Here is a 57671-nt window from a genome sequence, read left to right as displayed (position 1 = left end):
TTTATACCAGATAATGCTTAGTAGAAATTCAACGATGAAGGAGAATTGAAAATGTCAGAAGTATTGACTCAAGAAAAAGAGGCTACAGGCACAGAGAAAACAGAATTACTTGATCAATTATTAAAACCTGAAGTTCAAGAATCGCTCACTGCTTTAGTCGAGCAACTACCAAAGTTAACAGAGGCTGTAAATCTCTTAACAAAAACGTATGATTTAGCTCAATTAGTGGCTACGGACGATGTCCTAAAAAATGATACAGTAAGTGCTATCAAAGAAATTTCTGAACCTGTTATCGGCTCAGTTAAAAACATTGCAGCAACGGCTATCGAAGCTAAAGACCGTGCAGAAGCTTCAAATGAAGTGATCGGTCTATTTGGTGTTTTAAAATTATTGAAAGATCCAGAAGCACAAAAAATGTTGCGCTTTGTTAGCGCATTTCTAGAAGTACAAGCTGAACGTAAAGCTTAATCATAAGTACCCTTTTATTACTTAGTAAGGACGGAGGATAAATCATGTCAAAAAAAATCGTCATCTTAGGTGCAGGTTATGGTGGATTATTAACTGCTCTAACATTACGTAAATATGCAAGTAAAGAAGAAGCGCAAATTACAGTGGTGAATAAATACCCTACTCACCAACTCATTACGGAATTACACCGCCTTGCGGGAGGTACAACGACCGAACAAGCAATCTCTTTCCCGTTAACAAAACTTTTCAAAAATAAAGATGTAAACGTGGTAATAAGCGAAGTGACATCTTTCTCAGTAGACAATAAAGAAGTTCACCTAGCGGATGGTTCTGTATTGGATTACGACAACTTAGTCGTTGCGCTTGGTAGTCAAACTGGTTACTTTGGAATCCCAGGTCTTGAGGAAAACAGTTTTGTATTAAAATCAGTTGAAGATGCAAACCGCATTTACCAACACATTGAAAGTAAAATCGCCGCTTATGCACAATCTAAGAATCTAGCAGATGCAACAATTGTTATTGGAGGTGGTGGTTTAACGGGTGTTGAACTAGTTGGTGAAATCGTAGACCACTTCCCTGAAGTAGCTAGAAAATATGGTGTTGACTTTAATGACCTAGACATCAAATTAGTTGAAGCAGGTCCTAAAATCTTACCAGTACTTCCCGATAACTTAATCGAGCGTGCAACTGAAAGTTTAGCTAAACGTGGAGTTGATTTCTTAACTGGTCTACCTGTTACAGGCGTTGAAGGAAATAAAATTTCACTTAAAGACGGTTCTACCATCGAAGCGAACACTTTTGTCTGGACAGGTGGAGTTGCGGCTCTTCCAATCGTTCAAGAATCTGGTCTTGAATGTGATCGTGGTAAAGCAGTCATTGACGAATTTTTACGTTCTAAATCACATCCAGAAGTATTTGTGGTTGGTGACGCGTCTGTATCACTTCCAGCTGATGGAGGTCGCCCATTATATGCGCCTACTGCTCAAAATGCTTGGCAAATGGGTGAAACTTGTGGCTTTAACCTGTTCGCTACTCTTAAAGGTCAAAAGCTTGAAGAATTTAACCCAATCAACTCGGGTACGCTTGCTAGTCTTGGCCGTAAAGACGGCGTAGCATCTGTTGGCGGAAACAATATTCCTTTAAAAGGTCTTCCAGCAACATTAATGAAAGAAGCAAGTCATGTTCGTTACTTATCTCATATCAAAGCCCTTTACGGCTTAGCCTATTAAGATTTAAGTTAATAACCTTAGAAAGCCAATTTTCCTATCTTTGAAAATTGGCTTTCTTTTGTCTATTCCTTACTCTTTTCTATGGTCTGTGGCTAGGAGTGAAACCCTAGACAAGGAAGAAATTTCTTCGTTATTTTCATTTGTTTTTGAAAAAATATGAATGTATAAGTAATGCGACGATACATTCTGGCTGATGTCCTTGTACGTCGATAACATGTACATTACTTAAGATATGGTTCCGTTTTAAGATTCCGATTGTCTCTTCATCAAGGGTTAATGTTATGTTTGATGTTATCGTCGTTGCAGAAGATATATACGTTTTGTCATGAAAACTAAACTGAATGGCTTCTTTTAATTTTGCAGTATTTGTAAAATTGATTTGTGTGCTTGCCTTACCAATTTGTTCTCCGTTTTTATAAATCTTCCACTGATCTTGTTGGGAAAACCATTTTTCACGAAACCAATGCACAGTATAAAGTTCATGATCAATTTGAATTTCTAAGCATAAGTACCAGCTAAAACTAAAAATATCACTTAAAGCATATTGCCATTTGTGAGGAAAGTAACGTTGTACATACCCTCTCTTCTCTTTCCCTTTGAAAAGTGGTTTTTTAATCGATAATGACTTTTGTATATTATAAAATGACCACTCTTCAATATCTTTAGGTTGAAAAGAACGCTCTTTATCTGCGAGTCGTTTACTTATCAAAAAAATGGCAAGAGATGCGACAGGAAGTAGAAATATCATTGCAAACATTAGTGGTTCAAATGCATCAAAGACTATATAACGAGCAAGTGCTGTTAATAACAATAAAACAAAGAGTAACATTAATTCAATCATCTTTTCACCTCTATTCAATTACGATTAGATTCCTATAAAAGTTTCATATTTCAGTATTGCTGTCATATTTAAATAATTGCATCTTCTATCATACCAAGTAATTGGTAAGACATAATGGGTTCGGTTCTCTATCGACCATTTTGGAAACTTACGCATAAAATAGTACATTATTTCGAACATTGTTATCGGACTAATTGAGTCCTTATTGCTTGAAGTGCAAATCCTTAATCATTCCATCAAAAAACCTAAACACAAATTTGCGTTTAGGTTTTCATTCTTGCACAGTAAACCTGTCCCTAAGTCCCTACCGTTTTTATTTTATAGGTGTCTCTCCCCGCTTCTTTTGCGTCATAGAGAGCAATGTCAGCTGTTTTTAATATAGAGGAAATGGAAGTTTCATCTTTAGGTACGATTCCAATCCCAATACTTGTTGTTAAATGGAATGTTTTATCCCCAATGGACCAAGGTTCGTGTATAGTCTTCTGTATATTTTCAACAATATTCCCTAGTTCGTCTTCTTGGGTATCAGGTAATACAATGACAAATTCATCTCCACCTAGACGTGCAATAAAATCGATATTCCGGAGATTTTTTCTGATTCTATTCCCAAATTCTATGATGACAGTATCTCCAGCATCATGTCCCATTTCATCGTTTATTGTTTTAAAATGATCGAGATCCATCATTCCAACGACAAGTCCATTTATTTTGTCATTTACGTAATCATCTACGGATTTTTTCAAGAAATCTTTTAAATACCTTCGATTCGGCAAATTCGTCATCGAATCATGGAATGCAAGATGCTTCAGTTCAGATTCATAATCCATTTGTGATTGAATATCGCTAGATACACAAACTGTATAAATGAATTCATCGTCTTCATTAAAGACAGGGGTTGCCTTCATATCAAACCACATCCACCCGTTAACCGCATGCTTTTTTCTTATATGAATTCTTCCAGACTTGTCCTTATGAATCGCATGTAAAATCGTTTCCTCTAAAAGAGATTTATCTTCAGGATGAATATTGTGGGTAAAATGTTTACCTAGTAATTCTTCTTGCTCATAGCCTAATAAATGTTTATGTGATGGTGAAGCATCAACTATAAAACCATGTGTATCCAGGATTGTGATCAAGTCCTGTGATTTTTCAGTAATAATTTTAAGACGTTGTTTTGTGTCCATATATTTTCGTGTGATGTAGATGAGGTTTGTGATATCCTTCATCATCGAAAAAATCCCAACCACTTGGTTATTTACAATAATCGGGGTGAATTTCACAACAAGCTCGATTTGCTCACCTGTTTTCTTGTTCATTATTAACGAAAAATCTAATGATTCACCTTCTATAGCTTTCTTAAAGTTCGCTTGCAATAATTCAACATTTTTCCGATCGAATAAAGCAGATAAATCAGAATATGCAATTTCATCCATGCTATAGCCTGTTAAATCTTCAACCTTATCATTACCTTCTATGATTTCACCATCTATATTAAATGTGATAATCGCATCCGAATTATTCTTGTAAAGTGAACTGTACTTCTGATTGCTCTCATTTACCTTTTTCCAATATTCCCGTAGTTCGAGTTCTCCCCATTTTTTCTCCGTAATATCATGAACAAGTGCAATAACATGTGTACATTGATTAGTACCCCTATCTATTAGTGGGGTTAATGTCGTTTCGGAATAATACTTCTCCCCAAATAACGAGTTATATGAATCTGTATATTTTATACTTTCTGCTTTTGAAACGGCTAGTCTATATTGTTCATTAAGGAAATCCGCTCTTTCTCTCGGATAAACTTCAGAGATAGATTTTCCGATTATATCTCCAGTAAAACCTGTTTTCTCCATCGCTGTATGGTTCAGAAATTCATAATAGAACTCAGAATTTTCGTCCACTTTTACAATAAATAATGGTTCTTTAATACCTTCCATTAGCACTTGATTGAAAAATTGATTTTGTAGTTCCTGCATTCGTCATCTCCATTTTGTTGGTATCGTTTGTTCATTTTCGCAACCTACCTAGGTTAGCGCCTTTGTATTTTTGAAAGATAGCTACTAGGATTTTCGTCAATAAAATCCCCATCATTAAACTGCGGATTTTGCTTCATTTGTAAAATGATTTTATTTAATACTGATGCCAATTCATCACGATGAGATTCTTCCATTTTAAACTCTACACCATATTCAAATATATCTTGTTCTTTCTCATCATATCGAACGATCGTTCCATTTAAAATCATTTCTTTACCCAAAAGGGTTGTCTTAAAATTATACAAAATATCGGTATGTGGCTTAAGCTTCAAATGGCTTACAAAACGCAACCCACCCAATCCAATGTCCAAAACCATCACATCCGTTGTGCCAAGGGTAACAGCTTTTCCGTTAAAGGATACGATTGTCATTTCGGTATGTAACGGAAAAAAAGGAAAGCTCACTCGATAATATTTACGACGATTCATTGGAGCCCTGGACTTATTGTTCGCCGGCTTTATCTGATTCATTTTAAAAAGTTCAGTCATCCTTTTGGCGGAAACCGCTTTGCTATAATAGTAGCCTTGGATCAAATCACATCCCAATGATTGCAGGACACTAAATTGTTCCTCGTTTTCTACCCCTTCTGCAACGACCGTTTTATTTAGCCCCTTTGTAAGCTCAATAATCGATTTTACGATAATTTTATCCTCTACATTTTTATGAATGTGTTGAATAAAGGACCGATCAATTTTAATGATATCAGAAGGCAGTTTCTTCAAAGGCTGTTTTCTAAAAGATTGTTGCTTTTTGGATAAAAATTGTAATGTTTGAATTTTCCGATATAATGTAATTGTAGCCAATAAAACAATAATATCGGGGGATTAAATTTGAACGCTCAACTAATAGAAAGAAAGAAAAAACGAAACAAAGCTCTAATGTATGCTTTTATTGGAATTGCTTTATTCTTAGGTGTGATTGGATACGGGGTATATTGGGCATTTTTTGATATGAATAGATTACCTACTGGAGAATACCTTACAGAGGAAACATCTCCTGATGGTACTTACACGCTAAAGGCATACCTCACTGACGGCGGTGCTACTGTCTCGTATTCTATACGAGGAGAACTTGTACTTAATAAACAAAATAAAAAGACAAAAAATATCTACTGGAACTATCGAGAAGAAACGGCAGATATTGAATGGATAGATAATGACACAGTGGTCATTAACGGACATACTCTCAATGTACCGAAAGACAAATTCGACTTTAGAAATCAGTAAAATAAATCGACCTCTTCCTTGAGGTCTTTTTTATGCTCTTCTTAACATCTCAACAGTTGTAATAACAGAATTTCGACAAGCTGAAATAAGCATTTGCTCCACTCGTTTTTCAAATGCTAAACTCTTCCCTAATTCAAGCCAACGGAACCAGTAGAGATAGTTATCTAAGTATTTAGTCGCAACACCTTGGAACCGTTCCATCCAATCTTTTAGACGATGGTGAAAATTATTAACGTGTTGAATATGATATATCCCTTTCTTCACTCGTTCTTTTCGACGTTCATTCACTGTTTCGTGTTGTAGTTTCTTCACTTTTGCAAACTTCTTGTAGTTGGTAGCTGTATCGGTGCATAGTAAAGCAGACGGGTGAATGTATTCGCCAATAACAGCATCGATTTCCTCAGCCTTCACACGCCCTGTTCCAGCTTTACGAGCAATTACACTTCCGTTCCTGTCTTGTGCTACAACAACGGCAATTTTGAGATTAGAAATCCCTGGCTTTTCGTCTTTTTCTCCACGTTTTTTCGCCTTTCTGTGAGGAATATCTCGACCTTTCATTGACTCACGAAAGAATGTCTCGTCACTTTCAACGATGCCTTGCAATTGATTAAATCCGTTACTTCCTAATGCATTCAAAATTTTATGTCTCCAATAAAATGCAGTGGATAGGTGAATCTTTAATCGTTCAGCGATTTTTGGCAGGGTATATCCTTCGACCATCATTTCGATGTATTTTACCCACTTCTCAGGATAACGAGAACCTGAAAACGGTGTATTAGTCATATCATTGAAAGATTTTCCGCAATCGTTGCACAGATAGCGTTGTCTTGAACGATATTTACCATTTCGTTTTACTGATGTGCTACCGCAATGAACACAACCTAATCCTGATGCAAAACGTGTTTCACGGATGCTATTTAATAACTCGGTAATTTTATTAGGTTCGTCAGGAAATAAATCTTCCTTCATAGCATTAAATAGCTTTAATTTCTCTGATTCTGATAGTTCACCGAACTCTTTATAGATGTCTTTCCACATAGTTGAATGCCTCCTGAAACCGTATTATATCAACGTTCTACTAATATGGTCAAGAAAGCAACAATCTATACGAAAACAGCCTCTTCAAATAATGGATGGAAGAATAACCCGTCCCGAAATCGTCTAACGATAGTGAAATGCCCATCGCTTTTATTTGCTCAATTTGATCCTGAACAACACTTGTTTCTTGTAACAAGGTACCTTCTGTGAGCTCAATTTCCAGATGCTTTGAATTGATATGATACCTATTAATTGTCGTTTTTAACGTACTAATTAATGAGCTTTTTAAAAAGTCCTTAGCTGATAAATTAAATGAAACCGTGTTAAATTGAATGCCTCGTTTTTCCCATTGACCAACTTGCTTACATACCGTATCAATAACAAATTCTGAGAGTTCACGGTGAAAATTACTTTCTTCGGCAATCGTGATAAATTCCATCGGTGAAACTTCTCCCCAAAGTGGGTGTTTCCAACGGATAAGTGCCTCTGCACTCGTTGCTTTTTGCGACTTAACATCCACTTTTGGTTGGTATTCGATATACAATTCACCATTCTTAATCGCACTCTGTAAATCTGTCTCTAATTGAAAGGTTTTAAACGATTCAATATTCATATTTGCAGCATATAATTGATAGTTTGCTACACCATGCTTTTTCGCTCGTTTTAATGCGGTGTTTGCATTTTTTATAAGCTCAACCTTATTTTCTCCGTCATCCGGATAAATACTAATTCCAATGCTAGCTGTAATTCGAATCGAATAATCCTGAATTTGAAGAGGAGCTTGAATAATATCAATAATCTCTTTCGCATGACTCATGTACTCTTCATTCTTCATTGAGCATTCTACAACAGCGTACCATTCATCCCCTTGAGAACGGAAAAGGAAAACACCTTTATTTAGGTATTTTTCAAGTTTAGTAGATAATTGCTTAGAAGCTTCGTCCGCTATTTTAAATCCTAATGTATTATTAATACGGCTAAACCCATCTAAATTCACACAAAACAAAGCAAATCTTTCTCTCTTAGTTTTGTATCTTTCAATGACCTCTTGTATATGATTACTTCCATTTAAAAAGTTTGGTAGATTCGTCAGTTCATCGTGAGTGGTGATAAAATTTATTTTCTGTTCTAGTTGCAAAGCGTTGGTGCAATCTTCTATTACACCTACAATTTTTTCAATATTCCCTTCCTCGTCATCAACGGCGACTGTCGTTTCATTAATCCATTTAACCGTACCAGTTGGGGTTATAATTCGGTACGTATGTGTATTTTTACCTTCTTTGGTTAATCTCCCATAGATTGCTGAAAAATCTAAGGTTCCCTCTTTATACCAAAGAGATTTCCAATAGTCGATTGTTAATTCTTCTTTTGTAATTTCCAAGATTTCTTCTATTCTTCTAGAAACATAAACAATTTCTCTCTTTTTAAGATCAACTGTAAATAAAGCCAAACCTAATTGGTTCGAAATAACTCGATAATAATCGAGCCTTTCATTTTCATTAAATGTTATTGCGATGTCCTCTACAAATGTTTCCATACTGCTAGTTGAAAGACTTTCATAATAAGCATCAATTACCTTTTTTCTCTTTAAATCAACTTCATGGTGTTTTTTTCGTAGTCGATCGAATAATTTCATTTTTTCCACCCCCAGGAAAATCTAGAAGTTCTTCTTTTCTGATTAAATTTCGTTGGTTTCATTCAAATTTCATTTATAATAAAAAAGAAACTCCACCGAAAAACGGGAGTTTCCTTTTCTCTCCATCATTTCGGTAACCCGACTACCATAGCATGAGTGCTTTAGGCTCGTGGCTTTGCGTCCCTATCTTTTGATAGGTTTGCCTTTATCGATGTAATACTTATTGACTATATGTATTACTTTAGTACTAACTAATAATATTAGAAAAATATTATATATTCAACAGCTTTTGACAAAATACCATTTAAATGCAAAATGACTCTCTATTCTTCTTAGAATACCCCAAATAATTTCCAGTATCTGAGCTTTTTATCACATTGTTTTGATAATTTATGAAAATCTTAAGGGAGGCAGGATTAGGGGTAGGTTGAGTAGAAGAGCCCGCCCTAGAAAATCTAACGCTTACAACGCTAGGTGTCGAGCGAGCAAGAATCTCAGGAGTTTTTAGCTTAGTTTAGCACCTATTTGCATTCATCCCATCAGTATGGAAATCCTGCTGAATTTGATTAAATTAACACGCCTGTTACTTCAAGTGGAGTTAAAGCATTTGTGTGATTTACAAATATAAACGCATCATAACGTTCAGAGATGACCGATTGAACATAGTTCCCATAATGTTCATATTGTGGATAATAGACAACGCCAATCGCGCGATGACCAATTGAGTTATCAAATAAATATCTGTTTTTATCCGTAAAAATTAGGAGTTTATCGTAATTTCCCGCTTTATAAAGTAGGTCTTCCCAACTTCCTGTAGTTGCGGGAGGTGTATTCATTTTTTGAAAGTTTACACCCCACTCAATAGCTGCAATAACCGTACCATGATGTGTACCGAAACCAACAATATATACGTTTTCAGAACCGACCTGCTCCCTCAAAAGTTGTCCGACATTTACAAGTCCTTCATTCGCCATATCTGTTGCACGTGCATCCCCAACATGTGTGTTGTGTTCCCAGATGATTCCTTTGGATTGTTGGTGATAAAAGGAATCTATTTTATGGATCACCTCAACCATGTGACGGTCTCTGATATTCCATGATTCATTGTCCTTCGTTATCATTGTTGTATAGTAGTTTTCAGCATTAGCCGTGATAAGTGCGTTTACCTCTACGTTTAAACTACTTTCTTCTGAATCATGATAGGTATGTTTGTTTACACTTATTTCCGATAATAGTTTTGTGACTTCTTCATGACAGCCTTCGGAATAAAACGTAGATGACAATGCATACTTTTCTGCTTCACGATTAAAGGGTTCAAAACACGCGAACGCCTTTCTCGCGACCTCGAGATCAGGAGAGTTGCGTTTTTCTAAATACTTTAGAATTTCATCCATGGATTCCCATAAACTATAGATGTCAATTCCATAAAAGCCAACCTTTTTTTCACTCGTTTTATCGTGATTATATTCTTTTAGCCATTCAATTAAGTCAATGATTTCTTCATTTGCCCACATCCATGTTGGCCAACGTTTAAATGTCAAAAGGACATCACGAGCATTGTTATATTTAGCTGAATACCCTTTGATATAGCGATTGACCTCTTGGCATGCTGGCCAATCACCTTCCACAGCTATAAAAGTAAAATCTTTTTCAACAATTAATTTTTTGGTAAGTTCCTTTCGAATTTGGTAGAACTCAGACGTACCATGTGAGGATTCCCCCAACAAAATGAATTTCTCATTTTTAATAGAAGTAACAAGTTGTTCTAGGTCCTCCTTCAGATTTCTAATTGGAATAGAATGTTGTTGTATCGCTTGTATCATTTTATCTACCATATGAACCCCTCAGTTTTTGTATTCTGCATTATACGAATTCTCACCCGAATGAACAGAAAGAAGAGTATCCGCATATCCAACCAATCGGTTTACAAGCTCATCAGCAATTGCATAAACAAGGTGATGAAGTGACGAATGATGTAAAGCAGGGTCATCAAATATGATGGTGGTATTTATGAAGATTTCCTGTGTATCTAATAAGTTATAGTGAATAATCACCTTACCAGCCGCACCACCGGTAGTCGGATCTTGATAGCTCGGTAAAAAAACATACCATTCCTCTGCAGAAGGAGATCGAAAATTTTTGGTAAAGGTCAAACCTTTCATTTCTTCCTCTATTTGTATCCTCATTTGAGGATCCATAACGTCAAAGATCTTATTTTCCATAATGAATCTTACTCCGCTGGATTAGCATCAACAGCTATCTCATACGCATCTAGTACCATGTCACGTTCGGATGAATCGTTAATTCCTGTTAAAAACTGACCATCCTCCGTATTCTCCACTAGCATGACAATTGTGTGGTCTTGATCCTGTTCAGAGCGTAACAATGCATATGTTTTGTCCTTCATATCAAATAAGGCTTCAATAGAAAACTCTTTTTCATCCCCATTCTCATCCAAAACCACAATTTTATCCCGATACACATCACTATTCATGAACACACCTCCTGTAATTTGCATTCATATCTTTTCCTAAACGATAGAAATTACTTAAAAAACTACTGTATAAACCAAGTTATTTCCAAACTAAAGAAAATAAGCAATCTCCATATTGAAGTATCGAGATGAGATGACATGAATCACACTGCAGAAGGAATTTTTTAATGGGAATAAAAAGAGCTTTAAACTCACATCGTAAAATTGAATCATTAAAACAACCTACTCATCTAACCCCGCTCCCCATTTTGATTTGTCTAATCAAGAAAAAGGTATTAAAACACTATATTCAAATGATAAAAGTAAGGAATAGGAACCATAGGGGGTAACCGAATTGAAATACATAAAAATAAACACAGCAAAAGGAATTAAGGCAAACCAAGAAATTGTTGAGTTCAAACAAATTCAACAAGAAGAAGATACTTCAACAGAAAGTCAAATTGTAAGAGATTATGATAGAGCATGGGAAGATGACCGCATTTAAAAGTGCCCTTTTCCCTTGTATTTGTTTTTCAAAACATAAAATAAAAAAACAACTCTTATTACGTATTAAGGGTTGTTTTTTTTGAGTATTGGCTTTTATTGTAGTTTTTGCTTTTCATTAAACATCAGTTCTCGTTTTGCCAATGTTAAACGGCTATTTCTTTTGCTCTAGTTTGTATTCCTCTTCATTTTCTTTTTGAACAGATTCTAATCCATATCCTGTTGAACTTATTTCTAATGTTTCATTATTTTTTCTTTTTAAATGGGAATCTTCCTTTAATTGGCCATTTTCCATAGTAGCCTCCTGTAATTTAAAATAGTTTTTCCGGTTCGACTTTTTTACTCTTAATATATTTCACGGAATACATGATCCAGATCTTTGAATTCTTTAAGATCTTTTTCTTGTGGATTGTCTGATTCTACCGTCCACTTACTATCGATTGGAGCTAACCGGTCATCATTCATTTTTTGAAAAGGCAGATGAATATGATAGATTTTCCCATCTTTTTGAGTTGTATATCCAAGAAAGTAGCGATCGCCTTGCCCTTCTTCTTCAAAAATTCCGATATCTTCAATTCCATACTTATTTAAATATGGTCGAAAGGATTGCTGCAGCTCATTCATAATTTGTTCACGAGATAGATAATCCACTAAAATTCTCCTTCCAAATATTCTTTCCCTTAATATGTCATACTTTCGTTCATTTAAACCCCGTTTCTTCATACGCATAAAGTTGTACTATTATGCAATGGGGCTGAATTCTTGTTGGTACGGTTTATGGTAACTTTGATGGGATTGGGTTTTGGGATATACATATGTACTTGGATGGAACCATCTTATTTTAAAATCATATTATACAAATATGTTAAGTGGAGAAGGTGGTACTCATTGGAACTTCAATATATTTAGACTTTTTGTCCAAATTTGGTGTTAGTGGTGCACATCCTGGTGGTATGGAGCTAACAAAGAAATTATTCGAGAATCAAATGATTAACAGCTCTTCATGCATTTTAGATGTAGGTTGTGGTACCGGCCAAACATCTGCTTATTTAGCGTCCCGCTATGGCGCAAAAGTAACAGGGTTGGATATCAACCCTAACATGATTAAAAAAGCCAAAGATAGGATGGCAAAACACCAATTACCAGTCGAAATAATTCAGGGCTCAATAGAAAAATGTCCACTAAATGATAGTGAATATGACTTTATTATTTCCGAATCGGTTCTTTCTTTTGTCAATAAGCCTAAAGCACTTAAGGAAATATTTCGTTTATTAAAGCCGGGCGGTCAGTTTATAGCAAATGAACTTACCCTTAATACGAGGCTCTGGACATATTTTGAAGAGGAAATTAAACAATTTTACGGGTTAGATTCTCTCCTCATGGAAAAGGATTGGATTACCTTATTTGAAATGGCCGGTTTTAAAAACCTTAAAACGTTTAGGAGAAAACAATCCATCCTTCAAAACCATTCAATGCCTACATTCGAGTACTCAGAGTCCATTGAACCTGAACTTTATCATGTCCTCTACCAGCATTTTCATTTAATGCTAAAATATCAAGGAGCTTTGGGCTATAGAGTATTTTTATGTACGAAATAATTGGTAGAAACTCACATATATAAAATAGAAAAGGCCTGTATGGACATATCCACTACAAGCCTTTTTTGTATCGATTAATTAAATAAAGAATGGGAAAAATGGCCCGAATTTTCTTATTCCAAAGAATAGGAACCCAAATGAGGCAAAGAATGGGAAAAGTCTGCTATCATTGCGTTCACCCATTGTGTGCATTGCCAAATGTGAATGCCCAGTCTTCGGCATAAGGCTATAAATTTTCTCCCTGTCGTAGCTATGAAGGATGCCCTGGTAAACAGACCCATCTTTTAATTCAATTTGAATAATCTGATACAAATGTTGTTTGTACTTATTATGGAAATCCTCCTTATCCCTTTTATCATCAATGGGCATGCTCATTAACATACGGTTGCATAAAAATAACCTCCTCATATTCACTTCCTTTCCAATCTGTTCCTAGACAAGGGGCTTCTGTTACCCAAATTTTCCCTAAAACTACATTTCTTTATGGTACGGTTTCCCTCTATTAATGTTGGATAAACACATCACTAAGATTCCATCATGAACCGCCTCAAAAATTCCTTCAAGCCATCCGATTTTATTACTTACTTCTAGCATTTGAACAGCTCCTTTTATGCTTAAAAACCTTCACTCTAGAAAATAATTGAACGAATTATCAAAATTATATGCTAAATATTCCGATTTTAATAGGGGAAAATAGCATTTTATATTAATTACTAAAAAGATATTCTCTAATCTAAGTTAAATTCTAATTCTTTGTAAACCTTTTCAACACCCTATTTCAAACTTAGATAGTAAATCCGTTCCATATTGATAAACATTAAAAGATTCCTTGTTCCTTCTGTTTCGATAGTATTTAAAAACAAATTATTAATACATACATAGAAAAGATGATATGATATGAATATTATATTCAAACGGAGGTTCATATGAAAAAGCTTGTAAAAGTTGTAGCAGCCATAATAGAAAATGAGGAAGATAAAGTTTTGTGTGCTCTTCGCTCACCAAAAATGTCTATTCCAAATCGATGGGAATTCCCAGGTGGAAAGGTAGAAGAAAACGAGGATATTTATACAGCATTAGTGAGAGAAATTTATGAGGAACTCGGTTGTAAAATTGAAACTTCAAAAAATATATTTAATGATAATATTCATGAATATGATACGTTTACAATCAACTTAATTTCAATAAAGTGCAAGATTACTGAGGGTACACCTAAAGCAAGTGAGCATTCTACTTTAGTTTGGTTAAAAAAAGAAAATCTAGAATCATTGAAATGGGCGCCAGCAGATATTCCAGCAGTAAATGATTTAGTTAAGGAAAAATAGTCTTCTCATAAATGAGAAGACTATACTTTTTTAGTAAATTCAATATAAAGATTAGCAGGAATTTCATGCTCAAGTTCCATTCTTACCGTGATTGGTCTATTTCCTTCAAACTGTATTGAATTTCCTTTACCAATATAAATATAAGGCTCAACCTTACCGTCGATTTCGCGGTATTTTCGAATAAATAAATGTAGATTTACTCCTCTTTCCTTATTGTAAATGATGTCCTTTCCACGATCTGATTCTTGAGATGTATTATTAACAGACTGCCATTGAAATTCCTTAGTATTGATGAATTTATCTTGATAATTAATACTCTCTTTTATATCAGCTTCTTTGTGTAAGTCAACAAACAAGAAAAATTCTTTGCCATTCGCCAATAATCCAGAACCTCTAAAGGATGAATGAATCTTTCTGTAATTAGAAAGTAAGGCTGCGTCAATCATCTGATATTGTTCGTATAACTTAAAATGTGGAACCCCGTAATAGGTATGTTTAAATTCCTTCTCATAACGAAAGATACCATAAGAAATAATATCATTAATAAATTTTTGAAATTCCTCATTTTCTAACAAATTTTCAAACAATGGTGTTTTAAATAAAAGTTGATTCTCAAGTTTAAATAATTTTGGCTTTGTTTTTTGTTGAGTCGTATCATAATAATCTTGATTTAAATATTCAAATGAATGAAGAATACTATCCTCATCAACGTGTTCAACTATTTTTAGGATTTCATCCTTTGCAATCTTTAGGTCAATAAACTTATTTTCTAACAAATAACGTATAATAACAAATTCATAAACTCTCTTTAAAGGAAGCTTACTGGACAATTCCTTCATTGCCCCTTCAAAATCTTCATTTTGTAATAATTTCTTTAGATATTCGTCCTTTTCAACTTTTGCCACAAATTGTATATATGATTTTTCACGATTAATAAATTTTATAGGATCTGGAGCCCCATCAAACTTAAAATAATCAAGCAGGAAGAACGGAATTCGCCCTTGATTGAGTTTTTTAAATTCAAAATACTCTTCTTTCAAATATTTCATTGAGTTAAAATTTTCTTTATCAATTTGTTCTAAGATTCTTTCCTGTGAGATTCTATCCATTTGTATATGTGTTGCGCCTGGGATATTCGCAAAGCCGGTGGCTACGGCAACTTTTAGACTTTCTTTATCATAATATCTGCTACCATTTAGAGCGATAGCTATTAAAAACGTTTTAGTGTGGTTCCCAATGAAATCAAGAACAGTTAAAAAACTTTTATCACCAAATTTACGTAATCCCCTTCCAAGCTGTTGAATAAAGACAATCGGTGAATTAGTTGGTCGCAACATTAGTACAGTATTAATTGAAGGAATATCGACCCCTTCATTAAAAATATCTACTGTAAAAATCATCTCTAGGTTATCATGATCGTCTTCTAATCTTTTGATAAACTGTTCACGATTGTTAGGTGAATCTTCACCTGTTAAACAAATACTGTTGTACCCTCTTTTGTTAAATTCACTTGCCATATATTGCGCATGCTCAATACTTGCACAAAAACCTAGACCCTTTCTCTTATCACCATCATGACCGTAAAATTCCATTTTCTCTACGACGAAATCTACTCGTTCATTCACCTTTAATCTTCTTGTAACCTCTACTATATCGTCAATACTTACATCACTTAAATCAATTTCATCAATATCCGTTATCCCAAAGTAATGAAAAGGGATAACAAGTTCATCATCAAGTGCTTCGTGTAACCTAACCTCTAGAGCCACATTATGATCGAATAATTCAAAAACATTTTGATGATCACTCCGTTCTGGAGTTGCTGTCATTCCAAGCATAAATTTTGGAAGAATGTAATCTAGTACACTTTGATAACTGGGACTTGTTGCATGGTGGGCTTCATCGATTATGATATAATCAAACTCATCTCTTCTGAAATCAGAATAACATTTACTAAGAGTTTGTATTGTTGCAAACAAGTAATCTACATTCTTGTTTTTATAATTACCAGTCAACAATCCAAACGTTATCCCTTCATTTGGTAACAGTAATTCAAAGGTATCCTTCGCTTTTTTCAATATCTCTTCTCTATGTACAATAAATAATAATTTTTTTGGTTTAAAACTTTTTACATCGAATGCAGACATATATGTTTTACCAGTTCCCGTAGCGGCAATTACTAATCCCTTCTGTTCACCAAAACTTCGAAGACGATCAAGATTTTCAATAGCACGTCTTTGCATTCGATTAGGAACAATATATTGCTTTTTATGTTCATAAATCATTTGATTTGTATTTTGTGAATTCTTAAAACTCATTAGAAATTCTTCATAGCGTTTAATAAAGTCATCATCAGCATCAATACTCATATTCCATAGGTTCTCATATTCTTTAAGTACCTCTTTAATAAAAGAAGCGTCTTGTTTTGAGATAATTTCAACATTCCACTCAATATTACTTTTTAAGGCACTTTGAGTAATGTTTGAAGAACCTATGATTACTTTGTAACTATCCTTATATTCAAATATATAAGCTTTGGTATGGAAACCAATCTCTTTATCTGTTACATATACTTTTAATGAAATGTTATTAAATTCTTTTAATTTGTCTAATGCCTTTGAATCCGTGAAGTTAAGATAAGTGGATGTAATAATCTTACCTTTAATCCCTCGTTCCTCAGCTTCTTTAATTGGTTCCAATAACAGTTGTAACCCACTAAAATTAATAAAAGCGACACTAAAATAAAATTTTTCACACTCTTTTATGGACCTAATTAATTCATTTAATAAATTCCCTTTTTCCGAATTGATAATTAACTTATTTTCCTTTTCAATCATCGTTCTCCCCTGATTTGTTATATTTATAGGTATCTGTTATTAGTAAAATTATACCATTCGTAAGTTCTGTGATCTAGTGATAATGATTAAAGTGCATAGTGTATTAAAACAAAGAGAATTTGAAAGATGGCCAAAGAATTTATTTTTATTATCTTAAAAATAGAAAAACAGAGTACCGATTTCAGTACTCTGCTAGTTTGGGCATTATATAAAGTGTTTATAGATGCACCAATTTTTTTGTCATCTGACTTCCAAAAAATCAATAATTTGCACTTTAACTTTTCCCCTATTAGGATCAATTTTTAAATTTCTTTTCATCTTGCCTTCTCCGACAGTGACCTCCGTAAACAACATCCCATTAACTTCAATATCTCGTTCTTCTAAGTAATTCCCCTCACCATCCCTTACAAGTTTCATATAATCCATTAACTCTCGCAATCCTGTAATCGCGTATTCCACCCTGGATGTATGCTTCACTTCCCCTATGACTACCTTTTTGAGTTCGTTTGATTGTTTATCAACAACCTCAACAATAATATCCGGTCTACCACTCCAGAAGGTAGATGTATCAAAGCCTTGTCCAAAAACTTCTCGTGCTATTTGTTCCGCATCAGCTGCGGAGGAAAGTTTCTTTTCGATAAATGGATGGTGTATTTGCATGACTTCTTCAGCTTTAATGTTGAATTGAATCCGATTGGAACCGGTTGAATCATGATAAATCTTATACACAAATTCCTCATCCATCCACTCTGCCACAAGATTATGTTTGTTCCGCCCATCCATTACCTGTAGCTGTGCATTTTGAGTATTTTCTTGGATGATTTTTATCACCCAATAGAGTTCGAATAACACATCTTCTTCTTGTGGCACGATAAAGGTTTCTTTTAGCAACTCCACTACATCTTCTTTATCGAGGTTCCCTTCCATGATGCTACGATAGCTGAATAAAATCTGTCCTGCTCTCTGGTATAAGGGATTTCGATGTTTCATTGTATCGATAATCATTCGTGTTGTTACTTTTTCTTGATGCATTTGGATTCGTGATAAATAGATATTTTTGTGTAGCATATGGCTAATGATGTCTTTCAACGAAGCCCAATCTTCAAACCAGGTGTACTTTTTATAATAATCGGTATCCATTTTCACAAATAAAATCTCATATAGGACCTTAAGCACTTCAAGTAGTACTAGGTTCTCTTTTATTGCGTATTCACGACTTCGTTCCACAACCGAATAGATTGTTTTATCCGTTACATTGATGCGAAGGCGTTCCTTGATTGTGTTTGGCCAATTGATTTGTCCGCGAACTTGTCCATGGTTCGTTTCCTGCTGCACTTTTGTGGATGTTTTTAGACGCCGAATTAACAATGGCAACCCTCTTACAAATTGTTTAACCTCTTCTTTTAATAAAAAATGAAGATTCAATAGATGATCTAATTGCTCAATTTGCAAATTGGTCTTTTGGATAAATGAATTCAAGCCGACCTTACCCGATTTTAAATAGATAACAAGGAAATCACTTATTTCCTCGATTAGCTGTTCCGCATTTCGTTTCATGATTGACACCTACAAATAGAAAAAGTCTTCCGCAAAACTCAATAGTTGCTGTGTATTAATCTCTTGAATAGGTGAAAGTTTTTCGATAAAACCTCGGATGTCACTATCCATCAGCCCCTCGAATTGAGGTAAAACATATAAGATAATGGCTGAAGTGAAATCCCCATCTTCCACTGTGTATTTTGCAATATCTTCAATAATTGCCGGACCAATTTTTCGATATTGATTGATTTGTTTCCAAATGAAAGTAAGTGTCTCTGAATAATCGTTTTCAACGATGCTCCACTTATCTAAATACTCATTCACTAGATTTACCCTAATATTCTTTGGTACTCCAATCGGAATAAATGCAAATCGTCGCATAAAGGCATAACTCATTTCATAGAGTGACGCTTTATCCATCGTATTGATTGTGCCAATTAATCGCCAGTCATTAGGAATGATGTATTCATAATCATTTGGGACTACCGTTTCTTCGTCACCTTGCGGACGAAGAAACACAGGGTTTCCACTTTGAGACTGAAAGTTAAGAGTCACTTGGTCGCCAGTTAGTGCGGAGAATAAGGCACCAAATGCTTTATCGATATCCGCTCGATTCATTTCATCAATGATTAACCATTTATTAATAGGCGCATTTGTCTTCTCGTCTTTAAAACAATCTAGGAAGATGCCAGGATGAAAGGACAATGTGCCATCGCTGTTTGGACGATATCCCCCAATTGTTTCATAGGTTGACCATTCTGATGTAGCAGTCACCAGTTTAGGCGACACCTCGAGTGAATGACAAATTTCTTTTGCCAATTTTGATTTCCCTGTACCTGGTGGTCCTGTGAAAATAATATGTTTTCCATTTTTTAATGCTGTTTTTACTTGTCGTAGGATCAACTGTTTTTCCTCAAAATGAAGATTATGAACCTCAATATCTTGTTCGAATTCTACTGTTGGTATTTCTACATATTCTTGATTTTGAATTTGTATTTTGGGTGCTTGATGCACGCCATTTTTGAATACTTCACTACGTACACTCTTATCGAATATTGCTTGCTCCAAAGCAGGAACATTGTATTTTCGAAAAGGTGATCGAAGATAGGTGGCAAATCGGTCGCTTATTATAGTTACTGTTCGATCAAGAATCGATTGCAAATGGTCACTCTCGATAAACTCTTCAAAAGGAAGATAAGTTAAGGCAATCTGTGTTTCGTGTTCTTTTTGGGTAAATAATTGTCGCTTGTATGGTGTATCACTTACTTCATCTTCTATAAGAGTTACGACTGTCATAAGTTTGTTCTCATTATCACGATAAAAACCTACTAAAAGCCAATTGCAAAAATCAATATGAAACTTCTGTTTTGAAGTTAATGTAACAGCAACCCGCTCGTCTCCTGCCTCGTATATATCCAACTTATTTAAAAGTTTCTGAGCCACATCAAATGCTTGCTCAGCCTGTGAGACGGAATCAAAAATTTGGCTTAACGATGAATGCAGGTTATCTTGTTCTGGAAGGTCTGTTTCTTCTACAGCATCTATAGTCAGTCGATTTCCTTCTAAAAATTCATCTGTAACTTCAACGAATTTCTGTTTCATTTTTTCATACGTAAATTCATTTTCAATATCTGAAATAGATTCAATGTCTCTCATTCCTCTTTTTGGATGTGACGATCCAAAGTGGAGCCCATAATCAACCCCGTTTTCATCTATTTCTAAGAAGAATTGTGCTGCTACTTTGTGATTTTCCATTTTTTCAGGAAAGACCGCCATCCAACAACCTGTTCCACCTAAATTCCGACTACCGTTAAAATCAAAAATTACTTTATCCTTCGTAAAATCAATTCCCTTAAACTCATCGATATTCCGGATGACTCGATGGATGGTAATCAATTGATACGTCACAATATCCTTAATGGATTGGTAATAGATTTGAAATAAGATGCTAAAGTTATTCCACGTATGAAGGATGTTCTTCTCATATTCATCTTTTACTTGAGATTTATATTTTTCAAGGTCTTCTATTTCAAGTCGTTTTTCTTCAATATACTGATCAAGTAGCAGAAACCGAATTTTATTGACCTTTTCAAAATTGCGGTAAAACTCTCTCCGCTCTTTTAATTTGTCTTCTGGAAGCTCCTTAATGGCCTCTAAAAAATCCACATCATGATCCGAAAATTCCTTCATTTTCTTTGCTACTGAATGAATATAGGCAACGGCACTTTCCACCATTAATTCATCATATTGAGTCAGACAAAAGAAGAAATCTTGGATATCTAACATATGTACGTAGTGTCCCTTGCTTGCTAATACTTCTTGTGCCGATAAACAAAGCTGATAATAATAGGCATAGTTTTCGCTGATTGAACCTAACTTTTTGTCAATCCCAAAAATACGTTTGATTTCTTTAAAAACTTCTTCTTTATATATCGGATATTTTTGAGAATCATACGCTGCTAAAAGATACCCAAACAGTGGGGCCCCTAATTTAAGCTGTGACTTATACTCTTTTCCTTTTTCATGAAACGCCTTTATTCTCTCAGATAGTGGAGCACCCTCATCTGTAAACAGCTGAACGAAAATCTCAGCTACTTCAGTCTGTCGGGCAGTCGCATAATCCACTAAATCAGCTGTATTGCTCCAATGAACAAAACTCCCTGATTGTGGGTTACTGGACTGTAGAATTTTTGTGATTTCAACAATGTTTTCTTCATTTATAGACGTTTTTGCAAAAACCGTATTTAATTCAGATAAGATTTCATACTTATAGGTTTCATCATATTTATCTGTTCGTTTGAATCGTAGGAAGCGATTGAAGGCAATAGTTATGTATTCTGTGTTATCGATTACTTGTTTTACTTTGGTAAATTGCATCTTTGTTTCCTCTCTTCTCATCTTTGTTACATTTTGGTATTGTTTCCAAAAGCTTTATTTTCATAGGCAAAGTTCTTCATTGAATTGATTTGTACTATTACAACATTCGACAAAAAGGGAAATATATCCTTTGTAATATGTTACTTTTACTACTTGTATTTTTTAAAACCGACACCTAGAGCTAAACAAATCGTATCTATGTATTAGGCGATAAGCGGAGGGATCTACCCTTCCTCTTTTTTTTACACAATTCTTTACTTCTCATAATACCCAGCAATTGCCGGAAAAGTTAAATGCTCTTTCCGCATCTCCCAAAACGTAGTCAATTTATAATCTCTTAAAAGATCAGTTGCGAGTGAATATTGGTGACAATATAGTGGAGCATGATTATAGGTTTTTACAAATAATTCAATGGCTTCTTGTTCAAATTCAGCAAAAACAAACACGAATTCTCGCTCACTCTTTTTTAATGCGTACACGCCAATTTTATGAAACCCTAAAACGTTTTTATCTATCATTTCCCTTACCTTCTTATGGTCTGCCATATTTAAATCTAACGTAGATTCGTCATCCTCTAATGAAATCTTGCCCTCTTCTAGTAAATGATAAATGTAATGGGCTAGACTGACTTCTTCGTAGCAAAGTGCATCAATGTAGTAATCCCTTATCGTCATATAAATTCCTCCTTTTATTAAATTCTGGGACACAGGACCTGTCCCTGCGGCCCAATTTGTCCCACATCTATTGTTCAATCAAACCAGTAAATTCGTTGTATGTAACCTGAATGGTACCTACTGGACCGTTTCTGTTTTTTGAACAAATGATTTCGAGAAATGGATCTTCAGTTTCCTTGTCATAATACTTTTCACGATAGAGGAAGAGGATGACATCTGCATCCTGTTCGATGCTTCCTGATTCCCTGATATCGGACATCATCGGTCGTTTTTCAGCTCTTGTTTCCACAGAACGATTTAACTGGGCCAAACATATCACCGGGCAGTCAAAATCCTTTGCCATTGTTTTTAGATTTCTAGATATCTCGGTTACTTGTAGATGGGCATTCCCGCCGTACAGTTCACTTGGGCGTATTAGAGTTAGATAGTCTATAAAAATAATCGGTTTCATGTTTGGAAATTGATGGAGAATTTTTCGTGTCTTTGCTCTCATTTCTGAAACCGTTTGGCCCGCTCCATCGAAAATTTGGATATTGGTTTGATTCAAATAGCCAATGACATCGGCCCAGCGATCCTTTTGACTTTGGCTTAACATTTTCTGAGGATCCCTCATTTTCAAACGATTATAGCCACCTGTTGAGGCGATTAAGCGTGAGGTGACCAGTCGTTCTGGCATCTCTAATGAAAAGACAATGGGCAAATAACCTGCCCATCCTACTTCCTTCGCAAAATGCAGCATCACGTCTGTTTTTCCCATTGATGGTCTTGCTGCTAGAATCGTAACTTCTCCATCTTGAAAGCCTCCCGTCATTTCATTAAGCTTTTTGATGCCAGTTGTAGCTACTTTCATAGCTTCTTGCTCCTGCCAAGGTGCCTCAAACATATGGACCAACGCCTGATTTAAAGAAGTATGATCGTTTATCTTGGCCTGATTGATTTTATCCAATTCGGCAATGACTCTTGTAATCTCCCAATTCCCCAACTTCGCTAGCGTTAAGATACTACTCTTTTCCCGCTCCTTCCAAAGCTCAATAATAAGTGCCTCAAACTCTTCAAATTTTTCAACATCCGCATATGATAGTAGGCTTGATAGATAAGACATTCCACCCAAGTTTTCAAGATCAGGAATGGTTGTGAGTGAAATTAAATCGATACTTTTACCAGCATTGCTAAAGTCAACCATCCTCCGCATCAACTCTTGATTGGTGGCCTCCTCTAGCTGTTCCGGTTGGATTACGGTATCTTTAATCAAGTAACCGGCCTTGATCAAACACCCTAAAAAGGCTGTTTCTGCAAAGTTCATCAGTCCTCACCTGCCGTTGGATCAAATTGATACTGACCAGGAATCGCCCTGCCTGTTTGGATGATATCGGCTGATTGCCCCTGCTTTTTGTTCTCGTGATACAAATCAATTTCTTCAACCGTCAGCAATGATTCGTTTTCCCAGTTTTTTAGAATGCCAACGACATAGTTTAGTCTCCGCTTATTGTTGGCACAGGCAATGTCCATGGCTTTTAAAATCACCTCTTTCGGGTTTAAAAAGCTTGAATCATCTAACCAGGCTAAGAGCTGCTCCTTTGCACTCATGTTTGATAACCCAAACCCATTTTGATCCCAACAGGCTACAATTTCTTTAATCGCCTCTGTCTTTGGTTGTAAATCTATATCTGGATAAAGAACTTTTTGTTGTTGTTTTACTTTTTGTTTTTCTTTTTCTTTTTGCCCACGTATCGTAGAACGAGTCGTCAACGTATCGTCAGAGTGGTTGGTTTTGGGACGGAGGGACAGGTCCATTGTCCCAGACTGAGCCATAATTGGATCGCTGTGGTAGAACGAAGCATCCTTGTCCCAATTCAAATCCTTTTCATAAAAAACATATAGAGGGTTAAAATTTCATTTCGATCGATATTTTCGGCTACATATTGAATCAGCGAGGTGTCCTCCACTTCCTCCAACTCGGAAGAAATACAATCCATAACCGGTTTCCCACCTTTATGCAAGTTGTATTTTCCCCAGTTTCTAATCGCGATTTCTCTTGTTTTTGGATTGTACTGAATCATTTTGTGGTGATGGATGAATCGATCCATCAACGCATGAATCGTCTCAATCGAATAGCCCATATCAAAAGCCATTTCTTTTTTCGTTATTCGATAGATTCCGATTTGAGTTGTGTGGGGATTTGTTAGGAGATATAAGAAAAAATATTTATCCTCCGGCGTCATTTCCTCTGAAACAACCGGATTCTTCCAAAAATCAGTGCGCACCATTCTGTACTTTGCCATCTTACTCACAATCCCTTCTTTGTCTGAGTGCTCTGGGTCAGAGGGACAGGTTCCTCGTCCCAACCCTTTTCATATAATTTGATCCACCTCTCGTTATTGTTATAGAAAGGAGTTCAGAAAAAGGGGCATCTGTAAATGTGAAAGATTTGTGACGGGTTCATTTAGATTGTTTGAGGAACGACAAAAAAGCAGTCCCGATTCAACAACAGGACTACTTTTGAATTTCTCTCCCCTATGAAGGAAGGTTTCCATATGCAAAAAAACTTTGACCTCTTTTATGATAAAACTACCCTTGCACTTTTTCAGGATAAGGCCCTTAGATACAAGCTTTGTATTCAGTCATAATATTGTGGATGATCGTTCTGACAGGAAGTATTTCATTGATTTCATGCACTCTTGCTCCTGCAAATACAAGACCATTCTCACAATCCCCATTCATTGATGTAATCATAGAATCCATTGTACAAAAGCGATACGAGCAATCTTTCAGACAATCAATACACTTCTTGATTTTTACTTTTTTATCATCAGATATAAGTTCAGTAAAATGATTCTTTATTGCACGACCTTCTAATCCCACCGTTGTTTTTACCATAACTGTATCTTCTTTCTTCGCTTGTACATATTTTTCTTTAAACGATAATGGTGCGTCACATTCGTTACTAGCAACAAATCTTGTTCCCATTTGAACTCCGGAAGCCCCTACTTGAATGGCACGAGCGAGATCTTCTCCAGTCATAATCCCTCCAGCAGCAATTACGGGAATCTTAACAGCTTCTATCACCTCTGGCAAAATATCGAACAATGGTCTTTCGGTACCTAGGTGCCCGCCGGCTTCATTGCCTTCTACAACAACGGCAGAAGCCCCCAATCGTTCAGATATTTTTGCAAGCCGTGCTGAAGATACAATTGAGATAACCGGAATTCCAGCTTCTCTGCCCCAACTATACATATCTCTTGAAATGCCCGCACCTGAAATAATGAAATCTACATTTTCCTCAATAGCTACTTTCATTTTTTCGGCAAAATCATTCATCGCAAAAAGAATATTCACTCCTATATATCCGCCATCCTGAATGGATTCTTTCGCCTTTCTTATGTGATATCGCAATTCATCAAAACTAATTCCAGTGCCCGAAATAATTCCAATACCTCCAGCATTTGCAACAGCAGAAGCAAGTCCGCTTAAAGATATACCTACTCCCATACCACCTTGCATAATTGGAACCTTTGGCTCCATATGGCCTATTTTTAATTGTGGAAAGTTCAAAAGAATACCCCATTTCATTGTTTTTGTTATCGTTCAAGCTTATTGTAACGACTGGAAATTAAATGAATAGTTACAAATATAATACCTAGTCCTAAAAGGAGACCATAATTTTGATGTTGTCACAAAAGATTCAAGAATCGATTTAATTATAGGGTCAAAGTGACAGAACCTTGTTTGGATATGGTCATCCTTTTCTTCGAGAATTCACACCATGATGACCAAATCCCTTCCACAAAAAAATCACAGGCTTCTCACCTGTGATTTTTCTTTTTTATTCGTATTTGGTAATTATCCTAACTACCACAACACGATTCATAAATAGACAAATTTCAATGTCTACCTTGTTCGGATTCACTTCAAGTCTCATTAAATCCATCTGAAAAATTTATCTAAAACCCTACCCTTTCCCCTATCAACTCAATCGCTTTTTCTAGCCGTTCTTGATAGTTCCCGCTTATGCTCACAAACGGTATGCCATACTCATTCAATAATTCCTTCAAGCGCTGATTGTTTTCTTCGCGAACCTGTTGGTCCCCGTGCACCCGTAATCCATCATCCACCCATTTGACGTCAGGCTCTAAAAATAAGCATAAATCATATTGTTGGAGCTTGGCGCTTTCAGCTAGTACCCGTTGCGTTTTGCCATTATAAAGTTCCGAATAGAATTGAGTGACAGCAGCCTCGGTGTCAATAAAGACCATTTTATTGGCTTGTTTACTAGCTTCGTATTCTTTCAGTTTATGACCGTATGCAATGAGAGGGTAATCCTCATCAAGCATAATGCCATCACAACCTCCTAACTCTTCACAGATTTCCCTACCATATTCGCTTACATAGGTTGTATTATAAATGAGTGCTAGATTTCTCGTAAGCGTTGATTTTCCACAGCTTTCCGTACCCAAAATGACGACTTTTTTGACGAAATACGGTTTCGCTATCTCGGGAATGTAGTCCCAGTAGTGAAACACACCCTTCTTTCGAATCTCGGTTGCCGATATCCGAACCTGTTCCCTTTTTTCATCAATCAAACAATGCGTTGCCTTCGGATAGAGTTTTTGAAAAATCGGATCATATCCCATTTCAGAGCTAAACACCACATCAATGTTCTTCCCGATTGCCTCTTTTATTTTTATGGCTCCTTCCTTCCAATTGTAATCCTCATCCCCATCATGATCCTCCACTTCTATGACCTTGACGTTCTTCATATCCTTCGTCAGTTGGGAAAGCCAGCGGAGCCGGATTCGACTTGGAATATACGGAAACTTGCTCTCTTCACAAAGCTCTTGATCCCTCTTTGTGCTATGAGACAACACGACATACAATTCCTCAACCATCGTGGAAGCTTTGATGATGGCGTACACATGTCCTTGATGCAAAGGTAAAAACTTTCCACCGAAAAATCCAATCTTTTTCATGAAATCTCCTCCCGCTTCTGCTTTTTATATACTTTTGACCAGTTGTAATATCCGTAAATACTATTAATCAGAAAGGCCGACCACATGACAAGCATAGTTACATCGTTTCCTCCTTGTAAAATCAAAGCCTTCAGCCAAAGTGCAATCGAAAGGACATTCACCGCAATCCAAAATAACCATTGTTCAGTGAATCGTTTGAGCATTAAAATCTGAGCAATCACCGATAATGTCGTTGTAGCGGAATCAATCCAGACGACATTGCCGCCTATTTTTTCTAGAAGAATAGCGTATAGAACAAAGATGACAAGGAATGAGGATAATGTATAGGTCCATCCTTTCTTGGTTAAAACACTGACTTGAATTTCTTCTCCTTGTACGGTTTGTTTTGTTTTATGTTTACTCCATAAATAAAGTCCAACAAACTGTAGTGGAAAATAAAACAAGGCATTTAACATAACCTCACCATAAAGGGCATAACCGTAAGCTATATAGGCATAAGTGCCCGTTTGGATAATCCCAAAATAATAGTTACTGATTTTCCCTTTCGCAACCAACACCACACAAAGCATTCCTGAAATTGAGGTAATGAATCCAAGAATTGTATCATCCCAGACAAAAAACAAATACACATTCACAAGCGTAAACGTCACAAGCCATACCTTTTCAAACAAGGTCCAGTCTTTTAAAAGCTTCATTTAGCTCCACTCCTTTATGGTTATTAATTAACAAACTGTTAATTATAATGCAGAAAAAAATTTTAATATTTGGCATTATAGATCGATACATACGGATCAAAATCATTAAATCGATAAAGCTGAGCTTTATTTTTCGACCAACGATTTGTTTTCTGAGGTTCTCCATCCCTCACGACTTTTTCAATAAACGGCAGCGTTGGAGCCTTTCTAAAAAATTGAGAGTCCAGTTTTAACCAAGGCTCATCCATTACTGTTAGCAATACACCTTGCAGCTCAGACAAGACAAATTCTTTAGGTAAAAAGTTTTTTGCTAGCGTTGTTAAAGACATATCCTTTTTGATGAACCATAACGCATCATCGATAATTGCCTTGTGATCAAACGCAAGGTCAAGCTTAAACACTTCATCCATCGAGAATAACGCTACTTCGTCTGCGTCAGTTGCTGCTCTCCTTCCCACTAATTCATTTTCTGGAACGATCGCATAATGAGCATTCGAAATAATCCATCCCCGCTTATCACGACCCAATTTGTCGTATACGCCAAAGTTCTTAACCTTTACCCCTTCTACACCCGTTTCTTCTCTTAATTCGCGAACAGCTGCATCATATGCCGTTTCCTCTGGTTTAATAAACCCACCAGGCAACGCCCATTTTCCGCCTTCAATATTAGGCTCACTATCTATTGTTTTCTCCGCTCGTTTAATCAACATAATGTTTAACGTTTTTTCTGGTGGCTTATAAGGCCCCACTTTCGTTGAAATAATTGTAAAAACAGCAATATCACTTGTATATCCATCAGGAGTCCGATATTTACTCACATCATAACTTAACAAATCCTCACTCATCTCTTGGTCACCTCTAATTCACTCGTCTTTTAATTAACATTTTGTTAATTGTTATTAGTATTATATCAAACAATTGAAAAATATGTGACATGAAATGATCGACATAAATCGATAATTCTCAAAAAACAACTGATACTTCGTTCATATAAATCTTTCGCCACTTTCACCTTATAAAACCCAAAAGAACCCTACCATAGTCCTAATGTCTTATTAATTGATTTCATTCTTATGACCATCACCAGATAGTGGTAAAATAAGGTTAACAAAAATAAAAACCATCTTTGATGAATACAATCTATATGGGGTGTTTACATGCATAGTGTTTTTGAACCAGCTGGATTTTGGATTCGTTTCGGTGCTTCGCTTATTGATGGTATTGTCATTTTTTTGATTGTTTTTCTATTTTCACTCATTTTTAATTTTCCTGTAGATAATGATTCTTGGCAATCTGGCCTTCTAGAATTCTTATATGCTCTTAGCCTACCACTCTTTTGGTACGGGTATACAGTTGGAAAAAGACTATGTGGGATTCGAATAGCGAGGGTTGATGGTGAAAAATTACATATTGGGAATATGCTACTTCGGATTGTAGTAGCAGGGCTATTTTACGCCTTGACGTTAGGAATCGGATTCATTGTAAGTGTAGTAATGGTGGCTGTCCGAGAAGACAAAAGAGCAATCCATGACTTTGTTGCCGGCACATGTGTAACCTATAATCCACCCGAAAGAAATTAAGGGGCAGACCAAAGGGACTGTCCCCATTTAACAACATCATCTATACTATTACGGATCAATAAAAGTGACGTATTATTTTAAAAAATGATTTGTTAGTATAGATAATCTCATAACAATTAGGTTACATTGAAGTTTTCTATGCTATTGGTGTTCCATTTTTAATAGATTCATCTGGTCTTAAAAGTACCACATCTCCCTCTTCTGGAACACCTCCAATTACTAAAACCTCAGACTTAAAACCTGCAATACGCCTTGGAGGAAAGTTTACTACGGCCACCACTTGACTTCCAATAAGTTGTTCAGGCGTATATCTTCGTGTTATTTGTGCAGAAGATTGTTTAATGCCAATCTCCCCAAAATCAATTTCTAATTTTATTGCTGGGATCAGTGCTTCTGGAAAAAGCTCTGCTTTTACAATAGTCCCAATCCGTATATCTAATTTCAAAAAGTCCTCTATTGTCGCCATATGACACCTCCATTATTTTACATATCATTATTATAACTTGTTTCCTTTTCGACTTAAAATCCAAAAAACCTCTTTCAACGAAGCTATGGCGTATAACTGTCTCATCCTTTTTCCAAAACAAAAAATCACAGGTCTCGATCGATCACCTGTGATTTTCACTAAACATTTCGATTATAGGTCAGAAATCATTCCACCATCTACGACAAATTGAGCTCCTGTTGAATAGCTAGAATCATCCGAAGCGAGGTATACAACTAAATTAGAAACTTCCTCTACTTCTGCTCTTCTTCTTAGTGGAATGTCTTGTTCAAGTTGCTTTAGATATTCTTCTACATCTGGTTGATCAGCCATAGGCGTTTTGATAATTCCCGGATGCACAGAATTTACACGGATGTTATGCTGCCCAAGTTCAGCAGCTGCACCTTTTGTCATACCGGTAACAGCATGTTTAGAAGCACTATAAGCAATAGCCGTTGGTGCACTTACCAAACCATCTACAGATGAGATATTAACAATGGAACCTACACCAGCTTTTTTCATGGAAGGTACTACTTTTTGCATTCCTAAGAATACTCCAAGCTCATCTACTTTAAATGTTAATTCAAAGTCTTTTACAGTTAGTTCTTCTAATGTTTTGAAGATCCCAATCCCTGCGTTGTTTACTAACACATTGATAGGACCAAATGATTCTTCTGTTTTTGCTACGACTTCTATCCAATTCTCTTCACTAGCAACATCTAATTTAAGAGCGATTGCGTTTTCTCCTAATTCATCTGCTAGTTTTTGGGCACCCTCCATGTTAAGGTCAGTAATTGCTACTTTTGCTCCTTCTTCCACAAATTTACGAGCATGCATAGCCCCCATACCTTGTGCTGCACCTGTAATGATTGCTACTTTACCGTCTAACTTAGCCATTATGTATTCCTCCAATTTAACAAAAATATAGTAAGCAGTCCAATCCACAACTATTATCTGTCGACGGGCTGTCCTTTATTCTTATCAATTCTTTAGAATATGGACGGTCATCCGTTTCTTGAGGAGAATCCCCACCATAATCACCTTATCCCTTCAACAAAAAAAATCACAGGCTTCTCACCTGTGATTTTTCTTTTTATCATTAATACTTTAATCCATGGCCAAGTTTATAGACATTGCCGTCACTGTCTTTATAGGCATAGCTCATTCCTGCTGGCATGTATTTGTCTTTATCATAACCCGGTACATCATTAGGTGATACGCAATCTCCATTTTGGTAAACAGCAATTACTTCTTCACTTGCCGGTAAGGTTATTGGTAAGACACCAGTTGGCTTATGTTTTCCTGCAATTACTTCAAGCTGTGCATTATGGAATGTATCATAACCCGCAATCAAAGCGTCAGCCATTGGTTCTACATTTCCTAAAATCCACGGAAGAATAATATTTACACTCATTACAACTTTACCACCGCGGCTATGAACGCTGTCCGCGATTTCTTTTAGATGGTCTAATCCACTTAAAGTGGTCTCTTGATATAATGCTCCATCGATTGCTGAATTTACTTTATCCTCACATATTTCAAGCTCGAGTAATCCTGGTGTGGCATTAAAGTAAGAACCGGATTTTGGATGTAGGAATAGAATCGCTGCATCCGCTTCTTCATAGTTATCTGTTAACGTGAACAGTCCGAGTTCTTTCGCTTCTTTTCTAGCTTTTTCTGTATACGAAGTCACTCTTTCCTGCTCCTTATGGAAAACTTCAATATAGACCTTTTTACCATCTAGCTTGTCCGCTGTAAGTGGCAAAGTACCGTTTGAATTTTTCAGTACGGTCACTGATTTTTTGTGCGCTTCGTATGCAGCTTCCCAATGCGATTTTGTGCTTACAACCTCAGTTGCCTTTTCTGGATCATTGTACGTGCGGTCATCAAATAGACCTAAAGCGAACATTTCAGTTAAGAGTCGTACATTTGATTCATCGATTCGTTTTTCGCTGATCCAGCCTTTACTAATGGCCAGTTTTAAATTTTCGATGTCATTTGTATCAGCAACCAAATCGGTACCCGCATTAATCGCTTTCGCAAAGCGTTCTGCTTCACTACTGTTTTCCATTCCCCAGCTCATGTTATTTACAATTCCACTATCACTATTTACATAGCCCTTGAAACCGAGCTTTCCACGAAGGATATGGTCGATGAAATAACGGTTAAATGTAAATCCAACCTCTTCAAACGGAATCTCTTCCCCTTCAAACTCTTGAACAACACTCTTCTTAATACTTGGAATGGAGTAGTACGGCATGATAGAAGATGTTCCATGTTCCGCAGCTGCTCTAAATGGTGGTAAATGATATTTTTCTAAGCTACCTGGAGTTGGGTACAGGTTCCATTTCCCTTCTTCATAGTGAGGGTCAAAGCCATTTTCTCTCGCTCCCCCACCAGGGAAGTGCTTCGTTGTCATCGCAATGCTATCTTTTCCTATGGTTTCACCTTGGAATTCGTCAATGATACGACCGATTACGTCAGCAATAAACTCTGGGTCTTCTCCGAATGTTCCATACGTACGTTGCCATCTCGGATCTGTCACCACATCTGCCATATACATATACCCTTTTCTTAAACCAGTCGCATTCCATTCTTTACGGGCAATGCTTGCAAACTCACTAATAAGGGAAGCATCACCGCCATTTTGGATATCCCCTTTTGCCGCCGCTGCTAATCCTAGCGTTCCTGGCCATGTAGAGAAGATACCAATGGCATCATTCATTCCGAATACTGCTTCTCCATTTTCATTTCTGGAGTTTGATGCAATGATAACGGGAATCCCTAAGCGTGTTCCTTCAGCTACTTCATTCATTGCGTTAACCCATTCCGCCATTTCAGCAGGAGTAAAGTTATCTCGTAAAATAAAATGACGTAGGTGCCTGTTTGCTATCGTATGAGTGGTTCCGTAAACTTTGCTAGTTGCAAAAATCGTTTCGCCTTTTTCGATAATACTTTCATCTAAGAGGCCTTCATGGCTGGTCTTGCTCTTATCTTCCTGGGCAAGTCCCATTTTCCTTGAATTAATCAGCATCATTCCAATTTTTTCATCGATACTCATCAAAGAAACCAGATTTTTTGCACGTTCTTCTGGGCTTAAGCGCCAATCTTCATAAGGATCAAGCTTCCCATTATTATTTAAATCTTTAAATTTCAAACCATCCTGTTCAATAAGCTTTTTCGTTCTAACTTGTAAATCAGGTTGTTTTTGCATGTAAGTTCCTCCTAAAGGATTATTATTTCAATTTCTATAGTGTTTAAACCATTGATATTGCTAGAAACCCACTCAACTAAATGTGAAGTAAATCTCCTATACATTAAAAAGACAAGGCTTTCATTTTCATACTTTTCCTCAAGATAGGGTTTTCATTACCTCGAGTCTTTATTTCATTAGATTATAATGATATAATATCAATGAATTTTATGAAATAAATTGTTATTTTTGCTTAAAATATTGTATTTCTTGCTATACAAAAATTACAAAAACGTATGAGTTTTATACTTTTTTACCTTTAATAAAAGGAGCAGTTTATGAAAGAATCTACGTTTATGCCAGTATTGAATGAGAATTTCGAAGTTTATTATTGGAGCAAACAATATCAATCACATGATTGGGGCAGAAAGCCTGACAAATCTTCAGAGAATTATTCCGAAATCGAACCTTTATTCCGCTTGCATAGTCACGACGCGATGGAGGTACTCGTGTTTTTAGGGGGTGAATGTGAATTTTATTGTGAAGGACGAATGTATTCACTAACAAAAGGGGATGTTGTCATCATTCCCTCATATGCGGTACATAAGGCAGAAGTAAGCGATTTTGACAACTATGAGAGAATCGTAACGACCATTAGTGAATCCTTATTGGCTGAATTTTTATCGATTTCTCCCTCGATGAGTGATAGCATCATTTATCATAAAACTCAGGGTTCTTATGTCGTTCATCTCCACTCGGAAAATTTAATGGAAATTCTTTCGCTCTTTCAAGAAATAAGTAATCGTATAAAAGGCAATCGCGATCCTTATTCTTTCGCTTTACATTTTCTATTATTTCGTGCGATCGAAATTATCCTAAACCCAGCCAGTAGTAAGCCAACAAGTAGTCTAAGCAGTGATGCCGACCAACGTTTACATTCCATTATCGAATACATTGAAAAACATTTGACAGACCCACAAATGAATTTAGACAACATATCCAGTCATTTTCATTTAAACAAATATTATTTTTCTCATTATTTTAAGAACCACATGAAGGTGCCCTTTTATCGATATGTATTATTGAAACGACTTGCAACCGCCGTTGCCTTAATTAAGGAAAATGAGTTCTCTATCGAGGAAATTGCCACTAAATGTGGGTTTCAAGATTACTCAAGTTTTTATCGGCTCTTTAAAAAAGAATATAATCTGTCTCCCAAAAACTTGCAAAAGGAGTTTAGGTTGTAGCCCTTTTTCTCATCCTGTTGCTATTTAAAAATAAAAGGGGAAAAAGGTCCTTTGGCAGATCTTCATTCTACTAAAGCCTTGTATTCATCGACATCATCAAATTCTGTACCAATATAGAATGGGGTGACGTCGATATTTTTCAATTTGATTGGTTTACCCTCATTTATCTTTTTGACGATCAAATCAAAAGAGTTATCCTTCTTTAATTTAATGTCAAATTCTTGGATATCACCGTGAATTTTGTACACATCATTATCCAATTCTTCATACGTTCCTTTATCGACTTCCCTGTTATCAATGTATTCAACAAATCTTTTTTCCTCTGGTTGAAATGACATCTGAACAATATATCCTTCCACATGCTCACTTTGATAGGCCCCTTTTAAAGGTGGGGTTATAGTGGATGAACATCCAGTTAAGACAAAAACAAATGCAATTGTTAAAAGTAACTTACCAGCTATTGTTTTCATAAAAAGTTCCCCCTTATAGCTATTTTTTTAAGGTTCGTTAAAGCCTGTTCTTTTACAGAAAGAAAGGCAAACGGCTCAGCCCGCTTGCCTCTACCCTTAAAACAGTAAAAGACCAATCGTAATCGGAATAAAGCTATAAAGTAGGATCATGACACAGAACCCCATGATATCGCGAATATGTAAACCTGCAATCGCTAAGGCAGGCAAGGCCCAGAATGGTTGAATCATATTAGTCCAGGCATCGCCCCATGCAACACCAACAGCCGTTTGCGCGAGGTCTGCATTAATCTTCGATGCTGCTTCGATCATAATCGGACCTTGAACGGCCCATTGACCCCCACCGGATGGTACAAATACGTTGATCAGCCCCCCACTGAGAAACGAAAAGAATGGCAGCGTTTGAGCATTTGCAAATGAGACAAACCATAAAGCAATTTCTTGAGAAAGTCCTGATAATGTAACCATTCCCATAATCCCAGCATAGAACGGGAACTGGATGATAATACCCCCTGCATTTTTCACTCCGTTCGTGACTGTGTCTAAGAACTGTTTCGGTGTTTTATGCAACAGGATACCTAAGAATAAGAAAATAAAGTTTACAATATTAATATTTAAATCGAAGCCTTTTGTAACAAAATGATACACGATAAAGCCCAGCCCCATGATCCCAATTAACATCGAAACGATCACACTGTTTTCAATTTTTTCCGCTGGTGTCGATGGGTTTTTCACTTCTTTTGAAACCGTTTCTTCTGGGATCACCCAACCGGAGCGATCTTGGTAAAGTGTATTGCCACTTTTCATCAAAAACCTATTAAATATTGGCAGTGTTAGTACAAGAACTGCCACAATAAATAGATTAGAAGGACTAAAAAGGGTTTCACTAACCGGAATGACACCCATTTTTTCTTCTAAAAAATGGCCAGAGGTTGCTACTGTCAAAGGAATGGACGCTGAAAATCCGCCATGCCAAACTAAAAATCCACTATAGGCCCCTGCTACTAAAATACGAAAATCTGCAGATGGTACTTGCCTGGCCACATGAATTGCAAATAGCGCTCCCACTACTAGTCCAAATCCATAATTAATTAAACAAGCGATTGCCGACACGAACGTTACTAGCATGACTGCATGCGCAGGCGTTTTAGCCAATTTACTTAATCGAGCTAAGAAATTCTTAATGACGGGTGCGTTGGCTAACACATACCCGGTTACAACGACCAGAGACATTTGCATGGTAAAAGCAAGTAAATCCCAAAATCCTGTCCCCCAATGCGAAACCATCTGAACGGGTCCACTTTCTGTAAACAAGATCCCCAATACAAACACTAAGAAAGTAAGAATGATCGCAAAGATAAAGGCATCTGGTAGAAAACGCTGAACGAGTCGGACAAAAAATCTAGTTACAACTCCCATTTTCACACTCCCCTTGTTTATATGTCAATTGATTATATTCTAACTATTTTAAAAATATACAAGATAATAGTTGTTGTTAGGAGTTGGTAATATGAAAGTTATATTTAGACACCACAATCTAGATAATCTTCATTTATAACCTTACAAAAACAAAAAACACCCACAAACATTGAATAATCAACATTCGTGAGTGTTATACGTTTCAAGAACCGACAAGAATAGTTTAAGCCTATTTCATATAATGTTTTTTAAAATCTGGATGAATGGAAAATTTGCGACGTAAATTAATGAGGTTTTTCCCAAAGCTTTCCTCTAAAACTTCTCTATGTTCCTCCATCATTTCCATTATATATAAATCATGAATCATGACTTCTGTAATTGGCATCACTAATCCTACATGCCTTGACCATGCTGCGCGGCTATCTTTATCCAGCGATACAATACCTGCTACGACTTCTGAATCATCTCCACTCATAACAAGCCATCGTCCACCATACTCTTCAGTAATTTTATCACCCATATAATGGAGGTAAACATTCGCAAAATCAGAGCTAATTTCCCCATATGCAATAATTGTTACGTTGACTCCTCGTTTTGCCGCCTGTCTTAGTTCAGCCTCTAATTCTTCAAATTCCTCTTTCCAAACCTCCAAGAGAATTCGTTTGTTAGCTGATCCTATACAATCTTTCACCTTATCAAGTATTTCATTACGTCCCATGATATTCCAAATATTTTCACGGTCATTTGTAGAATGTTCAAATTCCGCTAATGATTTTTCTGCTCTTTCAAAATTCTCTTCTGCTTTGATTCGGCGGTTTTTTATTAGCTCCTTTGCAGGAACAGGTATATACTGTGCTGTATTTCCAGGACTAATCAGGATATCCCCCCTTAAAGTGAGACTATCCAAAACTTCATAGATTTTTGAACGTGGAACACCAGAGTTTTTTGCTACTGCATAGCCAGTTAAGGGTGAGTCTTCCAACAAGGTAAGATATGCTTTCGCTTCATATTCAGTAAAATTTAGGTTTTTTAACGTTTCTAAAATGTTATTTTCCATAAACCCTCCAACACAACCTTAGTCGCTACCATAGTAACTAATATACTAACAAATTCTGTTGATTATTTCCAAGTCCATCTGATATACTTTTTAAGTAGTTACCTAAGTAGTCACTATTGTAAGTGGAAGGAGAAACGAGATGGATAGTTTACTAACATACATATCAATTGCTGCAATGATGGTTGTTATTCCTGGTGCAGATACGATGCTCTTGGTAAAGAATACACTCAGCTATGGGTCAAAAGCTGGACGTTATACCGTTCTCGGAATGGCAACAGGACTTTCGTTTTGGACGCTAATTGCCATTCTTGGATTATCAGTTGTCATTGCAAAATCTGTTATTCTTTTCAGTACAATCAAATATTTAGGAGCTGCATACTTAATATATTTGGGTATAAAAAGTTTTTTCACAAAAAATGTGTTTTCTTTAAAAGACATTCAAGAACAAGCAAATGCAACAAGCAATTCTAAAAGCATGCATAATAAAGAGTCCTTTATGCAAGCTTTACTTAGTAATGTTCTTAATCCAAAGACTGTTTTGGTTTATATCACGATCATGCCTCAATTTATTGATTTGAGTGGAAATATAAATCAGCAATTGTTTTTGTTAGCATTCATCCTTACTTTTCTAGCTGTATTATGGTTTCTTACCCTTGTTTATGTCATTGATTACGCAAAAAAATGGTTAAATAACTCCAAATTCCAAAAAGTTTTCCAAAAATCAACTGGCATCCTTTTAGTAGGTTTTGGCGTTAAAACCGGAATATAACTCTTATACACTTTCACCGTTCATATCACTGAACGGTTTTTTCAATTAACTTAAGTTGAGGTACTTGTACTCCTACACATTATTCTGGGAGGTCTTCGATTTTAATACCTTTACCCCTGTTTCTACATATGAATCCATTATTTTTTTAGGAACCATGCTGCCTCCCGTTGCCCATGAAATGTGCACCGCTCGTTTCATTTTTTCTGTAACTTGATTATTTTCGATATACGTTCTTCCTTCTAGCTCTGTAAATAATCGGGCTGGACCCGCAATACCTGCTAATGCAGATGGTTCTAAATATATATCTTCTGTTTGTGCCAACATACTGAGATAGGCAAATAGTTGATCGTCTTCAACTGTGTAAACCCCACTAATCAGGTGTTCCAACGTTTTTCCAACGAATCCCGATGGTCTTCCAACCGCTAATCCATCAGCAGCGGTTTTGTTATCGATGCCTATGTCTTGGACCGAAATTTTGTCATGTTGCTCAGTTAATAACCCTAATAACATACAAGGAGAATGGGTCGGTTCAGCAAAGAAACAATGGACATGATCTTTAAAAATGAGTTTCAGACCAAACGCCACCCCTCCTGGCCCTCCTCCAACTCCACATGGAAGGTACACAAACAATGGATGGTCTTCATCTATTATGATATCCTTCGCCTCTAGTTGTTTTTTTAGCCTTGATGCAGCTACAGCATAACCTAAAAATAAATCGGTTGAATTTTCATCATCGATAAAATAACTGTTAGGATCTTTCTGGGACTGTTCTCTTCCTTGTTCAACTGCAACACTGTAGTCTAATTCATGTTCGATCACTGATACTCCCTTACTTCTGAGTAGGTCCTTTTTCCATTGCTTAGCATCGGCTGACATATGAACTGTTACGTTAAAGCCTAGCTTTGCACTAATAATTCCAATACTTAATCCGAGATTCCCGGTAGAACCCACAACTATTGAATAATTGGAAAAGAACTTTCTATATGTATCATTTTCGAGTTTGCTATAATTTTCTTCCGTAGATAGAAGCCTATTTTCAATTGCTATGTCTTCAGCATGCTTTAAAACTTCATAAATACCGCCTCTTGCTTTAATCGATCCAGAAATCGGTAGATGACTATCACATTTCAAGAGCATTTTTCCTTCTATCTTTTTACTAAAATAGTTTTCTAAAGAACTCTGCATCGTAGGAATTTCTTTTAAGGGTGATTCGATAATCCCATTCATTTCCCTTGTCTCTGGGAAAGCGCGAGCAAGGTACGGTGAAAATCTCTTTAATCTTTCTTCCGCATCACGGACATCCTTGATTTTTAAAGAAACATATTGATTAGCACTTTCAAAATCCTGGTATTTCGGATTACTCCAAAAAACCTCCTCGGTTAAGATAAGTTTTTCTACTAATGGAAAAGCTTGAATCCACTCATCTTTTGTCTTTCCTAAGATACGCTCCATCCCAACACCCCCAGAAATTTTCACAACTTTACTTCTTTAACGTTGCAAAAAATATACAATTCAATGTATTCTCTACAAGACCTGATTATCCTTTAATTTCTTGTAGTCTAAAAAGAGAAGGTGAGACTATACGATGCCTCACCTTCTCTATAAACGCTTTAAATGGTATTTGGGTTACCCCCAATTTTAAGAACGAAAACGACTAAGAAACTGCTGCAGACGTTCGCTTTCCGTATTTTCTAACACCTCTTCAGGTGTTCCTTGTTCAGCAATCACGCCATTCTCCAAGAAGATGATCCTATCGGCGACATCTCGGGCAAAGTCCATTTCATGTGTCACAAGGACCATCGCCATTTCCCCTTCTTTGGCAATGTCACGGATGACCTCTAAAACCTCACCAACAAGCTCTGGATCAAGGGCAGAGGTTACCTCGTCAAACAGCATTACTTTCGGACGCATCACGAGAGCACGTGCCATCGCTACCCGTTGCTTTTGACCACCGGAAAGCTGATTTGGATAGTTATCTAATTTATCACCCAGCCCAACCTTTTCTAGCATTTCGATTGCATTTTTCCTGGCTTCTTCTTTGGAATGACCTTTCACATGAATTGGACCTGTCATACAATTTTCTAGAATGGTCATATGTGGAAACAAATTAAAGTGCTGGAATACCATCCCGATATCCCCTCTAATTTGCCTTAAATGCTTTTCGTTCGCTCTTACTAATTCCCCTTTTTTCTCCATTTGCCAAAGGTTTTGACCATCAACCTCGATGACCCCTGAAGTGGGTTCCTCCAATGTCATTAATAAACGAATAATCGTCGTTTTCCCAGACCCACTTGGTCCAATTAACGCGATTTTTTCAGCAGGTGCGATATCTAAGTTAATCCCTTTTAAGACATCCACTTCACCGAAAGACTTTGTCACATTTTTATAGGTTACAATCGGCTCAGCCATCGATTGCCACTCCCTTCTTTAAACTTTTCGTTCCTGTTGGATCTTTCTTATCAAATCGTCGATTCAGTTTGTTTTCTAATTTCTTTATTAAGACTGCTGATGGATAGCTTAAAAGCAAGAAGAAAAGAGCCACTAATGTATATGGTTCTAGATACGCCCAATTTCTCGCACCAAATTTATCTGCCATGAGCAGCATACCCGCAACACCAACTGTTGACGTCAAAGGTACTTCCTTGAACATGATGATCAAATAATTCCCTAGCATCGGGATCGTCGGAGGGATCGCTTGGGGAAGAATTATTTTTGTCCATCTATCCTTTATAGACATATTCAACGCAATAGAGGCTTCCCATTGCCCTTTATCGACAGATTCAATTCCTGAACGATAAATTTCAGAAATATATGTGCTAAAGTGAACGCCAAGCCCCAGTACAGCAACCGTGAATGGACTTAAGCTCACTCCAATATATGGAACCATCGGCAACCCAAAAAACAAGAAAAAAAGTTGAACAAGCGGCGGTGTTGATCGAATAAACTCAAGAACAAATGAAATCAGCCACTGAACAGGTTTAAAAGGAATTCGTTTTAACATTACCCAAACAAAACCAAATATCATTGCAAACAGATAACAGGCGATTGTCACCCCAAGGGTCACCCACATCCCTTTGAATATCATCGGAAGTGATCCAAAAAACATATTCCAATCCCACATTATTCGCTAGCCACTCCCTTCGATGATTGTTTTTCCGCCCACTTTGTTAAACCGATTAAAGGTAAGGCGATTACAAAATAAAAAATAAGAATGAATAAATATACAGTAGGCGTCGAAGAAAGATTGGTATTTGTATAAAGTTGGCCTCTATACACAATATCAGCCAAGCCTACGAGTGATATGAGTGAGGTTGCCTTCAACATTTGAATCAGATAATTGCCGAATTCCGGTAGCATCATCCTTACTGCCTGGGGTAAAATAACAATTTTCATACGTTGAAAGCGTGACATGTTCAGAGCAATGGCTGCTTCTGTTTGTCCATGTGAAACGGAGAGGATTGAACCACGAACCGTTTCCGACATATACGCTCCATAGTTCATTGAAATTGCAATTACACATGCCCAAAATTCAGATCCTAAATCAATTCCAAACAAAATCGGAAGCGCGTAGAAGAACCAAAACAACTGAATGATTAATGAGGTTCCGCGAAAGATTTCTACGAAAAAACCTGTGAATTTTCGAATAAAAAAGTTCATTGATAAGCGACCAAATCCCGCTAAAAATGCAATTAAAAAAGAGAAAAATGCAGACGTAACTAAAATAAGAATCGTAATATTAAGACCTTGAAGTAATATTGAAAAGATTTCACCTATTTGACTAATTGGACTCACCTCATTTGTTATGAAAAAAGGTCTCCCATACTGGGAGACCTATCCATCTTTTCCCCGTGTTATTTTAAACTTTCGATCACTTGTTCCGTCGTTAAATCATTTGGAACAAGGTTTCCTTCACCAAAACCAGATGGGGTAATGAGATCAAGAATCTCTCCATTTTCTTTAAGTTTCTGAAGTTCTGCATTATACGCTTCCCTTAGTTCTTCATTACTTTTCGCAAATGCTGCTGCACCAAAACTTGGTACACCTTTGATGTCTGGCTGCTCAAAATCTTCAACAAATTCTAGTGCGTTCTGATCAGAAGATTGTAAAGCCATTTTCACTGTCATTTCAGTACCAGTTGTTGCTTGAGCCCGACCTGATTGAACAGCAGAGAATGTCGCCGGAATATCAGCAACTTCAAGGATTTGGTCTTCGCTCACACCCATTTCTTTCAAGAACTCGATTTCTGTTGCACCAGACATGACCGCTACAATCACATCCGGATTGTCTGCAATATCTGAGTAGCTGTGAAGATCTAAGGGATTTCCTTTTTCAACAATTAAGCCTTCACCATATTGAATTTCTGGTTCACCAAATGCAACTTGTTCAGAACGTTCTGGTAAAATCGCCATTCCTGCTGTAATTACATCGAATTTGCCTGCTTTTACCCCCGGAATCAACTGATTCCACTCGGCAATTTGACCTTTTACATTTTCAATTCCCATATTGTGAAAAACCTTTGTCGCAATCTCAACGGCTGCCCCTTTTAATTCACCCGTTTTGGGATCTTGATAGGCATATGGTGCCTCATTCGCAAAACCAATCGTAACGGTACCTTTTTCTTTCAACTCATCTAAACTAGATCCTCCTGATTTGGCCCCCTTAGTCGTGCCTCCCGCTTCCTCTCCTGTGCCACAAGCTGTCATGATTCCTAAGACTAGTACTAAAAATAAAATTGATAATCTTTTTTTCATTTACCTACATACCCCCAAAATTTTTTTAAACTAGCAAAATTGCTAATTGTTGATGCTTTTTTTGAATTCTTAAACGAAAAGATTAAAGACATAATAAAATTGTATATCTTTTTAGAATAATTGCTCAAATCTCATATTTTTGGATATTTCAGGATATTTTAGGATTATGTATGTTGAGGGCTGCTGACTTGGTGGATAGGCAAACATCCTCGATTAGATGGACGTATGCTCCGAATCACTCGACATCAGTGTGGAATCACAAATTTGTCTGATTGTTTAGAAGGACGTAGGACAACTAAATAATAACTTGGAATTAACTATGCTATTTTTACAAACAAAAAGCACCACATATTGCGGTGCAAATGAGAAGTATATTTATAGATGGAAAGGGTGGACTGTAGTTACTTCATACTTTATTCAACACTTTCTGTAGGTCTAATGAATCCACGTTTTATTTCACTATGAACAAAATTAAGCTTTCGATCTAATTTAATAATGGCCACATACGGTTCATCGATCCTAGATTGATAGCGAAGATCATACCAATGTACCTCATAACCGTCCATTTTTTCAATAATTTTGGCATGTATGCAATCCGATTGTTTTTTTATAAAGTGCACAAATGTATTTTTCTTTGATGCACAGATAATTTTGTTTTTTTCATCTGCTTTCATTACGTCTTTTGACCAAGTGATACGACCATTTTCATATTTTCCAAGCTTATATCGATCATTCAAACTCGCAATAATCCCCCAGTGATCGATGCGAAACATTGGAATTAGCGTGTAGGTTACTCCTGAATCTCGTTGGCAAAGCAGCTTTCTTTTTATCTTGCGTTGTATGACATATCGGAGCAAAACGTATATGAAAATAAGAATATACAGATAAGAAAATACAATGCCGGGTGATAAACCCATAAACCATAAAACAGTTCCAAGTAAATGTCCGAGCATAATAAACGGATCAAAGATTGGCAGGATATTTAATGCAATCCAGTTATTACGCAACGGTCGAAATGCCTGTGTTCCATAAATGTTAAAAATATCTGATATCACATGGAGAAGTACTGCTAAACAGGTCCAAAACAAAAAAGTAGAAAAGTATAATCCACCATTGACCATCGAGGCACCACCAGCAATACAGAAGATTAGCATCGCTTGGGCGGGGATCGAATGACTAAAGCCTCGATGCTTTTGAACATAAATATCATTCCCTTTCCACTTATGAATGATATCTATATCAGGAGCATTAGAGCCTACAATTGTACAAAACAACATAGATGAAAGTAGTTCTGGATGATTGGCCATCGTTGGGTCAAGAAAGGACAAACCCGCCAAACCCACTCCTGTCATAACATGCGTAGCAGTATCCATACTGTTCTCCTCCTTTTTAGCATCTCACCTTTTGTTTGCCAAAATAAGATCTCATCACAATGACTAGGAAACATGTAAAGCCCCTTTCTATCCACTTACCTTTTTACCATTGTAGTAAGTGAATATTAAGGGGCTGTTAAAATCGCTTTAAGAAATATGGTTTTTATAAATGCTTTATGTTACGTGCATTAAAATAACGTAAAATTTCTCTTCTTGTTATAAAATTTCCATAGGGTAATGTATTCGTTTTATTACTATGCTTGCTCAGACAACCCTCTTTTTCCTTTTTTCTTGTATCAAGATATTCAAAATGATAAACACAAACATTAATACAAATGATGCCATACTAATGATAAGGATTGTTTCAACACTCCAGTCTGTAAAACGGGTAAAAATATCAGGAATAATCAGAAATGCTGGTATCCAAATGGGAGACCACATCTTACGCCAAATCGCTGTACCTATAAAAATACTAAAGCAAATCACGATCACAACTATATCTGCAGTTGTGCCACCTACAAAAAACGGCTTAACAAATATATCACTCACAACGATTAAGAGAATCGCTAATGTTGTGACAATCATACTGGCAATTACGCCCCCAAGAAAAAATTTCTTCTTTGAGTATTGCTTCCGACCTGCATTCTGTAAAAAGTAGACGTAAACAGCAAGCATTAACACAGCTAAAATGGGCATCCCAATGACTTGTATTATGTTTAGTTCAAACTCTCCTCTTATGGCAGGTCCTATGAGGAAATAGGCTATAAATCCAATAAAAAAGACTGGAAGGAATTTTAATAGACTATTATAATCTGTCTTCATTTCTTGTTTTAATGAAGCCATATATTGTTCTGGTGTTTGATCAATAATATCATTTATGCTTCTCCCACTTTTCTCTGCCTCGGTGAAATGATCCTTTAATTCCTCCATTAATTCCTTAATTTCTTGTTCATTTTTTCCTGACATCATTAAGTACATTCTGAGATTGTCGATAAATGCCTCACTTTTTGTTGATAACATATCCTTACCTCCCTTTCAGTAATTCGTTTACTGGTTTTGAAATTTGTTTCCATTCTTCCGTAATAATCTCTAATGCCTCGTGTCCCTTTTCAGTCAGAAAATAATATTTGCGATTCGGTCCTGATTCAGAGGGGCGCATTTCTCCCCTGATGAGCCCATTTTTCTGAAGCCGTAATAAAATTGGATAAATCGTTCCTTCACTTACATCTGCTAAACCGATATTCAGCAATTTTTGTGAAAGTTCATAACCATAAATAGGCTCCTTTTCGATGACAGCCAACACACATCCATCCAATACTCCCTTTAACAATTGGCTTCTTATTGACATCTCATCTTACTCCCCCCTCTAGTTTGCTATACAAGGTAGTGAACAAAAAAATAAAGTTATTCTTAGGTAGTTGGTTTAACAAGATAGCTGATATAAAAAACAACTATCTTGTTATACAAAATAGTTGTTTTAAGTGTAAATTTATTTCATTTTTTTGTCAATAGGTTTTTTCTATAATGATAATGTTCCTACTTAATTTTCATCATACGCATTAAGTGCGTTCACACTGTGCGCCAGCGCAGATCCTTCTTTTAATGCAACGGCAACGAAAATAGCTTCAGAAATTTCTTCCAAATCAGCGCCTGCTTTTTTAGCATTTTTCGTATGAAGATCGATGCAGTACGGACAACCCGTTGTATGTGCGCAAGCAACCGCAATCAACTCTTTGTCCTTTTCTGTTAAGTTTTGCGCTTTGAGCGACTTACTGTCAAAATCAATAAATGCTTTAAATGCCTCTCCACTCAAGTCCGCAAATTCTTTCAGTCTAGCAAAATAGGATGCCTTATACAGTTCTTCATCACCATTTCCATCATATGCGTTGAGTGCATTCACCCCATGTGCTAAAGAAGAACCAGCCTTTAATGCAGTCGCAACAAAAATAGCTTCCGCCACTTCCTCTTTCGTTGAGTCATTCTTTTTCGCATTGCCAACATGTAAATCAATGCAATATGGACAACCTGTGATATGCGCGACCGCCACGGCAATCAGTTCCTTTTGCTTCACGGAAAGTCTTCCCGCTGCTAAAGCTTGGCTATCAAACTTGATGAAAGATTGAAAGGTCTCTGGGGCATACTGTTTCAATTCTGGAAGTCTTCCGAAGTATTCCTTTTTGTACAAGCTATCTGTTTTTGTTACTGTCATTTTGCATCTCTCCCTTAGGTATTTTCCCCAATTAAAATACGATTTTTCACATCAACTTACTTAGTTTTTGTAAAATGTGGACACCTAATATACGTTTAAGTGTAAACATATAAAATTTAAAAAGCCCCTTCCGATGAGGAAGAGGCATTATGTACGTCCACACTCATCTTTCAAGCATTTGCTTGCTGGAATTAGCACCTTGATACATTCATCGTAACGGTTGCTGCGGGATCAACGGACCAGTTTCCTCCCCCGACTCTTGATAAGAGAAAATCGTATTTAATTTAGGAATCTATTACTTACTACCTTACATGAATTGACAAAAGCTTGTCAACAGAAATATTAGATTATTTCGAAAAAGTAGCCATTAACCGAGTTTTGAGATTTAACACTTATAGGTTAATCGGCCACTCCTCTAAATGCTCTGCCATATCCCAAAACATGTATTCGTACATGCTTGTTTTTACGACAATTTCTTCAAGAATTGCTAGTTCTCGTTCAGATTTTCCACTAGCCATTACATTGAGAAGAGTTTTACAATCATCGGATAACTTCGTAAATTCATCGGATGCATACATTTTAACCCATTCTCCATAAAATTCATGTTCGATGGATCCAGGCCATGTTACGAGCTCTTTTCCAATAAAATTATAACTCCAAGCACAAGTAAGGACGGCTGCAACAACATTTTCAACACCGCCAAGGTGGGCGACGTTCAGCATGTAACTTGTGTAAGAAGTCGTAGTTGATGCAGGCTTTGTGGCCTCTAGTTCTTCATGAGAGATACCAAATTTCGCGGCATATTGACGGTGAAGATCCATCTCCACCTCAAGCGTACCATGTAAAAGATTTGCAAAAATGGACATTGTTTTTAAATCGGGAGCTTTTGCACTTCCTATCGCAAATAGACGGCTATACTCAATTAAGTACACATAATCTTGTTTCATATAATGTTTAAATTTTTCCTTTTCCAACCAGCCCTCGCCTATCCCTTTGACGAAAGGATGTTCCAAATACGAATTCCAAATTGGTTCTACTCGATTCCATAAACGATCAGTAAATAAACGACTCACTTTCATTTCCCCTCTCTACTTTTGACATCAGGGAGAAAAAACAAAACCCATCACTAGTGACTAGAAATGGGTTCGGTAATATATCATCGTATACACGACAAATACCAACTCCACTTCCCTACGCTAGTGTTACCTAGATCAGGTTCAAAGGGTCGATATTTCTATCTCTCAGCAAATACATGCTCCCCTAGTCGAATTGTTAGATTATTAAGTTACTATATATTAGTTAAACATAGCCGCTGAAAATAAGCAAATGTTCGAAAGATTACCAGACCTGTTATGTGCAAGCCAAAAAAATCCTCCAAGATGGAAGATTTCTTATTTCAAATTCGGATATCCTTGTTGTCTTAATGCCTCATATACCAATATCGCAGCGGTGTTTGAAAGGTTAAGGGATCGAACATGCTGATTCATTGGGATTCTTAAAAAATGATTTTTATGTTTTTCTAGCAAAACTTTAGGTAAGCCTGTTGTTTCTTTTCCAAACATAAAATAATGTTCTTTTGAAACATCGCTGAAATCAAAAGCTGAATGTGTTTTTTCGCCAAACGTTTCAATATAGTAAAACTCACCTTGATTTTTCGAAAAAAAGTCATCTAATGAGTCATAATACGTGATATTGACGGAATGCCAGAAATCGAAACCCGCTCGTTTGATCATTTCTTCATCTGTTGAAAAGCCAAGTGGCCGGATTAAATGTAAGGCTGTATCCGTTGCAGCACAAGTACGTGCAATATTTCCTGTATTAGCCGGAATATCTGGTTGATAAAGTACTACATGTATTGCCAAGAATGGTCACTCCTAACTATAATTTCAATCCAAATTATAGCATATAGACCGCGGACAGAGGAACTTTAGATGAGTTCGTTATACCCAGTTTGCCCTTACAAAATTACAAAGTAAATCCCAAAGACGACTGCAATCGTTATGACAAAAACGCCAAGGGTGAGCACCGTGGTTTTGGGAGTGCGGAACGTCTGGTTATTAATCGCATTGATTTTTCTCATATAGGCAATCATAGCCATAATAATAGTCAGAATGCCAATCCCAACAGAAAATAGTCCAATCACATTTGCTAATAGATCCCCTGTCGAGGAAAGGCTGGTTTTCATTGTAAAATGCAAATTCGTTACAAGGAACCCAACCCCAATAATCGCAATTGCCGTTCTTACCCATGCTAAAAATGTTCTTTCATTCGCAAGATGCTGCTGAATGTATTTAGAATCCACTGTTTGATTGTTCTCCACTTTTTTCGGGTTATCTCTATTCATAACATCACCCTCTTTATACTCAAGTTTAAACCTTCTTAAAATACTAGTTCGGTTATCAGTGTTTAATTCGTAGCTACATTCCATAAAATAACCCAAGAATACTAATTGATAAAATCGGAGGTATTTTCTTTGGGTATCTTTAAGGAAAGTAAAAATAAAACCAACAGATTAACCGCTGCTGAAGTATCCGCACTGTGGCTTCAGTATATGGGTGATAGTATGGCTATATGTGTATACAAATATTTTCTTAACATCGTTGAAAACAAAGAGATTAAACCTATTTTAGAAAGTTCATTACAGTTAGCTGAAAGCCATATTACGAAAATTAGCAAATTCTTTAAAAATGCTAATTACAAACTACCAACTGGATTTACAGAGAGTGACGTAAATGTCAACGCACCTCGACTTTTTTCTGATCAATTTTTATTATTTTATTCCTATATTATGACCATCCATGGGTTGACCGCTTATAGTTTAGCAATCACAAACACGGAACGAAAAGACATTCAAAATTACTTCTTTGAGTGTACGGAATCTTCTAAGGAACTGTTTCAAAAAATAGTGGAATTAGCTAAAAACGAGCCAAAATTCACTAGTGTACCAACCATTCCTTCACCAAAAGAAAGCGCGTTTATTGAATCACCAGGGTTCGTTTCAAATTTAATGGGTGACAAACGACCACTTAATAGTTCGGAAATTAGCACCCTTTTCTTCAATTCAACGAAAACTGGATTTATCAAATCATTAAGTTTAGCTTTTAGTCAGGTAGCTAGGTCAGAGGAAGTTCGAACTTTTATGGTGAAGAACGTGAAATTAGCAGGAAAAGATGCCGAAAGTTTTGATCTAATTTTACAACAGGATCATTTACCAATCCCTGAGAAATGGGATGCTGAGGTTACCGATTCAACAATCAGTCCATTCTCTGACAAATTGATTATGTTTCACGCTGGATTTTTAGTCAATGCCGCTCTTTCCTACTACGGGGCATCATTAGGATCCAGCTTCAGGTCGGATATTATCGTTAACTATTCTAAAGTCTTTACCCATGCTATGGAGGCAGGTGCATTTTCTTACAATATTATGGTGAAACACGGATGGTTAGAAAAACAACCAGAAGCAATTGATAGAAAATCGTTAGCAAAAGGTTCAAATAAGTAGACGTAAAAAGGAGAGATCGACTAGTCTCTCCTTTTTATGTCCATCCTGTTCCCGCCAAGTTAAAACAAGAAAAACGCGAAAACCTTCTAATGTATGAAACTAAATTGTATTTCCCTTTTTCTTAGCATCTGCATCCAAACCAGCACCGATAGCAATGCCCATACTCAACCCAATCGGTATTCCTAACCCAATATTTTCAAATATCGTTAATCCAAACACAATACCCAAACTCATCCCTATTGACATGTATAATGTTAAGTACATTCCCTCAGGTACCAACTTATGCTTCTTTTGAAGATGAGACACAATGTCATTAATCACTTTTTTATGTTGGTTTAGAACCGTATCAATCCGGTCTATATTCGCTTCTAGCTGAATAAAATGATTTTTCAATTCAAGCAAATAGAGCTGACAATCCGCACAGTTTTCTGAAAATGAAGCGAGCTTTTGAACCACTCGTTCACACTTATTTAAATTTAGTTTTTTACAACTTTCTTTGCTAATGGCGCTCTTCAACTTCTTTATAGTTGTTAATAATTCATCTGCTTGGTTTTCCATCGTAGCCCCCCCTTTGAGAAAATTAGAAATCATATCAAGACCGTTCTACTTGTATCCCCTGTATATTTGTTCACATTTTTTACTTATATTTATCTACGATTCAAACTAAATTAAGTTTCGCTTTTCATATGAAATGATAAAAAAAGCAGCCCTAATTAACTAGGACTACCAACGAAAACAATTTCTGTTACACTACCGTACAGGCACCTATACTCTTAAATATATTTCGCAGTTATCGACCGCTCACAATTCTTAAGTCCTGCTGGTGGGCCTTCGTATAGAATTTCTCCACCACCAGTTCCACCATCCGGTCCTAAATCTATGATCCAATCACTGTTTCGAATCACGTCCAGGTTATGTTCGATCACAATCACTGTATTGCCCTTTTCGACTAATTTTTCGATAATCACTAATATATTCGAGACATCTGAAAGGTGCAATCCGGTTGTTGGTTCATCGAGAATATAGATATTGCCCTTCTTATTAAGCTCTTTTGCAAGTTTCAGTCGTTGACTTTCTCCACCGGACAATGTGTTTAGGGGTTGTCCTAATGATAGATAGCCTAATCCAACTGTTGCCATGCTTTTTAGCTGTCTCTGGATGTCTTTCGCTTCAAAAAACTCCGCGGCTTCCGCGACAGTCATCTCCATTATGTCTACAATATTTTTTCCCTTATAGAGGTATTGAAGCACTTCTTGTTTGTAACGATCGCCATGACATACGCTACATTCCATTTCCATTTTATCCATAAAAGATAAATTAAGCTCTACTGTCCCAGTTCCTCCACAAGTTTCGCAGGCCCCTTTAGAGTTATAGCTGAATAACCCACTCTCCACATTATTTGCTTCAGAAAAGGCTTTTCGAATCGAATTCATAATCCCAGAGAAGGTTGCTGGATTAGAACGTATGTTACCGTGTACCTGGCTTTGATCAATACGAATCGATTCTGTATAATCTTTTGCAAAGACCTCGTTTACAAGCGTACTTTTCCCTGAACCCGCTACTCCCGTAACAGCTGTAAATACACCAATTGGGACGCGAAGGCTGACATTTTTTAAATTGTGCAGATTACTTTTTTGGCTTTCTAAAAACTCATTAACTGGTTTTGGGTTTTCTTTGATTTCCATCTTCTTGTTTAAATACTGAGCTGTAAGTGTATCTGAAGACAATAACCCTTGATAACTTCCACTATACATAATATTGCCACCGTTAGTACCAGCATTTGGACCCACATCGATAACATGGTCTGCAATTTGTATAACGTCTGGGTCATGCTCCACGACTAATACGGTATTTCCTTTATCACGTAATTTGACAAGTAAATCATTTAATCGGTAGACATCGCGAGGATGAAGTCCAGTGCTTGGTTCATCAAATATGTACATTAATCCTGTTAAGTTACTAGATAGGTATTTCACCATTTTAACCCGTTGAGACTCACCGCCAGATAAGGTCGGTGTTTCACGTGTTAAGGTTAAATAACTTAATCCAATATCACAAAGATTCTTAACCCGTTCTAAAATTCCGTCCACTATAGGTTTCGCACTACGTTCGTCGAACAGTGGTAGGACTCCAATTAACTCATCCAACTGCATAGATGTCAGGTCATAAATGGAATAGCCCTTAATTTTAGAAGACATAACCTTCTCATTGTAACGTGTTCCGTGGCAGCTAGGACATGTACCAGTTGTGGCAAATTCCTTGAGCTTCTTTTCGGCAGCTTTTGATGTGTCTTTGTCACGATTCACATTTTGACGCATAAATCTTACAGCCAGGCCAACATAAGTTGTATTGATTTCCCCATTCATGTAACTAATTGCGACCTTTTCCTCTTCGGCATAAACAAGCTTTTCAAATTCTTCTTTTGTATAATCTTTGATCTTTTTATCCTTGTCGAAGAAACCTGATTCAGCATATGCTTTCCATTGCCATGTACCCGGTCCAAACCCTGGAAGTAAAATCGCCCCTTCATTTAAGGATTTCTCCTTATCTAGAGCTGCATCAAGATTTAACGTAATCGTTCTTCCAATCCCTTCACATTGTGGGCACATCCCGATTGGATCATTGAAGGAATAGGCATTACTCCAACCAATACTTGGAGAGGCAAAACGAGAAAAGAGCAGTCTAAACAGTGGATGAATATCAGTAACCGTCCCAAGTGTGGATCTTGCGTTTCCACCAAGTCGTTTTTGATCAACAATTATCGCAGTAGATAAGTTATTAATTTCATCAGCTTCAGGCCGGCTGTATTTCGGCAAAAACTGCCGAGCAAAACTACTGAAAGTCTCGTTTAGCTGGCGACCTGCTTCCTGTGCAATCGTATCAAAAACAATCGATGACTTACCTGAACCAGAGACCCCTGTGAAAATCGTGATTTTCCCCTTTGGAACCTGTACATGCACATTTTTCAAATTGTTCTCTCTTCCATTAACAACTTCAATAAATTCCTGACTCACTCATCATCATCTCCTTTATTATTATTTACGTACTCTATGTAGAGGCTTGTACATCTTATCACATAAGATTAAGTGAGGAAACAGGTGTTGGGACAAAGGGACAGGTTCATTGTCCCAAGCCGTTTACCGTAACTAGTTTAAATGATAGATCAATTGAACAACGCCAGATGAAAATCTATTTGTGTGAACCAATTTCAGATTCACCCTCTGTTTTATGTCGCTAAACAAAGGTTTTCCTTCTCCCAATACAACAGGGTGAACAGACAATCTATATTCATCAACAAGCCCTAAATTGATAAAAGTGGTGATCAGACTCGCTCCTCCGTACAGCCATATGTCTTTACCGGGCTTTTTCTTTAATTCATTTACTTCTTCGAAAATATGATCGTTTATGTATTTCACATGATGATCAGTACCCTTTTGCGTTCGAGAAAATACATATTTTTCTTTACTATGGACGATATTCCACATTTCCTTTTCCGTATCTGGGTCTTCCGTTTTAGGAGTATATTGCCCCCATAAATCGTAGCTTTTTCTTCCGTAAAAAATAGTATCGATATTATTTAAGAAATCTAAAAACCCCATTTCTGAGTCCATTACACACCAGTCAACTTCCCCTTTTGGGCCCTCAATAAATCCATCTAAACTAACTGCTAAATCTAAAACAACTCTTCTTGAACGCATTTTTCTACCTCCCGTTAAAATGTGGGTTTGTTAAACCAGAATACTCTAATCCCTTAACGCTTGAGAAGTTTTAAACACCCACATTTTTGATACATCTCAATAACCTAATTTTACATAAAAAGGATGCCCCATTTGACTAGAAGCAAGTAATTCTGGTTTGTTAGCTGGGAAAACAATAAAAAACACTACCTTCAATGACTTGCGCGCACAAGGATGCCTCATTTACAAGGCGAAGCATTCCATCAAAACTTAGAAAAAGTGGAACAACTTCGAGACATTGCAAATGACAAACAGGTGGATGTCGCCCACCTCGTATTAGCATGGTATTTAATACGAGATGCGATTGATACAGTCATCCCAGGTGCCAAACGAGCCGATCAAGTGCTGGACAACTTAAAAACACTAGATGTAGCCTTAACACCAGATGAAATTCAGGCGATTGATAAGATTTTTAAATTAGGTACGTTTGTGACAATGTTCCCCATACACACTGCAACACATTATGTGGTAAAATAAAATTCCTTGGCAGGGGCATTAATAGAGCGAGTTGACATTTTGGGTCAACTCGCTTTTTTATAACCATTTTACTTGGAGAATCATCTGAACACGTGATTCTTCCCCCTTCTCCTCCCACCCATGCATAAGCAGAATACTTCCTATCGTTTCCGATTCCATGTATCATTATTTTTGCACGCTAATAAAGGACCACTGATTAGCTAAGTACTGGTTTTCCCTTTTCTTTTAAAAATCGAACGTTTTTGGAGGTTACAATCAATGAATCCAGACAATCAATTTATGTTAACATCTTTTAATCTCCCTAACGGGGTTGAATTAAAAAACAGACTCGTCATGGCACCTATGACAAACTTCTCTTCTAACCCAGATGGAACTGTTTCAGATGCTGAGGTGAATTATTATGCTCGCCGTGCTAGTGGAGTGAGCATGGTTATTACAGCTTGTACATATGTTACTCCAAATGGAAAAGGATTTCACGGTGAATTTGCTGGTGACAAGGATGAGATGATACCAAGCTTAACGCGATTAGCAAAAGCAATTAAAGAAAAAGGTGCCAAAGCAATCTTACAAATCTTTCATGGCGGAAGAATGTGTCCTCCCGAATTAGTTCCAAATGGAGAAATCGTCAGCGCGAGTGATGTGCCTGCAGAAAGAGGCGGTAGATCAACAGAGCAGCCTGAGGTAAAACCAAGAGCATTAACGGAACGTGAAGTGGAAGAAATCATAAAAGCATTCGGAGAAACTACTCGCCGTGCAATCGAAGCAGGTTATGATGGAGTTGAAATACATGGGGCAAATGGCTATTTAATACAGCAATTTTTCTCCCCACACTCAAACCGTCGTGAGGATCGATTTGGTGGTAGCCTAGAAAAACGCATGACCTTCCCACTTGCTATTGTGGAAGAAGTGCAAAGAGTTGTAAAAGAACATGCGACTCCTGAATTTATTATCGGGTACCGTTTTTCACCAGAAGAACCTGAAACACCTGGAATTACAATGGGTGATACACTTAAACTGGTTGATACTTTAGCTGAAAAAGAACTTGATTACCTTCATGTGTCTTTAGCAGATTTCTTTTCAACAGCTAGAAGAGGTGTTGAGGATACCAACAAAACACGTATTGCATACTTGCTTGAAACAATTAATAACAGGGTTCCATTGATTGGAGTTGGATCTATTTATACTGCAGAGGATGCTCGTAAGGCCTTTAAAACCGGTGTCCCTTTACTAGCAATCGGTAGAGGTCTAATCATTGAACCAGATTGGGTACAAAAAGTAGCAGAAGATAAAGAAAACGAAATCGTCACAAAAATTGACAAAACCAAACAAAAAGAATTAGTAATTCCAGATCCTCTATGGAATGCTATCATTCACACACCAGGCTGGTTTCCAGGAGTCTAATGGGGCAGAGGATGGGGCAGTGTACCTGTCCTCACATCTTGTTACTACTGGATCGTTAAATCTTAGTTGAGGTACTATAAAAATCGGAGAAATGATAAAGTTACAATCGTGCCTACCCTTTCATTAGACTAACCAATTATATGTGGTATTCTATTGCTATAATGATAGAAAGGTAGAATGTGATGTACACAAAACAAGACTTATTAGATCATCTTAGAAAATTAGGTATCGATGAAAATGGAACCTTACTTGTTCATTCGTCGATGAAAAGTATTGGTCAAGTTGAGGGAGGCGCAGATACCGTCCTTGATGCTTTGTCCGAATACATGAAAAATGGCCTTTTAGTTTTTCCAACCCATACGTGGTCTTATATAAATGCTGAGAATCCTCGGTATTATGTTGATGAGTCCCCTTCATGTGTTGGTCTATTAACAGAACTTTTCCGCAAACGTCCCGGTGTTGTTCGCTCATGGCATCCTACTCATTCTGTTGCAGCATTGGGTAAAAGTGCTCGTGAATTTGTTGAAGGAAATGAAAAATTTGACACTCCTTGTGCAAGGGAATCGAGTTGGGGAAAATTACTGGATAAAAAGGCGAGCATTTTATTAATCGGAGTCGATTTACGAAGATGTACATATATACATGGAGTTGAAGAATGGCTTGATATACCTGGACGTTTGACCAATCATCATGAAAAGCTTTACACCGTATTACCGGATAATACCGAAATCAACGTGCCTCAAAGAAGGCATATTGGTCACACCTCTGAAAAATACGAACGAGTTGACGACGTTTTTCTAACTAATCAGGTGATGTACAAAGGTCATTTTGGCGATGCAACCGTAAGAGTTTGTGATACTGTCAAAATGACTGAATTGCTAACTCATATCCTAAAAGAGGAACCTTCATTATTTTCTTGATACTTAGTTCAAAATTCAAGAAGGTTTTTCAAAAAAACGATATACTTTCCCACATATTCAATCATCCTGTTGTAAAGGCAGGATGTTTTTTTATAAAAAACGATAAATGTTAAAGCCAAATGAGAGTATTTGCTTGATTAATAGATGAAAGGAAGTAAATGAGGCGGCCCGGATTGATAAATTTAATTAAAAAAGCACAAAAGATGGTGTTTGCGGTATACCATTTATCGTTTTACGGGTGCGTGATATACCGTTAATCGGGTTTGTCGGTTCAATTTTACCATTTTTTAACAAACGAGAGCCTCTTTATGACGTTTGCTGGTTCATTTTTACCTAATTTTTTACAAACATGAACCTCTTTATGGCGTTTGCCCGATCAGCATTTCCTAATCTTTTACAATCACGAAACTCTTTACGGCATTTACCGGAACATTGCTTCCTAATCTTTTACAATTAAGAGTCTATTAAGACGTTCGCTTGGTCATCATTACCTAATTTTTTGCCGTTATTAAAAATAAAAATCTAAACAATCTTGTGTATAAGCTTTCGTTACCATTTCCTTCATCACATTCCCAAAAGTGGCGCGATTACGCCTTTTTCGCTACCATTCACTTGAAATCAATCTCAAAACGGGAACGATTCCCATATAACAACTGCCAGACTGGCACATTCTTCAATCTATATATCCAAATAAATCCAATCAAAAAAGGGGAAATAAAAAAGACCAACCATATTGGCTGATCTTCTGTGTGCCTAGCGACGTCCTACTCTCACAGGGACAAAGTCCCAACTACCATCGGCGCTGAAGAGCTTAACTTCCGTGTTCGGTATGGGAACGGGTGTGACCTCTTCGCTATCGCCACTAGACTATGTTGAAGGATTCATTCCTTCAAAACTAGATAACGCTCCTACATTCATCATTTTGGTTAAGTCCTCGATCGATTAGTATCAGTCAGCTGCACATGTCACCATGCTTCCACCTCTGACCTATCAACCTCGTCATCTTCGAGGGATCTTACTAGTTTAACACTATGGGAAATCTCATCTTGAGGGGGGCTTCATGCTTAGATGCTTTCAGCACTTATCCCTTCCACACATAGCTACCCAGCTATGCCCTTGGCA

At 36.7% G+C, this 57671-nt stretch carries 56 protein-coding genes, 2 rRNA genes, 1 pseudogene and 3 riboswitches (1 of these 62 cut by a window edge); of the genes and pseudogenes, 13 read left to right on the top strand and 46 right to left on the bottom strand.

Going from position 1 to position 57671, the window contains the following annotated elements:
- The first annotated feature begins 51 nt into the window (after positions 1–51).
- Positions 52–468, top strand: coding sequence for a helical membrane plugin domain-containing protein (locus ABC371_RS16510; RefSeq protein ID WP_412897778.1), 417 nt, complete (start codon positions 52–54; stop codon positions 466–468).
- A 44-nt stretch (positions 469–512) separates the two neighbouring features.
- Positions 513–1697 (top strand): NAD(P)/FAD-dependent oxidoreductase, encoded by a 1185-nt coding sequence (locus ABC371_RS16505; protein ID WP_412897777.1) that lies wholly within the window; start codon positions 513–515, stop codon positions 1695–1697.
- Positions 1698–1833: 136 nt separating this feature from the next.
- Here the strand turns inward: ABC371_RS16505 and ABC371_RS16500 are convergent, their stop codons facing one another.
- From ABC371_RS16500 to ABC371_RS16490, 3 genes are all read right to left on the bottom strand, one after another.
- Positions 1834–2538 (bottom strand): tubby C-terminal domain-like protein, encoded by a 705-nt coding sequence (locus ABC371_RS16500; protein ID WP_412897776.1) that lies wholly within the window; start codon positions 2536–2538, stop codon positions 1834–1836.
- Between the two features lie 296 nt (positions 2539–2834).
- A complete protein-coding gene (locus ABC371_RS16495) occupies positions 2835–4514 on the bottom strand; it encodes a diguanylate cyclase domain-containing protein (RefSeq protein ID WP_412897775.1) in 1680 nt (559 codons plus the stop codon).
- Between the two features lie 53 nt (positions 4515–4567).
- A complete protein-coding gene (locus tag ABC371_RS16490) occupies positions 4568–5296 on the bottom strand; it encodes a PilZ domain-containing protein (protein ID WP_412897774.1) in 729 nt (242 codons plus the stop codon).
- A gap of 108 nt (positions 5297–5404) precedes the next feature.
- Here ABC371_RS16490 and ABC371_RS16485 point away from each other — a divergent pair, with 108 nt between their 5' ends.
- Positions 5405–5800, top strand: coding sequence for a DUF5412 domain-containing protein (locus ABC371_RS16485; RefSeq protein WP_412897773.1), 396 nt, complete (start codon positions 5405–5407; stop codon positions 5798–5800).
- Positions 5801–5830: 30 nt separating this feature from the next.
- On the opposite strand, the gene ABC371_RS16480 is transcribed toward ABC371_RS16485, so the two are convergent.
- The 5 genes from ABC371_RS16480 to ABC371_RS16460 all read right to left on the bottom strand — a co-directional run bounded on the left by ABC371_RS16480 (position 5831) and on the right by ABC371_RS16460 (position 10968).
- Positions 5831–6838 (bottom strand): IS1595 family transposase, encoded by a 1008-nt coding sequence (locus ABC371_RS16480; protein WP_412897772.1) that lies wholly within the window; start codon positions 6836–6838, stop codon positions 5831–5833.
- A 49-nt stretch (positions 6839–6887) separates the two neighbouring features.
- Positions 6888–8474, bottom strand: a complete 1587-nt coding sequence (locus ABC371_RS16475) for a putative bifunctional diguanylate cyclase/phosphodiesterase (RefSeq protein ID WP_412897771.1) — start codon at positions 8472–8474, stop codon at positions 6888–6890.
- A 129-nt stretch (positions 8475–8603) separates the two neighbouring features.
- Positions 8604–8688, bottom strand: a riboswitch (cyclic di-GMP riboswitch).
- Between the two features lie 352 nt (positions 8689–9040).
- On the bottom strand, positions 9041–10309 hold the full coding sequence (locus tag ABC371_RS16470; RefSeq protein ID WP_412897770.1) for an erythromycin esterase family protein: 1269 nt from the start codon (positions 10307–10309) through the stop codon (positions 9041–9043).
- A 9-nt stretch (positions 10310–10318) separates the two neighbouring features.
- Entirely contained in the window at positions 10319–10696 is a 378-nt protein-coding gene (locus ABC371_RS16465) for a hypothetical protein (RefSeq protein WP_412897769.1), read from the bottom strand.
- Between the two features lie 8 nt (positions 10697–10704).
- Positions 10705–10968 (bottom strand): DUF1292 domain-containing protein, encoded by a 264-nt coding sequence (locus ABC371_RS16460; RefSeq protein WP_412897768.1) that lies wholly within the window; start codon positions 10966–10968, stop codon positions 10705–10707.
- Positions 10969–11302: 334 nt separating this feature from the next.
- On the opposite strand from ABC371_RS16460, the gene ABC371_RS16455 reads away from it, so the two are divergent.
- The gene (locus ABC371_RS16455) at positions 11303–11452 is read left to right on the top strand and encodes a hypothetical protein (RefSeq protein ID WP_412897767.1); all 150 of its coding nucleotides are present in this window, start codon (positions 11303–11305) and stop codon (positions 11450–11452) included.
- 153 nt (positions 11453–11605) lie between these two features.
- Here the strand turns inward: ABC371_RS16455 and ABC371_RS16450 are convergent, their stop codons facing one another.
- Positions 11606–11746, bottom strand: a complete 141-nt coding sequence (locus ABC371_RS16450; RefSeq protein WP_412897766.1) for a hypothetical protein — start codon at positions 11744–11746, stop codon at positions 11606–11608.
- 50 nt (positions 11747–11796) lie between these two features.
- Positions 11797–12102 (bottom strand): DUF5634 family protein, encoded by a 306-nt coding sequence (locus ABC371_RS16445; protein ID WP_412897765.1) that lies wholly within the window; start codon positions 12100–12102, stop codon positions 11797–11799.
- A 227-nt stretch (positions 12103–12329) separates the two neighbouring features.
- Between ABC371_RS16445 and ABC371_RS16440 the strand changes: the two genes are divergently transcribed.
- Entirely contained in the window at positions 12330–13049 is a 720-nt protein-coding gene (locus ABC371_RS16440) for a class I SAM-dependent methyltransferase (RefSeq protein ID WP_412897764.1), read from the top strand.
- A 78-nt stretch (positions 13050–13127) separates the two neighbouring features.
- On the opposite strand, the gene ABC371_RS16435 is transcribed toward ABC371_RS16440, so the two are convergent.
- On the bottom strand, positions 13128–13457 hold the full coding sequence (locus tag ABC371_RS16435) for a hypothetical protein (RefSeq protein ID WP_412897763.1): 330 nt from the start codon (positions 13455–13457) through the stop codon (positions 13128–13130).
- 63 nt (positions 13458–13520) lie between these two features.
- The gene (locus ABC371_RS16430) at positions 13521–13643 is read right to left on the bottom strand and encodes a hypothetical protein (protein WP_412897762.1); all 123 of its coding nucleotides are present in this window, start codon (positions 13641–13643) and stop codon (positions 13521–13523) included.
- 332 nt (positions 13644–13975) lie between these two features.
- On the opposite strand from ABC371_RS16430, the gene ABC371_RS16425 reads away from it, so the two are divergent.
- Positions 13976–14374, top strand: coding sequence for a (deoxy)nucleoside triphosphate pyrophosphohydrolase (locus tag ABC371_RS16425; protein WP_412897761.1), 399 nt, complete (start codon positions 13976–13978; stop codon positions 14372–14374).
- Positions 14375–14394: 20 nt separating this feature from the next.
- Here ABC371_RS16425 and ABC371_RS16420 read toward each other — a convergent pair whose 3' ends face one another.
- The 11 genes from ABC371_RS16420 to ABC371_RS16370 all read right to left on the bottom strand — a co-directional run bounded on the left by ABC371_RS16420 (position 14395) and on the right by ABC371_RS16370 (position 28808).
- Positions 14395–17211 (bottom strand): DEAD/DEAH box helicase, encoded by a 2817-nt coding sequence (locus ABC371_RS16420; protein WP_412897760.1) that lies wholly within the window; start codon positions 17209–17211, stop codon positions 14395–14397.
- A gap of 240 nt (positions 17212–17451) precedes the next feature.
- A complete protein-coding gene (locus ABC371_RS16415) occupies positions 17452–18768 on the bottom strand; it encodes a hypothetical protein (protein WP_412897759.1) in 1317 nt (438 codons plus the stop codon).
- 9 nt (positions 18769–18777) lie between these two features.
- The gene (locus tag ABC371_RS16410) at positions 18778–21627 is read right to left on the bottom strand and encodes an AAA family ATPase (RefSeq protein ID WP_412897758.1); all 2850 of its coding nucleotides are present in this window, start codon (positions 21625–21627) and stop codon (positions 18778–18780) included.
- Between the two features lie 254 nt (positions 21628–21881).
- On the bottom strand, positions 21882–22301 hold the full coding sequence (locus ABC371_RS16405; protein ID WP_412897757.1) for a hypothetical protein: 420 nt from the start codon (positions 22299–22301) through the stop codon (positions 21882–21884).
- Positions 22302–22368: 67 nt separating this feature from the next.
- Positions 22369–23604 carry a replicative DNA helicase gene (locus ABC371_RS16400; RefSeq protein ID WP_412897756.1) on the bottom strand — a complete coding sequence of 412 codons (1236 nt, stop codon included), beginning with the start codon at positions 23602–23604 and terminating at the stop codon, positions 22369–22371.
- Positions 23604–24158 carry a DnaD domain-containing protein gene (locus ABC371_RS16395; RefSeq protein WP_412897755.1) on the bottom strand — a complete coding sequence of 185 codons (555 nt, stop codon included), beginning with the start codon at positions 24156–24158 and terminating at the stop codon, positions 23604–23606. The genes ABC371_RS16400 and ABC371_RS16395 overlap by 1 nt, the downstream gene beginning before the upstream one ends.
- Entirely contained in the window at positions 24155–24583 is a 429-nt protein-coding gene (locus ABC371_RS16390) for a hypothetical protein (protein ID WP_412897754.1), read from the bottom strand. The genes ABC371_RS16395 and ABC371_RS16390 overlap by 4 nt, the downstream gene beginning before the upstream one ends.
- Positions 24584–24899: 316 nt before the next feature.
- Positions 24900–25871, bottom strand: a complete 972-nt coding sequence (locus ABC371_RS16385; protein WP_412897753.1) for an NAD(P)H-dependent flavin oxidoreductase — start codon at positions 25869–25871, stop codon at positions 24900–24902.
- A 371-nt stretch (positions 25872–26242) separates the two neighbouring features.
- A complete protein-coding gene (gene nadR, locus ABC371_RS16380) occupies positions 26243–27268 on the bottom strand; it encodes a multifunctional transcriptional regulator/nicotinamide-nucleotide adenylyltransferase/ribosylnicotinamide kinase NadR (RefSeq protein ID WP_412897752.1) in 1026 nt (341 codons plus the stop codon).
- Positions 27265–27963, bottom strand: coding sequence for a nicotinamide riboside transporter PnuC (gene pnuC, locus ABC371_RS16375; protein WP_412897751.1), 699 nt, complete (start codon positions 27961–27963; stop codon positions 27265–27267). Before pnuC ends, nadR begins: the two co-directional genes overlap by 4 nt.
- A gap of 62 nt (positions 27964–28025) precedes the next feature.
- Positions 28026–28808: an NUDIX domain-containing protein gene (locus ABC371_RS16370; protein WP_412897750.1), complete on the bottom strand. Its 783-nt coding sequence runs from the start codon at positions 28806–28808 to the stop codon at positions 28026–28028.
- A 312-nt stretch (positions 28809–29120) separates the two neighbouring features.
- Here ABC371_RS16370 and ABC371_RS16365 point away from each other — a divergent pair, with 312 nt between their 5' ends.
- The gene (locus tag ABC371_RS16365) at positions 29121–29543 is read left to right on the top strand and encodes an RDD family protein (RefSeq protein WP_412897749.1); all 423 of its coding nucleotides are present in this window, start codon (positions 29121–29123) and stop codon (positions 29541–29543) included.
- A gap of 136 nt (positions 29544–29679) precedes the next feature.
- Here ABC371_RS16365 and csaA read toward each other — a convergent pair whose 3' ends face one another.
- The 3 genes from csaA to ABC371_RS16350 form a co-directional block, all read right to left on the bottom strand.
- Complete coding sequence (gene csaA, locus ABC371_RS16360) at positions 29680–30009, bottom strand: chaperone CsaA (RefSeq protein WP_412897748.1); 330 nt, start codon at positions 30007–30009, stop codon at positions 29680–29682.
- Positions 30010–30180: 171 nt separating this feature from the next.
- Positions 30181–30924: an SDR family NAD(P)-dependent oxidoreductase gene (locus tag ABC371_RS16355; protein ID WP_412897747.1), complete on the bottom strand. Its 744-nt coding sequence runs from the start codon at positions 30922–30924 to the stop codon at positions 30181–30183.
- Between the two features lie 202 nt (positions 30925–31126).
- Positions 31127–33241 carry a glycoside hydrolase family 3 protein gene (locus ABC371_RS16350; RefSeq protein ID WP_412897746.1) on the bottom strand — a complete coding sequence of 705 codons (2115 nt, stop codon included), beginning with the start codon at positions 33239–33241 and terminating at the stop codon, positions 31127–31129.
- 317 nt (positions 33242–33558) lie between these two features.
- On the opposite strand from ABC371_RS16350, the gene ABC371_RS16345 reads away from it, so the two are divergent.
- On the top strand, positions 33559–34467 hold the full coding sequence (locus ABC371_RS16345) for an AraC family transcriptional regulator (protein ID WP_412897745.1): 909 nt from the start codon (positions 33559–33561) through the stop codon (positions 34465–34467).
- Positions 34468–34529: 62 nt separating this feature from the next.
- On the opposite strand, the gene ABC371_RS16340 is transcribed toward ABC371_RS16345, so the two are convergent.
- The 3 genes from ABC371_RS16340 to ABC371_RS16330 all read right to left on the bottom strand — a co-directional run bounded on the left by ABC371_RS16340 (position 34530) and on the right by ABC371_RS16330 (position 37410).
- Positions 34530–34937: a hypothetical protein gene (locus ABC371_RS16340; RefSeq protein ID WP_412897744.1), complete on the bottom strand. Its 408-nt coding sequence runs from the start codon at positions 34935–34937 to the stop codon at positions 34530–34532.
- A gap of 96 nt (positions 34938–35033) precedes the next feature.
- Entirely contained in the window at positions 35034–36353 is a 1320-nt protein-coding gene (locus ABC371_RS16335) for a short-chain fatty acid transporter (protein WP_412897743.1), read from the bottom strand.
- A gap of 229 nt (positions 36354–36582) precedes the next feature.
- Complete coding sequence (locus ABC371_RS16330) at positions 36583–37410, bottom strand: TrmB family transcriptional regulator (protein WP_412897742.1); 828 nt, start codon at positions 37408–37410, stop codon at positions 36583–36585.
- Between the two features lie 139 nt (positions 37411–37549).
- On the opposite strand from ABC371_RS16330, the gene ABC371_RS16325 reads away from it, so the two are divergent.
- The gene (locus ABC371_RS16325) at positions 37550–38179 is read left to right on the top strand and encodes a homoserine/threonine efflux transporter (protein ID WP_412897741.1); all 630 of its coding nucleotides are present in this window, start codon (positions 37550–37552) and stop codon (positions 38177–38179) included.
- 72 nt (positions 38180–38251) lie between these two features.
- Here ABC371_RS16325 and dsdA read toward each other — a convergent pair whose 3' ends face one another.
- The 12 genes from dsdA to ABC371_RS16265 form a co-directional block, all read right to left on the bottom strand.
- Positions 38252–39631: a D-serine ammonia-lyase gene (gene dsdA / locus ABC371_RS16320; protein WP_412897740.1), complete on the bottom strand. Its 1380-nt coding sequence runs from the start codon at positions 39629–39631 to the stop codon at positions 38252–38254.
- A 186-nt stretch (positions 39632–39817) separates the two neighbouring features.
- Positions 39818–40588: an ectoine/hydroxyectoine ABC transporter ATP-binding protein EhuA gene (gene ehuA / locus ABC371_RS16315; RefSeq protein ID WP_412897739.1), complete on the bottom strand. Its 771-nt coding sequence runs from the start codon at positions 40586–40588 to the stop codon at positions 39818–39820.
- Positions 40581–41300, bottom strand: coding sequence for an ectoine/hydroxyectoine ABC transporter permease subunit EhuD (ehuD, locus tag ABC371_RS16310; RefSeq protein WP_412897738.1), 720 nt, complete (start codon positions 41298–41300; stop codon positions 40581–40583). The genes ehuA and ehuD overlap by 8 nt, the downstream gene beginning before the upstream one ends.
- The gene (locus ABC371_RS16305; RefSeq protein WP_412899375.1) at positions 41300–41962 is read right to left on the bottom strand and encodes an amino acid ABC transporter permease; all 663 of its coding nucleotides are present in this window, start codon (positions 41960–41962) and stop codon (positions 41300–41302) included. Before ABC371_RS16305 ends, ehuD begins: the two co-directional genes overlap by 1 nt.
- Positions 41963–42030: 68 nt before the next feature.
- Positions 42031–42930: an ectoine/hydroxyectoine ABC transporter substrate-binding protein EhuB gene (gene ehuB, locus ABC371_RS16300; RefSeq protein WP_412897737.1), complete on the bottom strand. Its 900-nt coding sequence runs from the start codon at positions 42928–42930 to the stop codon at positions 42031–42033.
- A 413-nt stretch (positions 42931–43343) separates the two neighbouring features.
- Positions 43344–44303: a metal-dependent hydrolase gene (locus tag ABC371_RS16295; RefSeq protein WP_412897736.1), complete on the bottom strand. Its 960-nt coding sequence runs from the start codon at positions 44301–44303 to the stop codon at positions 43344–43346.
- A 264-nt stretch (positions 44304–44567) separates the two neighbouring features.
- Positions 44568–45323, bottom strand: a complete 756-nt coding sequence (locus tag ABC371_RS16290) for an HAAS domain-containing protein (RefSeq protein WP_412897735.1) — start codon at positions 45321–45323, stop codon at positions 44568–44570.
- Positions 45324–45327: 4 nt separating this feature from the next.
- Positions 45328–45651, bottom strand: coding sequence for a PadR family transcriptional regulator (locus ABC371_RS16285; RefSeq protein ID WP_412897734.1), 324 nt, complete (start codon positions 45649–45651; stop codon positions 45328–45330).
- 192 nt (positions 45652–45843) lie between these two features.
- Complete coding sequence (locus ABC371_RS16280) at positions 45844–46512, bottom strand: carboxymuconolactone decarboxylase family protein (protein ID WP_412897733.1); 669 nt, start codon at positions 46510–46512, stop codon at positions 45844–45846.
- 160 nt (positions 46513–46672) lie between these two features.
- Positions 46673–46781, bottom strand: a riboswitch (SAM riboswitch).
- Between the two features lie 123 nt (positions 46782–46904).
- Positions 46905–47585 (bottom strand): thiaminase II, encoded by a 681-nt coding sequence (gene tenA, locus ABC371_RS16275; protein ID WP_412897732.1) that lies wholly within the window; start codon positions 47583–47585, stop codon positions 46905–46907.
- A gap of 98 nt (positions 47586–47683) precedes the next feature.
- Positions 47684–47784: riboswitch (TPP riboswitch) on the bottom strand.
- Between the two features lie 119 nt (positions 47785–47903).
- A complete protein-coding gene (gene trmL, locus ABC371_RS16270; protein ID WP_412897731.1) occupies positions 47904–48374 on the bottom strand; it encodes a tRNA (uridine(34)/cytosine(34)/5-carboxymethylaminomethyluridine(34)-2'-O)-methyltransferase TrmL in 471 nt (156 codons plus the stop codon).
- 95 nt (positions 48375–48469) lie between these two features.
- Positions 48470–48856 (bottom strand): YidH family protein, encoded by a 387-nt coding sequence (locus tag ABC371_RS16265; RefSeq protein WP_412897730.1) that lies wholly within the window; start codon positions 48854–48856, stop codon positions 48470–48472.
- Positions 48857–48985: 129 nt separating this feature from the next.
- Between ABC371_RS16265 and ABC371_RS16260 the strand changes: the two genes are divergently transcribed.
- On the top strand, positions 48986–50014 hold the full coding sequence (locus tag ABC371_RS16260) for a DUF3231 family protein (RefSeq protein ID WP_412897729.1): 1029 nt from the start codon (positions 48986–48988) through the stop codon (positions 50012–50014).
- Between the two features lie 99 nt (positions 50015–50113).
- Here the strand turns inward: ABC371_RS16260 and ABC371_RS16255 are convergent, their stop codons facing one another.
- The 3 genes from ABC371_RS16255 to ABC371_RS16245 form a co-directional block, all read right to left on the bottom strand.
- Positions 50114–50572 carry a glycine zipper domain-containing protein gene (locus ABC371_RS16255; RefSeq protein ID WP_412897728.1) on the bottom strand — a complete coding sequence of 153 codons (459 nt, stop codon included), beginning with the start codon at positions 50570–50572 and terminating at the stop codon, positions 50114–50116.
- Positions 50573–50787: 215 nt separating this feature from the next.
- Entirely contained in the window at positions 50788–53028 is a 2241-nt protein-coding gene (locus ABC371_RS16250) for an ATP-binding cassette domain-containing protein (RefSeq protein ID WP_412897727.1), read from the bottom strand.
- A 132-nt stretch (positions 53029–53160) separates the two neighbouring features.
- Positions 53161–53712 (bottom strand): dihydrofolate reductase family protein, encoded by a 552-nt coding sequence (locus tag ABC371_RS16245; RefSeq protein WP_412897726.1) that lies wholly within the window; start codon positions 53710–53712, stop codon positions 53161–53163.
- 151 nt (positions 53713–53863) lie between these two features.
- Between ABC371_RS16245 and ABC371_RS16240 the strand changes: the two are divergent.
- The 3 genes and pseudogenes from ABC371_RS16240 to ABC371_RS16230 form a co-directional block, all read left to right on the top strand.
- Positions 53864–54228: pseudogene (locus ABC371_RS16240) on the top strand (aldo/keto reductase); the annotation flags it as partial.
- A gap of 258 nt (positions 54229–54486) precedes the next feature.
- A complete protein-coding gene (locus tag ABC371_RS16235) occupies positions 54487–55629 on the top strand; it encodes an NADH-dependent flavin oxidoreductase (protein WP_412897725.1) in 1143 nt (380 codons plus the stop codon).
- A gap of 182 nt (positions 55630–55811) precedes the next feature.
- Positions 55812–56549 carry an AAC(3) family N-acetyltransferase gene (locus tag ABC371_RS16230; protein WP_412897724.1) on the top strand — a complete coding sequence of 246 codons (738 nt, stop codon included), beginning with the start codon at positions 55812–55814 and terminating at the stop codon, positions 56547–56549.
- Positions 56550–57300: 751 nt separating this feature from the next.
- Here ABC371_RS16230 and rrf read toward each other — a convergent pair.
- Positions 57301–57416: ribosomal RNA gene (gene rrf, locus ABC371_RS16225) — 5S ribosomal RNA — on the bottom strand.
- A gap of 55 nt (positions 57417–57471) precedes the next feature.
- Positions 57472–57671: ribosomal RNA gene (locus tag ABC371_RS16220) — 23S ribosomal RNA — on the bottom strand (it continues 2731 nt past the right edge of the window).

It is taken from the genome of Bacillus jepli (assembly GCF_047238305.1).
Lineage (GTDB): Bacteria > Bacillota > Bacilli > Bacillales > Bacillaceae_L > Ferdinandcohnia.
The sequence above is the reverse complement of the archived record's forward strand: the minus strand, read 5'-3'. Positions and strand labels throughout refer to the sequence as shown.

Bases quoted from the DNA above. Each gene is read 5' to 3' on its own strand.
- ABC371_RS16510 (WP_412897778.1), top strand. From the start codon at position 52: ATGTCAGAAGTATTGACTCAAGAAAAAGAGGCTACAGGCACAGAGAAA.
- ABC371_RS16505 (WP_412897777.1), top strand. From the start codon at position 513: ATGTCAAAAAAAATCGTCATCTTAGGTGCAGGTTATGGTGGATTATTA.
- ABC371_RS16500 (WP_412897776.1), bottom strand. From the start codon at position 2,538: ATGATTGAATTAATGTTACTCTTTGTTTTATTGTTATTAACAGCACTT.
- ABC371_RS16495 (WP_412897775.1), bottom strand. From the start codon at position 4,514: ATGCAGGAACTACAAAATCAATTTTTCAATCAAGTGCTAATGGAAGGT.
- ABC371_RS16480 (WP_412897772.1), bottom strand. From the start codon at position 6,838: ATGTGGAAAGACATCTATAAAGAGTTCGGTGAACTATCAGAATCAGAG.
- ABC371_RS16475 (WP_412897771.1), bottom strand. From the start codon at position 8,474: ATGAAATTATTCGATCGACTACGAAAAAAACACCATGAAGTTGATTTA.
- ABC371_RS16470 (WP_412897770.1), bottom strand. From the start codon at position 10,309: ATGGTAGATAAAATGATACAAGCGATACAACAACATTCTATTCCAATT.
- ABC371_RS16465 (WP_412897769.1), bottom strand. From the start codon at position 10,696: ATGGAAAATAAGATCTTTGACGTTATGGATCCTCAAATGAGGATACAA.
- ABC371_RS16460 (WP_412897768.1), bottom strand. From the start codon at position 10,968: ATGAATAGTGATGTGTATCGGGATAAAATTGTGGTTTTGGATGAGAAT.
- ABC371_RS16450 (WP_412897766.1), bottom strand. From the start codon at position 11,746: ATGGAAAATGGCCAATTAAAGGAAGATTCCCATTTAAAAAGAAAAAAT.
- ABC371_RS16435 (WP_412897763.1), bottom strand. From the start codon at position 13,457: ATGAGGAGGTTATTTTTATGCAACCGTATGTTAATGAGCATGCCCATT.
- ABC371_RS16430 (WP_412897762.1), bottom strand. From the start codon at position 13,643: ATGCTAGAAGTAAGTAATAAAATCGGATGGCTTGAAGGAATTTTTGAG.
- ABC371_RS16425 (WP_412897761.1), top strand. From the start codon at position 13,976: ATGAAAAAGCTTGTAAAAGTTGTAGCAGCCATAATAGAAAATGAGGAA.
- ABC371_RS16420 (WP_412897760.1), bottom strand. From the start codon at position 17,211: ATGATTGAAAAGGAAAATAAGTTAATTATCAATTCGGAAAAAGGGAAT.
- ABC371_RS16415 (WP_412897759.1), bottom strand. From the start codon at position 18,768: ATGAAACGAAATGCGGAACAGCTAATCGAGGAAATAAGTGATTTCCTT.
- ABC371_RS16410 (WP_412897758.1), bottom strand. From the start codon at position 21,627: ATGCAATTTACCAAAGTAAAACAAGTAATCGATAACACAGAATACATA.
- ABC371_RS16405 (WP_412897757.1), bottom strand. From the start codon at position 22,301: ATGACGATAAGGGATTACTACATTGATGCACTTTGCTACGAAGAAGTC.
- ABC371_RS16400 (WP_412897756.1), bottom strand. From the start codon at position 23,604: ATGAACTTTGCAGAAACAGCCTTTTTAGGGTGTTTGATCAAGGCCGGT.
- ABC371_RS16390 (WP_412897754.1), bottom strand. From the start codon at position 24,583: ATGGCAAAGTACAGAATGGTGCGCACTGATTTTTGGAAGAATCCGGTT.
- ABC371_RS16385 (WP_412897753.1), bottom strand. From the start codon at position 25,871: ATGAAATGGGGTATTCTTTTGAACTTTCCACAATTAAAAATAGGCCAT.
- nadR (WP_412897752.1), bottom strand. From the start codon at position 27,268: ATGAAAAAGATTGGATTTTTCGGTGGAAAGTTTTTACCTTTGCATCAA.
- pnuC (WP_412897751.1), bottom strand. From the start codon at position 27,963: ATGAAGCTTTTAAAAGACTGGACCTTGTTTGAAAAGGTATGGCTTGTG.
- ABC371_RS16370 (WP_412897750.1), bottom strand. From the start codon at position 28,808: ATGAGTGAGGATTTGTTAAGTTATGATGTGAGTAAATATCGGACTCCT.
- ABC371_RS16365 (WP_412897749.1), top strand. From the start codon at position 29,121: ATGCATAGTGTTTTTGAACCAGCTGGATTTTGGATTCGTTTCGGTGCT.
- csaA (WP_412897748.1), bottom strand. From the start codon at position 30,009: ATGGCGACAATAGAGGACTTTTTGAAATTAGATATACGGATTGGGACT.
- ABC371_RS16355 (WP_412897747.1), bottom strand. From the start codon at position 30,924: ATGGCTAAGTTAGACGGTAAAGTAGCAATCATTACAGGTGCAGCACAA.
- ABC371_RS16350 (WP_412897746.1), bottom strand. From the start codon at position 33,241: ATGCAAAAACAACCTGATTTACAAGTTAGAACGAAAAAGCTTATTGAA.
- ABC371_RS16345 (WP_412897745.1), top strand. From the start codon at position 33,559: ATGAAAGAATCTACGTTTATGCCAGTATTGAATGAGAATTTCGAAGTT.
- ABC371_RS16340 (WP_412897744.1), bottom strand. From the start codon at position 34,937: ATGAAAACAATAGCTGGTAAGTTACTTTTAACAATTGCATTTGTTTTT.
- ABC371_RS16335 (WP_412897743.1), bottom strand. From the start codon at position 36,353: ATGGGAGTTGTAACTAGATTTTTTGTCCGACTCGTTCAGCGTTTTCTA.
- ABC371_RS16330 (WP_412897742.1), bottom strand. From the start codon at position 37,410: ATGGAAAATAACATTTTAGAAACGTTAAAAAACCTAAATTTTACTGAA.
- ABC371_RS16325 (WP_412897741.1), top strand. From the start codon at position 37,550: ATGGATAGTTTACTAACATACATATCAATTGCTGCAATGATGGTTGTT.
- dsdA (WP_412897740.1), bottom strand. From the start codon at position 39,631: ATGGAGCGTATCTTAGGAAAGACAAAAGATGAGTGGATTCAAGCTTTT.
- ehuA (WP_412897739.1), bottom strand. From the start codon at position 40,588: ATGGCTGAGCCGATTGTAACCTATAAAAATGTGACAAAGTCTTTCGGT.
- ehuD (WP_412897738.1), bottom strand. From the start codon at position 41,300: ATGTGGGATTGGAATATGTTTTTTGGATCACTTCCGATGATATTCAAA.
- ehuB (WP_412897737.1), bottom strand. From the start codon at position 42,930: ATGAAAAAAAGATTATCAATTTTATTTTTAGTACTAGTCTTAGGAATC.
- ABC371_RS16295 (WP_412897736.1), bottom strand. From the start codon at position 44,303: ATGGATACTGCTACGCATGTTATGACAGGAGTGGGTTTGGCGGGTTTG.
- ABC371_RS16290 (WP_412897735.1), bottom strand. From the start codon at position 45,323: ATGTTATCAACAAAAAGTGAGGCATTTATCGACAATCTCAGAATGTAC.
- ABC371_RS16285 (WP_412897734.1), bottom strand. From the start codon at position 45,651: ATGTCAATAAGAAGCCAATTGTTAAAGGGAGTATTGGATGGATGTGTG.
- ABC371_RS16280 (WP_412897733.1), bottom strand. From the start codon at position 46,512: ATGACAGTAACAAAAACAGATAGCTTGTACAAAAAGGAATACTTCGGA.
- ABC371_RS16265 (WP_412897730.1), bottom strand. From the start codon at position 48,856: ATGAATAGAGATAACCCGAAAAAAGTGGAGAACAATCAAACAGTGGAT.
- ABC371_RS16255 (WP_412897728.1), bottom strand. From the start codon at position 50,572: ATGGAAAACCAAGCAGATGAATTATTAACAACTATAAAGAAGTTGAAG.
- ABC371_RS16245 (WP_412897726.1), bottom strand. From the start codon at position 53,712: ATGCGTTCAAGAAGAGTTGTTTTAGATTTAGCAGTTAGTTTAGATGGA.
- ABC371_RS16235 (WP_412897725.1), top strand. From the start codon at position 54,487: ATGAATCCAGACAATCAATTTATGTTAACATCTTTTAATCTCCCTAAC.
- ABC371_RS16230 (WP_412897724.1), top strand. From the start codon at position 55,812: ATGTACACAAAACAAGACTTATTAGATCATCTTAGAAAATTAGGTATC.